A 57671-nucleotide genomic window follows, 5' to 3' on the forward strand; every position below is an offset into this window, starting at 1 on the left:
TTAGATTTAAAAGCGAATTTAGCTTCACCAACTTTCACAGGAACCGTTTCTGGAATTGATAAAACTATGGTTGGTCTTGGAAATGTTGACAACACCAGCGATGCCAATAAACCAACTTCAGCAGCAACACAATCAGCTTTAGATTTAAAAGCGAATTTAGCATCGCCAACATTTACAGGAACGGTTTCGGGAATTGATAAAACAATGGTTGGATTGTCAAATGTAGATAACACCAGCGATGCAAACAAACCAGTTTCAGCTGCTGCGCAAACTGCTTTAGATTTGAAGGCAAATTTAGCTTCACCAACTTTCACAGGAACGGTTTCGGGAATTGATAAAACGATGGTAGGATTGTCGAATGTGGAAAACACCAGCGATGTGAACAAACCAACTTCAGCAGCAACACAATCTGCTTTAGATTTGAAAGCAAATTTAGCTTCACCAACTTTTACAGGAACGGTTTCGGGAATTGATAAAACGATGGTTGGACTTGGAAATGTGGACAACACCAGCGATGCGAACAAACCAGTTTCTACGGCAGCGCAAAACGCATTAGATTTAAAAGCGAATTTGGCTTCACCAACTTTCACAGGAACGGTTTCAGGAATCGATAAAACGATGGTAGGATTGTCGAATGTCGATAATACCAGTGATGCCAACAAACCCGTTTCAGCTGCTGCACAATCAGCTTTAGATTTGAAAGCAAATTTAGCTTCACCAACTTTTACAGGAACGGTTTCTGGAATCGATAAAACGATGGTGGGATTATCAAATGTAGACAATACCAGCGATGCGAACAAACCCGTTTCTTCTGCTACTCAAACTGCTTTAAATTTAAAAGCACCATTGAACTCACCAACTTTTACAGGAACGGTTTCAGGAATTGATAAAACGATGGTAGGATTGTCGAATGTGGACAATACCAGCGATGCAAACAAACCAACTTCAGCAGCAACACAATCAGCTTTAGATATAAAAGCCAATTTAGTTTCGCCAACTTTTACAGGAACGGTTTCGGGAATTGATAAAACGATGGTTGGTTTGGCAAACGTTGATAATACTTCGGATGCGAACAAACCTGTTTCTGCTGCTGCGCTAACTGCCTTGGATTTAAAAGCAAATTTAGCTTCGCCAACATTTACAGGAACGGTTTCAGGAATTGATAAAACAATGATTGGCTTAGCAAACGTTGATAATACTTCGGATGCCAACAAACCTGTTTCTGCTGCTGCACAAACTGCCTTAGATTTAAAAGCAAATTTAGCTTCACCAACTTTTACAGGAACCGTTTCTGGAATTGACAAAACGATGGTTGGATTGTCGAATGTAGATAACACCAACGATGCGAACAAACCCGTTTCTACAGCAACACAATCAGCTTTAGATTTAAAAGCGAATTTAGCTTCACCAACTTTCACAGGAACCGTTTCAGGAATTGACAAAACGATGGTTGGATTATCGAATGTGGATAACACCAGCGATGCGAACAAACCCGTTTCAGCTGCTGCACAATCAGCTTTAGATTTAAAAGCGAATTTAGCTTCACCAACTTTCACAGGAACCGTTTCAGGAATTGACAAAACGATGGTTGGATTATCGAATGTGGATAACACCAGCGATGTAAATAAACCAGTTTCAGCTGCTGCTCAAACCGCATTAGATTTAAAAGCGAATTTAGCTTCACCAACTTTCACAGGAACCGTTTCGGGAATTGATAAAACGATGGTTGGCTTAGCGAACGTTGAAAACACAAGTGATGCGAATAAACCTGTTTCAGCTGCTGCGCAAACCGCATTAGATTCAAAAGCAAATTTAGCTTCACCAACTTTTACAGGAACCGTTTCGGGAATTGATAAAACAATGGTTGGCTTATCGAATGCTGACAACACCAGCGATGCAAACAAACCAGTTTCTTCTGCTACTCAAACCGCTTTAGATTTAAAAGCAAATTTAGCTTCGCCAACTTTTACAGGATCACCTCTAGCACCAACTCCAACCGCAGGAGTTTCTAATGGCTTAATAGCAACAACAGAATTTGTAACAGATGCTGTTGCAACTGCTACAGCAAATACGAATACTAATTTCGTTAATTTAACATCTGCTCAAACAATTTCAGGGGTAAAAAGTTTTAGCGTTGATGCAATCATTAATGGTGTTACAGTTGGTAGGGGTAATGGAAATGATGGCACCAATTCAACTTTTGGATCTCAAGCTCTGGTATCAAACACAACAGGTTTTTTAAATAGCGCTTTTGGTTTGGAAACTCTTCATAATAATATCGTGGGTTCAAGAAATACAGCGCTTGGAAGTAAAGCTTTATACTTTAACAACGCATATGACAATACTGCAGTTGGCTATTTGACATTACAGAATAATGCAACGGGTAGTTATAATGTTGGAATAGGTTCTGAAACTATGTTTGATAATACTTCTGGGGGTTATAATACAGCAGTAGGCTCTATGGCTTTAAGATCAAATATTGGTGGAAACAATAACACGGCTAGCGGATATAATTCTTTGGGTTCTAATACTTCTGGAGGTGGAAATACAGCTTCTGGATATAACTCTTTACCGAGCAATACTACTGGTACATATAATTCTGGATTTGGTGTCCAATCTTTAGAACAAAATACTACTGGAAATGCGAATACTGCTATAGGTGTGGCTGCAATAGACCAAAATACTACAGGGAGTAATAATGCTATCTTGGGTGCATTTGCTGGTAGATATGTAAGAGACGGAAGTCCAAATACACTAATAAATAGTTCGATATTGATTGGTGCAGAAAGCAGACCAAACGCTATAAATGAATCTAATCAAATAGTTATTGGCTATGGAGCAATAGGAAATGGATCAAATACCATTCAATTGGGAAATATTTCTATTACTGATGTGAAAACTAATGGAGCCATGACTTCTTCGGGTTATAAAATTCCAAGTGGTACTGCTTCTCAATATTTAATGGCTGATGGTTCGGTTTCTACTGGTATTGATCCAGTTAGAGAAGTCGCCGATGAATTTTCTGCAACTGCGGCTCAAATTACTTTTACTTTGACACAAACTAAATCTGCAAACAGTAAGGTTAAAATGTATATCAATGGAATACGAATTAGTAATACTGCATATTCAGTATTAGGAAATACATTAACTTACATTCCATCTAATAACGGATCATACTCATTGTCAGTAAACGACCGAATTCAATTTGATTATTTTTATTAATAGTGGCTTCTAAAACCAAAACAAGATGAAGTTTTTTATAAAAATTATTTTTATTCTTTCACTGTTTTTTACATTTCAAGGAAATGCTCAAAATAGTTTGGATATCTTAGGACTGAGCATTACTGATCCGGCAGCCGTTGCTTTTAGCTTAAGAAAATTAAGTAGTTCGTATACTGGAAGTGCCATTCAAGTACGTCGAAGTTTAGATAATGCTACACAAGATATTGGATTTGATAGTAATGGATCGTTAGATTCTGCAGCATTAATAGCATTTGTGGGCGTACAAGATGGTTATGTTAGTATCTGGTACGATCAAAGTGGGAATGATAGACATTTGATAAAAGCGGATCTAAATCAACAACCTAAAATTGTATCAAACGGAACCTTTAAATATATAGGTTCAAGGATAGCAATTGATTTTTCTGGGAATAAAGGTCTCGTTTATTCAGGGGCGTTAAATTTGGCGAGTATAACATCAGTAATAAGATCAGAGGCTACTAACTGGCCAGGTTATCACTGTATTCTAGATGGAACTCCTAGAATTGGGGGAATATTAGAAAACGGAGGAACTAATTTTCATTCTAATGTGTCTCCTGTAGCTATTTGGAGAAACGGAATTTCAAAATTGATTTCGAGTTCATTAGGGCCTACAAATGAAAGCATGGTATTGTCAATTACTACCAGTACGGATAATTTGAGCCAAATTTTTATAGGTAATTATGATGGTGGATCTAATGGTGGATCTATTTTGCAAAACGAAGCAATTGGTTTTTCTACTTTAAATACAGTAGGAGTTAGACAATTATTAGAGTGCAATCAAGGAAGTTATTACGGAATTCCATTAACGTTATGCACAACAGCAATCCTAACCAGTCCTTCACCACTAAATAGGTTTGAATGTAAAGGAACCGTTGCAACTCCATTAACCGTTGAGGCTACAGGTCAGAATCTAACTTTTCAATGGTATAGCAACACCATTCCAAGCACTGTAAGTGGTACATTAATTGCTGATGCTACTTCAGCTACTTTTATTCCACCAACTGTAAATAACGGCACTACATATTACTACGTTGTTGTTTCTGGAAGTTTGGGTTTACCAGCGGTAAGTCTCATTTCGGGGCCTGTAACCGTTGAGGAACTAGGGCCTGTTACCATAAATCCTGCTTCAGTTACCATTAATGCGGGAGATACGGCAACCCTTACAGCATCTGGAGCAATTATTTATTCCTGGAGTAGCGTTTTATATACCCCTTTGGATCAAGTAACAACTGCTAAGTTGGCTGTTGGATTGCGATTGCTGAAATCTAATTATACGGGATTTGCGGTTCGCTTAAGACGTGCAAGTGATAATGTTGAAGCTGATTTTGGCTTTTTAGATAAAAATCTAGATACAACAGCAATTGATTCTTGGCTCGGAGTTTCAGCTGGATATTGTGTAAAACTGTATGACCAGTCAGGAAATGGAAATGACATGGTTGCGCCTTCAACTAGTGCACAACCACTTTACGTTGCATCTGGATTAAATTCAAAACCTATTTTAAGGTTCAATACGGCACAAAGTATTAAAAATAATTTTAATTTTTCTACGCCTTACTCGGTTGTGTATACGGCAAAACAAACAGGTCCTAGTAGAGGTAGAGTTTTAAATGGTTCTAATAACAATTGGCTTTTAGGATGGTGGGGAGGAAGTAAAAGTCAGGCCTATTTTGAGGGTTGGGTTTCACAAGAAAACGGAATTCCTGCAGACAATAACGCTTATGTATACTCAGGAACAGGAAACGGGTCAACGTCATTTGTTTTTGAAAATAGTATTGCAAAAACGATTTCTCAAAATGGAGGTAATGGCAGTCCAAATGGATTACGAATTAATGAAAGTGAACCGTCTGATGCTGATGTTGCTGATATTTTTGCCTTTGACTCCGTACTTTCAGAAGTAGACAGAATAAAGGTAGAGCTAAGCACAGGAAACTATTACGGAATTTTTCCAAATATTCCGTTGGGACTTACAGCTTCTATTGATGTATCTCCAACTGAAACAACAACATACTATGTATCTGGTTTTTCTTTAAATGGTGCTTGTGTTGTAAACAATTCAGTAACAGTAACGGTTTTAAAAGATCCTAACCTTAGTAGTTTTGGAAACGTAACCAAGACTTTCTTTGACGGATCTTATATTATCACGCCACCAACAAGTCAAAGTATAGGTAGCATTTCATACGCTAGTAGTAATCCTAGCGTAGCCACAGTAAGCGGATCTAATGTGACAATAACAGGTCCTGGAACTACTACAATTACTGCTACGCAAGATCTTACTGGGACTCATTTTGCTGGAACTATAACTGCATCATTAACGGTGAATAGCGTTACTGTACTAACAAGAAATGGAAAAATTTCTACTTCCGATGTTAATTATGTTAATAGAAATGGCGCTTTAAGCACGAGTAATTCCTTAACACCTTTTGGTAACCCTGTAGCTACAAAATCAAACGATGGGTTAACACAAGCTTCAGCTGGAACTAGTGCTTTACAAATAAAAACAGATTATCCATCTGCAACGGATGGATTGTATTGGATTGTAAATCCTAATATTAATGGTGGTACGCCATTTCAAATTTATGCAGATATGACTACTGATGGTGGAGGTTGGACATTGATATTATGTAATAACAATAATTCCGGATGGAATGGAACTAATGCTATTCTAAGAAATGAAACAGTTCCAACGATTAATGGTCAATATTCTATTATAGCCTATGCAGATTATCTTAAAAAGAGTACTAGTGGTTTTCAGTATATGATCGAAGCTTCAGCAAGAGGTCGTTGGGGTGGTATTTGGACTGCTAACCTAGCGTATAGTTTTGTAAACACTAATAATACTCAAACGGATATTACTTTAAATACAAAATTTGATTCTTGGAATTATAATAATGACGGAATTGAACAAATTATGCCTTGGTATGCAAATGGTTCACAAGGAGCTATAACAACAAGTAGCGACCCAAATGGAGCATGGTGGGGTACTTTAGTTTCCACAAACGGATTTTCTCCAGCGCCATGGATGGGTTGTTGTGGTAATGATAATCCAGGAATTATTTGGTATTGGGTACGTTAAAAGTAGAATGTTATAAATTGAATAAAAAAAAGGTTCAACTGTTGTAAGTTGAACCTTTATCATTTGATTTTAAATTTTTTAAACTTTACCTAGAGTATACAACTGCTCCATTGTAGGGGATACGCTTCCACCAGCAGGCTCAAGTGTTATCCCAAAAGCTTGTGCTTCATTTGCATTATTTACAGCAAATAATTTTTGATCATTTTTATCAAAATTTTCTAATAAACCAATACTTGTAGGGGTTAACGGATCTAGTTTTAAAGCCCATACTTGATAAACCATTCCTTTTGGTGGTTCAGGTAATCCCGATGCATCAACATAAACTACTTTTGTGTCTTGGTTCCAATATACTTTGGCAAAAGACTCTGGGGCAACTGCTTGACCGCCCAAACCTACAACCGTATTTTTAGTATCTCTTACTACGGCTAAACTGGTTTCAACTGCTGTATTTTTAATTTTTAAACTTTTAAATTCTTTCTCTAAAGTTGCTTTTTCAAGTTTTGTAGCAGCTACTTGATTTGAAGTAAAATTGAGTTCATTGTATTGATATCCTACACCTAAAAGTAACAGTATTGCTGCTGCCCAACCCAAATATTGCATTTTATTACTGCTACTTTCAAGTGCTATCACAGGAGCATGTTTCAATTCTAGTTTTTCTTTAATTTTCTCAAAGTTGGCTACTGAGTGAAAAGGAGAAAAACTTGATGATAAAGCAACGATTGCTTTTTCTATAGCAATGATTTCTGAGTTTATTTCAGCAGAATTTTTTGCTTTACTGGCTACTTCTTCGCTTTCAGACTCACTTAGTAAGCCGTAAACATAAAGTTCCAGAATTCCTGATTCTATATATTCTTTTGTTTCCATTAGATTTTCAAATAATTTCTTAAATCGTTAATACAATTTCTATTTTGCGTTTTTACGGTTCCTAAAGGAATTGCCAACTCGTCACTAGCCTCTTGCTGGGTGTAGCCTTTAAAAAAAAGTAAATCTATTATCTGAATACATTTTGGTTTTAATTTTTTTACAAAATCTTGTAAACCAATAGTATCCATTTTGTCTGCCAGTTTCGAACTGTCTTCAAAATGATTTACGAAATTATCTGTGGATAGGTTTTTTTGGCTATTATTAAAGTTCTTAGATCTAAGTTTATCTATTGAAGTGTTTCTAGCAATATTTAAAATCCAAGTATAAAAACGTCCTTTACTTTCATTATAAGAATCGATGTTTTTCCAAATTTTAACAAATACTTCTTGAAGCACGTCTTCTGCTTCTTCTCTGTTTTTTACCAAAACATTAATGACAGAGAACAAACTCTTAGAATACATATCATATAGATGTGTAAAAGCTCTCTCGTCTTTTTTATAGATTAATACCAATAGTTCTTCTTGACTCATATATTTCTTTATTTTTAGTACTACAAACTTAAACTTTACTATGCATAAAAATAGCAAAATTATCTTTAATGAATTTATTCTAGATGTAAATTTATAGGATACAATTAGATATGAGATTAAAAACAGCTTTTTATAAAACTATTATTGAATTCTTTACGTAAATAAATTAAAAGCTTTTACAGATAGTTGAATAAAATAAAGCAAAACGGAAGCTTATAAATTAATGTCCATAAACAAGTTAAACCTGAGGTTTAGCAATAGAAATTTAAATACCACATTAGTTTCGTTGTTTTATTTGTTGGGAAGCTTGGTTCATCATACAGCCAAGCTTCTTTTTTTTAACTACTGTTTAACATATTTATTTATCAGTAAAACAAATATTTGATTATTTTTACCAAAAAAATACTATGAAAAAATTATTATTCTTTACAACTGTTATTTTTTCTCTTTACAGCTGTCAAAATCAAGCACAACCAAAAATAATAGAAACAAGCGATATCATAACTCCAATGACTAAAGAAACAATATACCAATATAAAGTAGAAGATTTATCAGGTAAAACATTTAATTTTAGTACGCTAAAAGGAAAAAAAGTTATCATTGTAAATACAGCATCTAAGTGTGGATTGACACCTCAATACAAAGATCTAGAAGCGGTTTACAAAGAATACAAAGACAAAGGTTTAGTAATTGTAGGTTTTCCGGCAAATAATTTTGCATCGCAAGAGCCAGGTACCAATGAAGAAATTGCAACGTTTTGTCAAATGAATTATGGGGTAACATTCCCTATGATGGACAAAGTATCTGTAAAAGGCGATGATATGGCTGCTATTTACCAGTTTTTAACTCAAAAATCTAAAAATGGTTTACAAGATTCAACTGTAGAATGGAATTTTCAAAAATATTTAATTAATGAAAATGGAGAACTAGAAAAAGTAATTTCACCTAGAGTGCTTGTAACTGATCCTGAAGTTATTAATTGGATTAAAGCATAAGCATTTAGCTAACTTTATAAAGTTAAATATTTTAAAAGAGATTTTCATTTGACTGAAAATCTCTTTTTTTTGTGGTTTAAGTAAGTGTCGAATATTATCTAAACTTTGAACTATTAAGAAATTAGTAGGATTAAAATTCAGCGCTTAATTTTTCTTAATTTCTTGATGGTTTATTTTTTTTTAGAATTTTTCATTTTTAAAAATATCTGCAACGGCAGCTTCATAATTACGAATGCTTTGTGCTTTTTTAATTTTTTTCAATACTTTGTGTGGATTGGCAAACGTAACCGAAAAATATTCCCATAAGTGGTACATTTTTAATAAAATATGTGCCTGTCCAGAAAGGGACTCGCTATAAATGGCATACAAAGTATCGTGAAAAGCACTAAAAAGTTCTATTTTATTTTGGGGATATTCATGCGAATTATTTTTTATCATACTTGGCAAGAAGGGATCTGAGATTAATCCTCTACCAATCATCCAGTGATCAATAGTTGGATAACGTTCTTGCATTTCATGAAACTTAGCTACTGAAGTTATGTCTCCGTTGTAATACAATTTGTGTTTGCTAGTATCAATACATTTTTGAAATCCATCAAGATCTACTCCGCCTTTGTACAATTGCTTTCCTAAACGGGCGTGGATAGCTATGTTTTTTAAGGGATATTTGTCAAGAATAGGTAGTACATCAATAATTTCTTGAGGAGATTCATATCCCAATCGCATTTTCATAGATACTAGGATATCTGTTTCATTGTGTGCTCTTTCTAGTATGTGATTGATTTTTTCGGTGTTGCTAATCAACCCAGATCCCATCCCAGATTTAGTTACCATCGGGTAAGGACAACCCAAGTTCCAGTTGAGTTCTTTGTAACCAAGTTCTCGTATATATTTAGCAACAAACAAAAATTCCTCCGCATCATTTGTAATGACTTGCGGAATTACTTCTAATTCAAGATTGTTTTCTAAAAGTAAATCGCGCTCATAAGAAGGCTTGATCACTAATTTGCCATTTAGGCGAATGTATGGCGAATAAAAAGTATCAATACCTCCAAAAAGTTTGTTTTGGGCATTTCTAAATCTAAAGTCGGTAAAACCCTGCAAAGGGGAGGAAAGCAATGTAAAACTCATAAGTACTATAAAAATGCAAAGGTACCTTTTTCAAGCCAGTAACGCTAATTAAGGAGTCTTATTCTAAAATCAACTGCATAAATACAGAGTGCAACCAACGCTCAAATTTAAATCCTGATTCTTTGATTATCCCTACCGTTTTAAAACCAAATTTCTCATGAAATTCTACGCTACTTTGATTTTCAGAATCAATAACTGCAATCATTGTGTGTAAATTTTGTCTTTTTGCAAGAACTATTAATTCTTCAAGAAGTAATTTACCTATTCCTTTACCATGATGATCTTGACTTACATATACAGAATGCTCAACCGTAAATTTATAAGCTTCTCGAAAACGGAACTCGCTATACATACCAAAACCTACAACAACTCCGTTAATTTCTGCAACGATCACAGGGAATTTTTTACTCTGTTTATCGGCTAAGATGCTCATTTGTTGCTCTAGTGTTCTAGTATTATAATCATACAAAGCTGTAGAGTGTAAAATATTGTAATTTATAATCTCCAAAATAGCTTGAGCATCTTCGGTTTTATAGGCGCGTATCATAGTTTTCATGGGGTATTTATTTGCTTCAAAAATAGCAAATAACAGTTCAAATTCAAGGAAAAAGACGAGCGAATTTGTAACTTTGTATCAAAGAAATTAGATACAATGATATACCCCAAAATACCTTTGGCGCAAAGCATAATTGAAATTTGTTTGGCCAAGGGAATCACCAACATAATTATTTCCCCAGGTTCCAGAAATGCACCGCTAACTATAGGTTTTGTTAACAATCCTGCTTTTAAATGTTACAGTATTGCTGATGAACGTTGTGCAGCCTTTTTTGGTTTAGGAATAGCACAACAAACAGCACATCCAGTGGCGCTTGTTTGTACCTCTGGATCCGCTTTATTGAATTATTATCCTGCTTTTGCAGAGGCTTTTTATAGTCAAATTCCTCTTGTGGTGATCTCTGCAGATAGGCCTCAAAGTAAGATCGATATTGGTGATGGACAAACCATCAGACAGGAAAATGTTTTCGAAAACCATTCGTTATACAATGCTAATTTACATGAGGATGTTTCGGCCGAGAATGATTTAAAAATCAACGAGGCAATTAATACGGCTATTTCTCAAAAAGGTCCCGTTCACATCAATGCTCCTTTTGAAGAACCTTTGTACGAAACCGTTGCAGAACTTTCAGTCACAGTAAATACTGTCGCTTTCGCAAATGCTACTCAGACTATTTCCATAGAAGACGTTTCAGAATTTGCAACGATTTGGAACAATGCAGCTAAGAAAATGATTCTAGTGGGCGTCAACGAACCGAATGCCGTTAACGAAAAAGTAATTGAGGCTTTCGCCAATGACGGGTCGGTTGTAGTGTTGACCGAAACGACTTCTAACCTACACCAAGATACTTTTATCAATAACATTGACACGATTATTACTCCTTTTACGAATGAAGATTTTGAAAATTTTCGTCCGGAGATTTTAGTAACATTCGGCGGAATGGTCGTTTCAAAAAGAATCAAAGCATTTTTACGCAAATACAAACCCAAACACCATTGGCATATTGATTCTTGGAGGTCGTATGATACATTTGGTGCTTTGACACACCATTTTGAATTAAATCCCAATGTGTTTTTTGAAACCTTTCTGCCACTTACAAATGCTATAGAAAGTGATTATTTCAATCAATTAGACGCAGTAAAAGCGTTACGAAAGTTAAAAAGCGAAATTTATTTAGATAAAATTCCTTTTTCGGATTTTAAAGTATTTGAGAGCGTTATTGGGGGTTTGCCAAAAAACAGCCATTTACAGATCAGCAATAGCTCAGCCATACGTTATGCGCAACTGATAGACATTCACCCTACAATTGAGGTGTATTGTAACCGTGGAACTAGTGGAATTGATGGCAGTACATCAACAGCGATTGGTGCGGCTGTAGCCAATACAAAACCAACCATTTTTATAACGGGTGACATTGGTTTTTTGTATGATAGCAATGCATTATGGAATAGCTATATTCCTAAAAACTTCAAGATTATACTCATTAATAATGGTGGAGGTGGAATTTTTAGAATTCTACCGGGACATGAAGAAACGCCAGTTTTTAATACTTTTTTTGAAACATCCCATTGCTTGACCGCCGAACATTTAGCAAAAATGTATGGTTTAGAATATACAATTGCTAGCGATGAGGCAAGTCTAAAAAGTGGTTTAGCAACTATGTATGCGCAAAATGAGAAGCCATTTATTCTAGAAGTATTTACACCTACATTTCAAAATGATAGTATTTTATTGCAATTTTTTAAAGAATTAGTGTAATTTTTTTCTTGTTTTTAATAAACTCTAAGATATAATGTTTAATTTTAGTCTATTAAAAACTAAAAAACCAACTAAAAACTTTTATTTATGAGCGCAAGAGCGGAATTAATTGTAAAATACGCAGCAGATTTGAAAGAAAAATGCGGCGTTAATCCAGATATGGATTTATTAACCAAGGTTACTATAGGTTGTGGACCATCAATCTATAATGCTGATGCTGCAACTGTAGCTGGAAGTCAGCAATCGGAACTAAACACTGTAAAAAATAATTTTTTAATCAAAAAATTAGGACTTAAAGATGGACCAGAATTAGATGCTGCTATTGATGCAGTTATTGAAAAATATGGAAAATCTAATAGAAATAAGTACAGAGCCGTTATTTACTATTTACTTACTGTTCATTTCAAGAAAGAGAGTATTTACAATTAATTGTTTATTGTAAATAATAGTAAAAAAAAAAGCGTTCGCATCTGTTAGGCGAACGCTTTTTTATTGTCTTTTTTCAAGGTACAATTCTTATTATGAGAAAAGTTTTAAAGATCAAAATTATAACCTTTTATTCCTTCATATTATTATCGAATAGGGGTAGGGAAAACAGGTAAACTAGAATGTCCTAATGCATCAACCGCTTGTACTGCAAAGAAAAAATTATCTTTAGAATACGGAATTTCGGCCTTTGTATCTTTTACAAAAATAGTTTTTTCCCAGTGTTGTGATCCTGTTTCTCTAATAAGGATGTTGTAGCCATAAACAGCTTTTCCTTCTGGCGCAGTCCAAAGTAAAGTAGAGAAATTGGTTAAATCTTTTACTTCAATTCCAACATTAGTTGGAGCTTTTGGCGACCAAGCTAAATTGCTGAAAGTAGCTAAATTAGAACAGGTTACTTTTTTCATGTATTCAAAGTCCATGAATTCAGCAAGGTCACCATACTGAATGTTATTTTCTTTTCGCACGTTTTGGTGTTGGTGATCGTAGTTCTCGTTCATTTCACAAAATCGAATCGCAGTAAAACCATTTTGACTAAAAGGAGTATGATCACCACCACGCAAGAAACGGTCGTTGCGGTATACCAAGTTAATATCCAATTGTTCTACGTATTGATTGGTTACAGTTTTAATGTAACGTGCTAACTGTCTGGATGGACTATCATTATCGCGATTAGTTGATTTTCGCATTTTTGCTTCGGCTTCTGTTTCTAGATAGGGAATAGTTTCGCTAAAAACACGAACTCTGGTATTGTCACGCAGTAAAGTGCCGCTTGATAAACTGTTGCCTATCATGTCATTGTTAAGCATAGCAATCAAATTCCATTTGCCTTCTTTGGCAAGATCAGCAAGGTGTTTAGCACCATATAAACCTTGTTCTTCACCCACTACAGCAACAAAAATGAGTGTAAAAGGAAATTCTCTTTGACTCATAATTCTGGCCAGTTCCATCATGGCAGCCACTCCTGAAGCATCATCATTTGCACCAGGCGCATCAGATTTTGCGTCCATTACATCCGAAGCTCTAGAATCTAAGTGACCACTAATTATCATTACGCGATCATCAGTAGGATCAGTACCTTTTAAAGTTGCCATTACGTTTCCTAATTGGCTATCCGTTGCAATTCGTTTTCCATCGGCTTTGATGGTAAAAAAATCAATAACAGAGGTAAGCCTGCCTCCAGAAGCCAAAGCATATTTGTCAAATTCTGATTTTACCCAGCGCTGTGCAGCTCCTATACCGCGGGTATTGCTTTTGGTGTCGCTCAACGTATGACGTGTACCAAAAGAAACGAGTTTCCGCACTGTGGCCTCCATATTTTCTGATTTTACTTCGGTCAACATTTTTTTAATTTCTGGATCATCAACTGTAGTTTGTGCAAAAGATGTAATCGAAAAGCAGACAAATAGAATTAAGGTAGTTATAGGATTTAGTTTCATTAATTGTTTTTTTAGTTTCCTCAAAGTTAGTGAAAAAGAAAAAGAGTTTTTCTTGTCCTTAAAATTTTAAGAATTGTTTTAGGTTAAAATATTAAAGTTTGATAATCTTTTAGGTTTTTTAATTGTCATAGTGTTGTAAAGAAGCTTACAATAACAAAAACTTCATAAAAAGTTGCTTCTGTTGTTTAAGTTATGAAAACGATATTTCCTAATCTAGCCCCGATGGAAGTGAGTATCCCACGCTTTTGGGCGTGGATACTGCGTACAGCGGGACTGCACGTGATGAAACAACGAAGTTGGGTGCTCCTAAAAAGGAAAAGAGGAGCTATTTCCGTATTAGTTTTTTTGTGGACGGTTTCTTAATATCCTACTTTCAAACTTCGTACCTTTGCACTTTACAAAATACAACATAATGATTGAAATAGGAAAATACAATACGCTAACGATATTACGTGATACCAAAGTGGGTTTGTTTTTGGGAAATCCAGAACAAGATCCAGAGGGAATTCATGACATTTTGCTTCCCAACAAATACGTTCCCAACGAATTTGAGATAGGTGAGGAGTTGATCGTGTTTGTGTATTTGGACCATGAAGAAAGACCAGTTGCTACCACTCTGGAACCTTATATTTTATTGAATGAGTTTGCACTTTTGCGTGTTAATTATACCAATCAAATAGGAGCGTTTATGGATTGGGGAATGGAAAAGGATATTTTGGTTCCTTTTAAAGAGCAGGCGCGCCCTATGGAAAAAGGAAAACGCTATCTGGTGTATCTTTATATGGATGAAAAAACCAATAGATTAGTCGCTTCTAGTAAATTGAATCAGTTTTTGAAAAATGAAAACCTAACTGTCGAAAAAGGAGAGGAAGTTGATTTGATTGTGTCGCATATTACGGAGTTGGGAATCAATGTGATTATCAATGAAAAATATAAAGGATTGATGTACAAGGATGAAGTGTATGATGATGCCATTCGAACGGGAGACCGCATGCGTGGTTACATTAAAACAATCAGGCCAGATAATAAAATTGATGTTTCTTTACAAATACAAGGATATCAAAGTATTGAACCTAATGCCGAAAAAATTCTGGATGAACTGCGTGCAAGCAGAGGTTTTTTGAGGTTGACTGATAATTCTCATCCCGAAGACATTAAAACGGTGTTGAAGATGAGTAAAAAAACCTTTAAAAAAGCAATTGGTTCTTTATACAGGGAGCAATTGATTGAAATTAAGGAAGACGGAATTTATTTAATTAAAGAGTAAAAAAAAGAAAGACTAATCTATAAAGGTTAGTCTTTCTCTTTTTAATACTACAATAAAAAAATAGTACAAGTATTAAAATGTAATGATGGTTGAAAGAAACTTTATATGCATGCTCATCAATAGTATTTAAGCCTATTTTTAAGATGTAACAGCGACATTAGTTGCTTCTGACCTCTTTTGTTGATATGTTCAACTCATTGCACTAACGTGAAAAATAGTTTCGCGGTACGACCTTGGTTTGTCTTTAATAGATTTAGATTATTTTCTATAAAATATTTTTAAAACTGTTTTGCACAGCAACAACAAGAAAAATAATACTTTGGTTAAACCTCAGGTGCTACTTTATTTTTACTACGACTAAGATTAATGATTTGTTCATAGATTCTTTGCTCTGGAATTCTGAAAAAATAAAGCGAATAATTTCCTTAGAAAAAAGAGCGGTAACATTTTTAATGGTAAACAATACATTCTTTTTTTAGGTTAATAACTCAGTGAAGTATAATTAAGAAAATCAACTTTGAAGCTTGTAATAAGATGATTAACTTATTATAAAGTTAAAAAATAGTATGCTAATAACCATTAAGAATATCGTTTTTTTTCTGATTTTTAACATTTTAAATCCTTTCATCAGAGAATTATTACCATAAGCTTATTCAAAATAGACTAGATATAATGTAAAAAATGATTTATTTTTACACTGAAATAATTTAAAACAATTACCATGGATTGGATTACTGCCAAAGAGTACGAAGATATCACCTATAAGAAATGTAACGGCGTTGCAAGAATTGCGTTTAACAGACCTGATGTACGCAATGCTTTTCGACCAAAAACTACTGCCGAATTGTACAATGCTTTTTATGACGCCCAAGAAGACACCTCAATAGGTGTAGTTTTGTTGTCAGCCGAAGGACCATCTTCCAAAGATGGCGTGTATTCTTTTTGCAGTGGTGGTGATCAAAACGCACGTGGCCATCAAGGTTATGTGGGTGATGACGGGCAACATCGTTTGAATATTTTAGAAGTACAACGATTAATTCGTTTTATGCCAAAAGTAGTTATTGCTGTAGTGCCAGGATGGGCAGTAGGTGGAGGGCACAGTTTACATGTAGTGTGCGATATCACACTTGCTAGCAAAGAGCACGCTATTTTTAAACAAACCGATGCGGATGTAACTAGTTTTGATGGAGGTTATGGATCAGCATATTTGGCTAAAATGGTAGGTCAAAAAAAAGCTAGAGAAATTTTCTTTCTAGGACGTAATTATTCGGCTCAAGAAGCTATGGATATGGGTATGGTGAATGCTGTAGTCCCTCATGCTGAATTAGAAGCTACGGCTTACGAATGGGCACAAGAAATTTTGCAAAAATCGCCTATGGCTATCAAAATGTTAAAATTTGCTATGAACTTGACAGATGATGGAATGGTGGGGCAACAAGTATTTGCTGGTGAAGCTACTCGATTGGCCTACATGACAGAAGAAGCTAAAGAAGGTAGAAATGCATTCTTAGAGAAAAGAAAACCAAATTTTGAAAAAAAATGGTTGCCATAAAAAGTTTTAAATTTTAGGTTTTCAAGACGAAAACCTAAAATGTTACACTTTAAAATTGAAAGAAAATAAAAAAATGCAAAACTTTTCGAACGAAATAATTGATACCGATTTACTCCCAAAATACGAGGAAGTAATTTTTACAAAATTGCATCCCAAATATCTTTTTGTGGTGGCAATCAAGGTTGCTATTTTGATTATTGCACTAATTGCAGCTCCTTTTATTTATTTGTATTTTGCACCAGATGGTTTTTCAGGTAGAATATCATTTTTATTAGGTTTAATGTCTCCATTTGTATTTCTATTTATCGTTTTATTTGCGCTGCTTAGTTTTAGAAAAAAAGGTTTTGCATTTAGAGAGCATGATGTTTTGTATCGATATGGAGTTTTGGCAACCAATACAATCATAATTCCTTATAATAGAGTGCAACATGTAGCCTTACATGAAGGATTTATATCTGGTTTTTTTGGCTTAGCCGAAATAGAAATATTTACAGCGGGCGGAAGTTCTAGTGATATTCAAATACCCGGAATTGAAAAGGAACAAGCCGAAAATATCAAACAATTATTGATGGTTAAAATTCAAAAACAACTGTAATGGATGTAAGTTTTAGTGCGCCGCAAAGACAATCTCCAGTGGGAGTGTTGGTGTTGTTTTTTTATGCTTTACAAAAAAATACTCGCGCTTTTTGGACGCTAATTGTAGTATATGTTTTTAAATTCAAGGAGCTAAATGTTTTGTACTTGGTTACAGGTATTGTGTTGTTTTTACTTTTGATAGGCGTTATATCTTATTTGAAATACCGCAGTTTTACCTTTTTTTTAGATGCTAAAAAAGAAGAATTTATTATCTCTGATGGGATTTTAAACAAAACCAAAACTGCCATACAACTGGATAAAATTCAACAAGTAAACATTAATCAGTCTTTTATTCAAAAATTAATTGGTGTTTATGAATTGCATGTAGATACGGCTGGAAGCTCCAAAAAAGAGGGTAATATTAAGGCTATTTCTCATGAAGTGGCGTTAGAATTAAAATCGCGTTTGCTTGAGCAATCGGCTTTAAAAACAAGTCAAGATTTAGATATAAATTCAAACCTTGCTGATAAAGAAGCAGAAGTAACTGAGGCACCTTTTGTAACCATAGGGTTGCTGAGTTTGTTAAAGTTAGGAATTACCTCAAACTACGGTAAAACAATAGGATTAATTATCATTTTTGGAAGCACTATTTATGAAAATTTTAGAAAATTCAGTGAGAGTGATTCCGTGTATCAAGAACAGGTTAATTCTTATGTTGATAAAGGTTTAGCTTCTCAATCTCTTGTAATTGGTTTTGTATTTGTACTAGCAGGTGTATTGGTACTGAATATTGCACGTGTAATTATTCAATATTTTGGGTACACAATTGCACGTCAAAAAAATTCTATGTTATTGTCTTATGGATTATTCAATTCTAAAAGCACCATTCTTAAGCCTGAGAAAGTCCAAATTACAACCATTAAAAGAAATTTTTTCCAAAAAAAGCTCGGTATATTAGAATTAAGAATAAAACAAGCTATTAGCGGTACTGCCGAAGATAGAAAATCTATCATTGAAATTCCAGGATGTAGTGATTTAGAGAGCAGGTCGGTTTTACAATTATTGTATGATCAAATACCTGAAAAAGGTTTAGCCTTGAAGCCTAATTTTAGAGTGTTAGCTGTAGCGTTATTGTTGTATATCCTTCTTCCTGTTTTATTGTTCTACGCCATAGGATCTTGGTTGGAACCCGCTGCATTTGACTTTGTATATTTAGTTCCTGTTTATGTAATTTTTATAGGTTTACTACAGTATTTTAAATTCAAAAATAATAGATTGTTCATTCATGATAATTTTATCATCAAACAAAGTGGTGGTTGGGATATCAGCACGACAATTATCGAGCCTCATAAAATACAAGCCATTTCAACATCGCAATATTTTTGGCATAAAAAATTAGATCTTGGTTCTGTCATTTTGCACACTGCTGGAGGAACTATTTCATTCCAGATGGGTAATTTTACAATATTAAAAAGTAAAGTAAATTTGTGGTTGTATCGAATGGAAAAGTCCGATAGCAACTGGATGTAAAAGAAAAACTCAATTCATAAGTGATTGAGATTTAAATAAAAAATAATTATGAAACATTGGATTGAGGCCGCGCGTTTACGCACATTGCCATTATCAGTATCAGGAATAATCGTAGGAAGTATGTATGCTCTTGCAAATCCTACCGAAAATATTTTAACACCTACTGAAGTTTTTAGTTGGGCCATTTTTGGCTTAGCGCTTTTAACTACTTTAGGATTGCAAGTACTCTCTAATTTTGCTAACGATTATGGTGATGGCGTTAAAGGAACCGATAATGAGGATAGAATAGGGCCTAAACGCGCTATACAAAGTGGTGTAATTACACCACAAGCCATGAAAAAGGCAATTATTATTACTTCAATAGCCACATTGATAGCTGCTATATTATTAATTTATGTGTCCTTTTCAGATACAAATATTTTCTACTCCCTATTTTTTTTAGTACTAGGGGTAGCCGCAATTATTTCGGCCATTCGTTACACGGTAGGAAAATCCGCTTATGGCTACCACGGTTTGGGAGATATATTTGTGTTTATTTTCTTTGGATTAGTGAGTACCTTAGGCGTTCATTTTTTATATACTAAACAATTGGATTTCAATTTGTTTTTACCTGCCATTGCAATAGGATTATTAAGTACCGGTGTTTTAAATTTGAACAACATGCGCGATGAAGCCTCAGACAGAAAATCAAATAAAAATACGATAGTGGTTAAAATAGGTGGAGAAAACGCCAAGAAATATCACTATTTTTTAATTATAACAGCCATGTTGCTTGTTGTAATTTTTGCTGTAATCAGTCAGTACAGACTGGATCAATATTTGTTTATCATAGCTTTTATTCCATTATTAAAACATTTGAAAACGGTTTATAACAATAAGAATCATAAAGATCTTGACCCTGAACTTAAAAAATTAGCCTTAAGCACCTTTGCATTAGCCATACTATTATCAATATGTATGGTTTCTTTTATTCAAGATTTATTTGTAAATTTATTTTTAGGTGGCAGATAATTTAAAAACTAAACTTTTAAAACAATAACAATGAAAATAACATTTTACGGTCACGCATCATTAGGAATAGAGGTTGGTGGCAAACACATACTTGTTGATCCATTTATATCGGCAAATCCTTTAGCAGCCCACATCAACATTGACAGTCTAGCAGCGGATTATATTTTATTAACTCATGCACACGGGGATCATATTCTTGATGTAGAAGCCATAGCTTCAAGAACAAATGCTGTAATTGTATCCAATGCTGAAATTGCAGGATATTATGGTGCAAAAGGTTTTCAATCGCACCCTATGAACCACGGTGGAAGTTGGAAATTTGATTTTGGAAAAGTAAAATACGTAAATGCAATTCACTCCAGCTCTTTTCCAGACGGTTCTTACGGCGGTAATCCAGGAGGTTTTGTCATAGAAGGCGAGCACAAAAATATTTATATCGCAGGTGATACGGCACTTACCATGGATATGAAACTCATTCCATTGCGCACAAAACTTGATTTAGCCATTTTACCAATAGGTGATAACTTCACAATGGATGTTGAGGACGCTATAATTGCATCTGATTTTGTGGAATGTGATAAAATTTTAGGGTACCATTTTAACACTTTCGGTTATATTGAAATCAATAAGGAGGAGTCTATTCGTAAATTCTTCAATAAAGGAAAAGATTTAATGTTGCTAGAAATAGGGAAATCTATTGATTTGTAATTTTTTTAGGAGCTATTTCCTGCTATTCGTTACAATCTTTTATAAAGCCGTAAGCCTAGATGGGCTTACGGCTTTATAAAAGGATTTTCACTGCTATCAGGGCTAGGAAAATACCATTCATAAGTACTAAACGTACTCCTAAACACGTTTTAGAATGTCATGTTATCCATTATTTTATTTTACCATGCGATATAAAAAGCTATTTGTTTTTGTTCTATTCTTGCTTTCTTTCCACATTATTTTTGCACAACAAGATGGTTATTGGGATAAAACCCGAGCTACATCAGAAGAAATTACGGTATCTGCACGAGACAGAATCATCATCAAAACCCAAGATTTTCCTGAGGGAACCACTGAGGTTGTTTTTAGAATTACCCTCTTAGACAAAAACCAGCAAATGGCTGGAAGTTTGGTTTCAGTTTTAAAATCAATTCCAGATCCTACAGGAATTAGTCAAGGATCAGCAGGAGCTGTTTTTATTTTGTCTAAAATTTCAGGAGACGATACCTGCAAGTATGCCATATTTACAAGTGCCGATGCAGCGGCACAGTATCAAGAAAACGGAAAAACAAATAACGCTTGTTTAGTACAAGATAAATCCGTTAGTAAAGATGCCAAGCGTCTTTCAACAGACAAATCGTCTTGCATGCAAGGCAATAAAAGCAACTTATGGTTTGGTTTTGAAAGTAAAAACTGGATTATGAACCAGAAAATAATTTTAGAAGTTGTGCCTTGGGTTAATAAAAAGTTAAGTAGGGGCTGGACAATTGAAAACAGAAAGTCGATTATTGATCAATGTAAAACATCAAACTTGGCTCAAAAAATGAGTAATTCTGATGATTTTTGTGTTTGTATATTAGATAAAATTCAAACTAAATACACCTTTTCCGAGTTTCAAAAATTGTTAGCTGTAGAGCGTGCAAAAGCGTATAAAGATTTTGGTACTAGTTGTTTTGGCGAAAGCAACCTTTCGACTGCTGTTTATGAAGACTTAAGAAAACAAGCTGCTGGATTAGCAAAACAAGGCAAACATGGTGAAGCCATACAAAAAATGACTACTATTATCAATGATGGAAAAGCTTCAGCGCTGGATTATAATAATCTAGGATACAGTTATCTGGTGACAAAACAATATGCAAAGGCATTGAAATTTTTAAAAGAAGGGCAAAAAAAGGATGAAACAGAATTGTTAATTCAGCTTAATTTGGCGCATGCGTATTTGTTAAACGAAAATTTTTCATTGGCCAAAGCCATTTATAAACAATACCAAACTCAAAATGTAACGGATAGTTTGAGTTGGACACAAAAAATTAAGCAAGATTTTGATGCCTTTAAAAAATCTGGAATCGTTTCTACTGATTTTGATAAAGTTTTAAAAATAGTAGATTAAATCAATCAAGATCTTCACTTACACCAAAAAAAAAATATTTTGAAAGCAACCTATCACAAATACATTCTTAATTTTAAACGCCCATCAGGCACTTCTCGGGGTGTAATGAACGATAAAGAAACTTGGTTTATAGTTTTAGAACAAGATGGCAAAAAAGGAATTGGTGAGTGTGGTATTTTACGTAGTTTAAGTATTGATGACCGGCCTGATTATGAAGAAAAATTAAAGTGGACCTGCGAAAATATTCACTTAGGAAAGGAAAAACTATGGGAAGCTTTATTAGAATTTCCTTCTATTCAGTTTGGTGTAGAAATGGCTTTTCAATCTCTAGAGAGTGACCATTCTTTTGTGTTATTTCCATCTAAATTTACTGCTGGCAAAGAAGCAATTGTAATAAATGGATTGGTATGGATGGGTGAGGAGCAGTTCATGAAAAAGCAAATAGAAGAAAAGCTGTCTGATGGTTTTAAGTGTATTAAACTTAAAATAGGCGCTATAGATTTTGGTGCAGAACTACAATTACTTAAGTTTATAAGAGATCATTTTACACCTGAGCAAATAGAAATTCGGGTTGATGCTAATGGTGCATTTGCTGTAGAAAACGCTTTAGATAAGTTACTACAACTTAATGAATTTAAGATACATAGTATTGAACAGCCAATTCAAAAAAATCAAATTGAAAATATGACAGAGCTGTGTGAGAAAACTCCATTTCCTATAGCGCTAGATGAAGAGTTGATAGGAGTTTTTTTGAAAGAGGATAAAGAGCAATTATTACTTCAAATAAAGCCACAATATATTATTTTAAAGCCAAGTTTTATAGGCGGTTTCAAAGGCACTCAAGAATGGATAGACTTGGCTGAAAAGCATAAAATAGGGTGGTGGATTACCTCTGCACTAGAGAGTAATATTGGATTAAATGCCATAGCACAATGGACATTTGAGAAAAATAGTGCTTTGCCACAAGGATTAGGAACTGGAGCTTTGTACACTAATAATTTTGATTGTCCGCTTGATGTTGCAAATGGTCATTTGTGGTACAAACCCAAAACCGATTGGGATTTTGACTTTTCAAAATTGGTATAGAAAATGGAAAGTAAATGGCACTATTTTGTATTTTTAGCAATATACTTTCGAAGCGATTCTTGAGCTTGTTGTTGAATTTTACCTTGAAAAAACCCTGTCCATCCTAACAAAAATCCAGTTATTCCAAAGGCTTGCTTAGACCATTTATAGAGGTCAAAATCATCTGTATGCTTTATAATTAAACCGTCTTTAAATTGAAATTGAGCAATAATTTTGTTGATTACAGTTCTATTTGTTTTGCTAAATAAATAGGTAGCTTGCCAGTGTGCTGATCCAGTAAACTCATTTGCTTTGCAATCAGAAAAAATCACTTTTAAATTTCCGTTACTTCGTTCTAAAAGCATTTTCCACATTTGGCAAACATCATTTTCTTTTAACAAACCAAAAACTGGATCACGAAATTCAATTTTAGAATGATAGCATTCACACATCGTTGAGGCATCAGCATTAACAAAAGCAGTGTAGAATTTTATAATTGTATTTTCGTTAGCAGTCATGGTGTTTAATTTTAGTAAATCTATTAAATTTATCGTTAAACTACTATATATTTTCTTCAAAAAATATTTAGAAATCAAATCAAACTGTTTTTATAAAAAAAAAGAGGATAGACTTTTAAGTTTCTATCCTCAATTTGAAATTAGTAAATGGTATTCTATGGTATCGAACTTTATTTGACTACCGGAATGATATCAATTATTACAGTTCTATTATAAAAACGTTCTTCAGGAGTCTTGTTATCAAATGGAGACTTGTTTTCATTTTCACCATACCCAGATACATCAAATTTAACATCGTTTCTGCCCATTTTTTCTAAGCTTTTTTGAAGTATGTTTTTGACATCATTTGCACGAGCTATTGATAAATCTAGATTATAAGCCTCTTCACCAATAACATCTGTATGACCTTTAATAATAACGGTTGCACCAATAGGAATTTTAGGTGTAACTATTTCAGTAAGATATTTATCATAGATTGATATTGCTTTAGATGTATTAAATTCATAGATGATGCTGTATCTTGTACCTTCTTCCATTTTTGCAGGAGTCCAAAGAACGATATGAACCGGAGTTTCTTTCTCTACAATTTTACCGCTTTTAGTTTGACCAATCATTTTTACTTTAAAATGACCTTCAGGACGGCTACCTAGTATCATTTTTCCCGGTATGCTTACCTCATCTTTAGTATATGGTCCAAAAGACTGAATTTTTCCTTGCTCATTAGTGGTTTGTAAAGACCAAGATGATAGCGCCTCTGTAGCTCCTTTGTTATTAAAAGTAACATAACTTTCAATTGGTGCTTCTTGAGATGCAATAATCTGTACCGGTTTTAGTGGAGCGTCAGGACCGCTTTGAAATTCCATCAATAAATCAGCGGAATTACTTTCAATAGAAACTCTTCGATCTCCTTCACGAAGTAACACTAGTTCTAATGTTCCTCCAGGTTGTTCTGATGGGATATTTGGTTTATTTTGACCTTTAGTAGTAATTCTAGAGGCATTTATTGTAAATACATTTATCAAATACGTTTTAACAGATTCAGCCATTGCTAGACCATCTGAATTGTCATTATTTGACGAACCTACCAAAGTGATTGAAGCTGAAGGATTTTTTTGCATACGATCTCCTAGGATGTTCAGTACGTTATAATAAACCGTCATTTGACGTTTTGAACGATCTGATAAATTTTTTGGAGCAAATGTTTCTAATTGGTCTTCTTTGAAGTCTTTTACTTGATTTTTCGTTAATACAACATAACGATTTGTAATTTCTGTAGACCCTTCATTAAAGAAAACATAGTTTCTAAGTGGAAAAATTTCGGTCATTCTTCTTTCTCCAGGAATATTTCTAGGAGAATTTACTGAGAACTGTACTTCAGGATCTTTAACTAAATCCGTAGCTTCTAAAGTTTCTTTTCCTTGACCAAATTTAAGCGCAACACCAGCTCTAACGGTAGTTATATTCCAGGTTTCTGTAGCACGTGGATTTTGACCAAAATAAGGTTGGAACGAAACAAAAGGGGATAATACAAACTGTGTTTTGTTACGCACCGATGAAAGTGGAATATCATAACCAGCGCCTATTTGCATGGACAAAATGGTTTCTTCAATTTCACTAAATTCACCTGTTACAGCAGCAGAAGGTGCTTGATTGGGGAATGCTGGATTTATACCTAACTGATATGTAAATGATTTGTCAATGTTGAATGCCAATCTTGGTCCTCCATAAAGATAAAAATTAGATTTAAATGGTGCAAAACGTACACTTGGCTCTATTGTAAAATAACTTAAGTCGGTTGATAAATCTGCTGGACAATCACACGCTGTTTTTACTTGGTCAAACGAGCTTTCTCGATTATCAAATCCTGCCTGAAGCATCACGCCCCATCTTGAACTTGCAGGACGATATTCAATTAATGGTGCAATAAAAAGAGCTGCTCCATTCCCATCATGAAAAGTAGCAGGAGGTGTAAAACTGGCATTCAGCTGATTAGTTGAACCTCTGTAAAAGTTAAAATTGGTACCACCTGCAACACCAAAGAACCAAGAAGGTTTACTGTACTTAACTGCTGGAAATTCCTGTGCTTGTGCAGTTGTTTGAGTACCCAACCATGTCAAAGAGACTAATAAAAGTCCTTTAAAAGAAAGGTTAGTAGGAGACCAAGAATTACTTGGTCCCTTTTTTGAAAAATGTATATTGTTCATATTTTATTTTTTTTATTTTTTAATGAATCTATTCCTTAGAGTGATATACGAGTTTGATTCTAAAATTTGTGTCGTTAAATGCTTAATTAGTGGGTACGTTAATAGTTGTATTTACCATTGTTACCGAAGCTACTAGTGAAATTGCTCTACCATTTAATACTGTTAAAAACGGATTTGTACTATTAGCAGGAGACGACAAAGTCACCCCAGAGTTGGCTATAATATTTCCTACCATAACTCCACCACCAGCGTAATTAATAACTGCTGCAGTTCCTACATACCAATACACATTATTAGGATTACCAACACCATTTAAAAAGGTAACACTACTTGGCGTTGAATCACCTACTGTTAAAGAAGATGGTGCTTGAAAGTACCATTTAGCATTGGGATCCCCATTTGCATTTAAGGTAAGGTTTCCGTTAGTAATGCTAAAAGAGCTTGAAGCGGTGTAAATACCAGGAGCTAATATTAATCCTCCTAATTCACCAGCGCCAGGATTAGCAACACCCCCAGGCATAGAAGCTGGAGAAATACTGTTGTAGAGATCTCTTGCTGCATTTAATCCTGCTAATGCTGCAGCTGCTTTTGTTGCATTTCCTGGCGCTGGAGCATCTGTAAATATTCCATCAGTTACAATTCCGTTATTTAATGGGGTTACAGTATATACATCACCACTTGTACCATCAGTAAAACCTGTTATTAAGGTTGCAGCAGCAGTTGTACCGATAGCACCGTTGATTACAGTTAATAATCCTTGATTTGTTATTCCTGCATTCCCACCAAAAACTCCAAAGAACAAACCACTTGTGATAACAGGAGGTGTTACTACAACATTTGAGGTTGTGAAATTCCAAACATAGTTACTAGCTAATGGAATACCGGCTGAACTTTTAGCACCTGTTGTTATTGTTGCTGTATAAACAAGTCCAGGATTAAGAGCATTTACTGGATTAAATGAAGCTGTAGTACCTCCAGTATACAGTACAGCGCCCGTAATTACTGTAGTTCCTTGTCTTAAAGTAAAAGTCGTTGTGTTTATAGTTAGCGGATCCATAGCAATGCTAAAGTTTGCAGTAAGTGTTTTGTTTAAATCAACTCCTATAGCGTTATTAAATGGATCAGTAGCTGTAACTGTTGGAACAGGAACGGTTGTAAAATTCCATACGTAATCAGCAGATAGAGGTGTTCCTTGCAAACTTTTAGCACCTGATGTTATAGTAATTGTATAAACAGTATTAACAGTTAAAGGATTTGTAGGTACAAAAGAAACGGTTGATCCAGAATAAGCAATTGCACCTGCGATTGTGTTCGTACCTTGTTTAACTGTAAATGTTGAATTATTTATTGTCAAAGGATCCATTGGAACACTAAAAGTTGCCGTTATTGTTTTATTAAGAGCAACGTTATTTTGATTGTTTGTAGGATCAGTAGTTATTACAACAGGAACAATAATCATTCCAGTAGAAAATGTCCACACATAATCTGTTTGTAGTGCATTACCCATTGCATCTTTCACTCCAGTTGTAACCCTACCAGTAAAGGTAGTATTCGGACTTAGAGGATTGGTAGGAGTAAACCTTGCTGTTCTTCCGCTGTACGTTATTGAACCAGAAACTACCGTGCCATCTGCTTTTGAAATAATTAAAGTAGAGGAGTTGATGGTTGAAGTATTTATCTCTTCATTGAAAGTGACTGAGATAATTTGATTAAAAGGTACGCTTAGAGCTAAATTATTAGGAACGGTAGATTCTACAACTGGGCAAACACCTACTGTTTCTACAAAATCGTCTTCTGCACAACTAGAAATTAATGCAATAAACAGTATTGCAAAGAGTAATAGTAAATTTTTAGTTTTCATTTTTTTAATTTTTAAGGATTAAGTATTCTACATAGCAAAGGTTGTTATGTTATTGGCTTAAAGAGTTATACAATTAAATAATGAAGTAGTAAGATTAACTTATATTCGCAAATTTTTAAGGTATTAAAATCAGCAAAGGCAGTATAGAATGTTGTGATTGTATTTACGGTATCCGTGTTGGTCTTGAATTAGAAAAGCTATTGTATTTGTTATAAAAGATGGTCGTGTGTTTTTAATTACAAATTAAAAACCTATTGGACAATTTGATGTAATAAAAAAGAGGATAGCTTTTTGGGCTATCCTCTAGTGAATATTTAAATCTTTATATAAAAGTTTCTGTCAAGATTACTTGTCTTGAGTAAAATTCTCAGCTTTTTTACTTACAAAGTTGGTTATTGCAAATTGTAAAATAGTACCGAGAACCTTTGTAATTGGATTATGGGTAGAACCTAATAATACTTTTTTTGATAAGTATCCTGATGAAATACCAATAATACTGTTAAGTAAATTACCTTTAAACTCAGAAGTTTTTGTTAACTGTCCAAAAGCATTTTTTATAAGGTTTACAGGTTGTAAACTTTCATAAGTAACATGATATTGATCTTTAAGCTGTATAAGTTCAAAAGCTTGTTTTTCCTTTAATAATTGAATAGCTTCTTTTAGCATCTCTGATTCAGTATTCGTTTTCATATTAACTGGTTTTAAGCATTTTGACAATTATTAAATTACTGATAGGCATTTTTATCCATTTATCTTTAAAGTAATATAGTAAAACTGTTATTACTAGATAAAAGGCGCCAACAATAAAAAAACCATAATAAACTTTACCTACAAGCTCGCCCACCCATAACGAAAGCCCAATGTTTGAAAGAAAAACAAACATTGCAAAAACAACACAAATTGCCATTCTAGAGATCAATGATGAAACCACATCAGCTGTTTTATCAATTACTTGAAGTTTAGCTAACTCTATTGAAGTTTTAGTGTAATTCTCTGCTCTTTCAAAAAGCATTTCTATTGATGATGCATTGTTTTCCATTTTCCTGAAATTTATATCAAAATTATTTTTTTAAAGAAGTAATACAAATTATATTGAATTAATATCCTTTTTTACTTCATTAAAAGATGCTTTACCATGAGCCAAGAGATCTTCACCATCGTGTTTTACTTCATTCATTTTAGATTTGCCCTCAGCAACAAGTTTCTCACCTTCTGCCCAAATTTTTTCATATTTTTGAGTAATAGTACCCAAAATGTTGTCCAATTTGTATTTCAATTCGTCAGCATAATCATTGCTTTTGTCAGCAATTTTTTTTCTTGTGTTATCACCTTTATCTGGTGCAAACAAAACTCCTAATAATGCTCCTACAGCTACTCCGCCTAAAACTCCTAATATTATTTTATCTGATTTCATAATGTAAATTTTTAAAGTTATAATTGTTAATTTATACGTTTCTACCTGAAATTAGCCTAAACAATATTGCTATTACAGCAATTACCAATAAGACATGAATTATTGAACCTACGCTAAAAGCAAAGAATCCGATTGCCCAAAAAATTACCAAAATGACTGCTATTGTATAAAGAAGATTACTCATATTTTATAGTTTTAATGATTAGAATTAATAAGGAATATTATATTTTTCTACCAGAAATTAATCTGAATAGTATAGCTATAAGCGCTAGAACAAGAAGAATGTGAATGATGGATCCAACACTGTAAGCAAAAAAACCGATTGCCCAAAAAATCACTAAAATAACGGCTATTGTATAAAGAAGATTACTCATGATAGGTATTATTAATAGTTAAAAATTAGTTTAATCTTAGACCTACGTACGCACTAAATACACTGTTTTTTGCATCAGAAGATGTAAAACTATCATCTTTACCAATCTTAGTCAACCCGTAATTATAACGAACACCAAAGTTTACCACGTCTAAATCAAAACCTAAACCTCCTGAAATCCCCGCATCAAATTTATTGAAATCATCAGTATCTAATGTACGAACTGATGAACCAAGATTAGAATCGTTTGTTGTTTTACCGCTAACCATGTATGCTAAATACGGACCTACTTGTACATTGAAATTATCAGTTAAATTAGCAACAAGTAAAATAGGCACCTCTATATAATTAATATTGAATTTTGCTGTTCCATTTACTCCAAAACTGTTATACACTAATTCAGATCCTTTTGTAGTGTAGCTAATCTCAGGTTGAATTGCGATACTGTTTGTAATAGGAAACTTAGCGTACAAACCTGCATTGAAACCTGTTAAAACATTGTTATCATCAACGGTATCTGTATATAAGTTTGAAAAGTTTAGACCTCCTTTAAAACCAAAAGCTGGAGTTTTTTCTTGCGCCTGTATTCCTGTGAATGATAATAGCCCCAAAGCTATTGATGTAAAAATTAAATTTTTAGACTTTTTCATTGTATTTGTTTTTTATTGATTTGTATGTTACAAAGGTCAATAATTAACATTGTGTAGTTGTTACATTACTTTTAAAGAATGTTTCAAGATTCACACCTTAGAATCATTACGAATTGGTTTTTTCTAAAATTTTGAAAAACAGTGTTTAAATAAAAAAAATGCAAGTTTTAAAACTTGCATTTTTTTAAGATATTTTATTTTTAAGATCAACTCAACAAAAAATATTCATTTTAATTTTACATTTTCGATGTACTTTATATTTTAACCTAAAGGATTTCATAAAAAGACTATGAATTTATACCTGCTATATTACTTATTTTTAAGTGTTTTAAAAAGAATTATAAGGATTGAAATATGACAATTAGTTCCTCTCTTGTTTTGCCTAATTTTTCTTGGTATTTCTTAAGTATTTCTTCATTCTTAGTTTCTGAAAATATTGATTTATTGTTGGTTAAAGCAACGAATTTTTTTTTCAACTTTTCCTTTTGTTGTTCCCAATTTCCCTCTAAATCATTTGAATTCATACTTTTGATTATTAATAGTGAAATTTTCTTCACTTTACAAAGTTGTCAAAATTTAAACCAACTTAGTTATATAACTATTGCAAATTGTTGTGATTTTCACTGATTTGTAAACTAACTTAGAGTTTTTACATTATTTTATTCAAAATAGTTTTAAATTTCTAAAATTGGCTTGGGAATCAATAACAGATGGGTTATTTGTTTAGTGAATCATTTTTTGGATCTATTTTCAATGCTTTTTTCATTTCTGTTTCTTCAATTTCTTGTGCTTCTTCCATTTTTTTATCTTCTTCTTTTTTCTTTTTGTTAAAAAAACCTCTCAGTAAAAAATTATGTTTTGCAGCCTCAATAACTTCATTTAATCCTTTTGTTGCTGTTTTTACATTGGTTAAAGATGAATCTATTGTATTACCCATTCGCTCATTATTAATAAGTTTTGACAAAGCACCTTTTCCATTATTCATATTTTTCGTGAAATTTTTAAACTCTGTTGTGCTTTCTTCTAAGTTGGCAACTAAATTATTCACGCTATTCCCAAATTTTTTATCCGAAACTAATATTGATAAAGCTCCATCACCATTATTCATACTGGAACTAAATTGTGCTAATTCAGCAGTTATCAGTCCAGCATTATCTACACTTTTCTTAACACTTACCATCAAATCCTCCATTTCAATAGCTTTTTTTGATTTAATGTAATCCTGATCATTAATCAATATATTCGATTTCTTTCCTGAGGCTATTGTTAAGACTTTATCGCCCATTAAACCATCCGAATTGATGCTTGCCAAAGCATCTTTCTTAATGTATTTGCGGACTTCCTCTTTGATTACCATCTTAATTACTACTGAAGTATCATTGAGGAATTCAATATCTTCAACAGTTCCAATATTTATTCCTGATAATCTAACATTGTTACCCACTGCAAGTCCATTTACGGAATTGAATTTTGAATACAATTCTATAGTTGATCCAAATAAGTTTTTTTGTTTGCCTACAAAATATATTGTCCCTATAAATAAAAATAGTCCAACTAGTACAAACATGCCTAACTTCCATTGGTATACTGATTCTTTCATCATGGTTTTTAATTTTTAATTTAAATAAAAAAGGAACGAACCCATTCATCTTCACTTTTTTCTAGTTCATCATATGTTCCTTTTACATGTACTACACCATCTTTTAAAATTAAAATTCTATCAGCCGTAAGTCTTGCACAAGGCATATCATGAGTTATTATTATTGCTGAGGTCTTATTTTTATGTCTGAGTTCTAAGATTAGTTCACTTATTTCTCTAGACGTAATTGTATCAAGTCCTGTTGTAGGTTCATCATATAAAATTATTTCTGGTTTAAGAATTAAGGTTCTTGCAAGTCCTATTCGCTTTCTCATTCCACCAGATAATTCCGAGGGCATTTTATCTATTGCTTCATTCAATCCTACACTTTCAAGCACTTCTAAAACATGTTCATTAATTGCGTCTTTTTTTAATGTAGTATCATGTCTTCTTAAAGTAAAAGAAAGGTTTTCTCGCACACTCATAGAATCATATAAAGCAGCATTTTGAAATAGAAATCCAATACGAGTTCTAATTTTATTTAATTCGTTGATTTCTAAAGAATTGATTTCTTGGTTAAATACAGTAATAGCACCACCGTCTATTTTAATAAGTCCAACAATACATTTAATAGTAATTGATTTTCCTGATCCGGATTTCCCTAGAACTACAAGATTTTCTCCTTTGTTTAAATTAAATGTAACTCCTTTTAAAACTTCATTTGTACCAAAAGTTTTGTGCAAATTTTTAATTTCAATTACAGTTTCTCTATTTTGAAGGGGGTCATTTTTTTTCATATCAAAAAAATAAATCAGTTACCTGAACTGCCAGCATATCAATTATAAAAATGGTTAGCGAGGCGGTAACTACTGCAGAATTTGCAGCTTTACCAACACTTTCTGTACCATTTTCAGCATTATATCCTTTATAGCAGCCTATCATGCCAATAAAATATCCAAAGAAAAAAGTTTTGATAGTAGCGGGAAATATATCCACAAACGTAATAGACTCTAGAACTTGTGATATATAGCGTTGTATATTTACCTCCCCATGTATGTTTATCCCCATATACCCTCCAATTATTCCTATTCCATCAGCATAAATTACAAGCAAAGGAATCATTAATGTGGTCGCCATAATTCTTGTAACGACTAAATATTTGAAAGGATTGATTGCTGAAACTTCCATGGCATCAATTTGTTCTGTTACTTTCATTGATCCAAGTTCAGCTCCTATTCCTGATGCTACTTTACCAGCACAAATTAAAGCAGTAATTACAGGTGCAATTTCCCTGATTAATGATAGTGTAACCATACTAGGCAACCAAGATTCAGCTCCAAATTTTGCCAAAGTTGGTCTTGATTGTAAAGTAAGAACTAAGCCCATAATGAATCCAGTAATAGTAACCAATGGCAAAGATTTATATCCTATTATGTAACATTGTTTAAGTAACTCTTTGAATTCATAAGGAGACCTAACGGCTTCTTTAAAAAAACGAATTGCAAATTCTGTAGCTTTACCCACCTCAATAAAACTTTCATTGAGATAACTACTTAGTCGTTCTTTTTGTATCGTTAATGATTGGTTCATTGCTTTCTTTTTGTGTTTTACTGAATTAAAAATTTAAAACAATTCAACTTTATTTTAAAAACTCATATTTGTTTTAACTAATAGACTATCTCCCAATCCTTTGATTTTGTCATGTTGATTTGTTAGTAGTATTTGTTGCTGTTGTAAAATTTTACTCAGTTTTTTTGGAATAAATTCAGTACTGTTAGTCAATGATTTTTTATATACTTTGAGTATTTCAAACTCAGTGTATTCCAATCTGTTTAAGACTTCTTCTTTATCTTTTATGAAATTATTTATTTTGATGTTTTCCCAAATAATATCCATAAAATTAGTTTTACGAGAATTATATTTTGGAGAAGTATTAATTTTTTTTAGTTCAAAAATCAAATCATCATTGAACTGATTACTAGTTCTTTCAAACTCATTGAACAATTGAATTAAATCATGTTCAAACAATGCTTTTTTTGCATTTTGATATGCAATAACCCTATCTTTATGGGATGCTATTAAATGATTTATTACATCAATAGATATTTTAATATCCATATTTTATCATTTTGATTATGTTATTTATTTTCCAGGCTTTATATTATAGAATATTCAAAAAAATCTCAAAACAATATAATTCTCTTTGCAAAATTCCAATAAATACATACAAATCTTGTTATACAACTTTATTGAAAAGTTGCAATATTTACTGTTAATCTTTTTTGGTATAGATGTGAAATAATTACTAATCTTAAACACAATAGATCCTTTTTTAGAATAATTTATTCCGTTTATTTATAAAAAAAGGCTGTTGTTTCCAACAGCCCAAACTAACCAAAACCCAACCTATTTTTAACTACATAACTTTTTTATAAAAGGAATGTGTAATTCTTATTTAAACAAATTTTAAAGTGTTTGTATTTACTGAAACTGTATTTTTTACAGTGTTAATATGCCTTTGAGAAGGAGCTGTTTTTCCTACTCTACAGTTACTATTTGATGGTTTTAAAACCTCATTTTTGGAATTAATCATAATTTTTTTATTTATTCTAAATATCTTCTTAGTTTCCAAGACATTGTTTCATGATCTTTCATTAATCCTGTAAGAAAATCAGCTGTTCCAGCATCGTTATTTTTACTGTCACAGGTATCAATATCTTCTCTTATTTGTATTATTAATGTTTCATGATCTTTAACAAGTTCTTGTAACATTTCTTTTTGAACTGGATACACATTAGGGGATTCTTTTATAACAGATAGTTTACTAAACTCGCTCATAGTACCAATAGTTTTTCCACCTAATTTGCTAATGCGTTCTGCAGTTTCATCAATAGATGCTTCAAGTTGAGTATATTGAGATTCAAATAATTGATGTAATTCCATAAAACTTTGCCCTGATACATTCCAATGAAATTTTCTAAGTTTTATGTACAGAGTCATTTCATTTGCTAAAAGCGAAGCCAAAATGGATATACTACTCTTTAAGTGTTCTTCGGTGATTCCAATATTTAGTTTCATAATGAGTTTTTTTTAGTAATTATTGATCGATATTTAGTGGTCCTTTATTGTTTGTAATCAAAAATTAAATTCTTTACAAAGATGAATATTGTATATCAATATGGTATTACATTATTATTTCAAAAAGTTATATGATTTACATTTTTTATTATAAAACAGTATTATCGTAATTTAATGTTGTTGAGTTCTTTACTCTTTTAAATTTATTAGCTTTAGATAAATATTTACTTATAATATGTTTAAAAAATCTTTAGTGCGGCAAGTCAATAATCAATTTGATATTAATTATGGAGTATTATTTTGGTTTTCATATAAAGAGGCGTATTTCAGAATGATACTTTTTTCTCCAATAGAAATAAAAAAATCTTCAAGGCGCTGAATGTGATTTTTTGTAAATTGTAAATGAGTTGCAAGTGCCTCCGAAATTTCTTTACTATCAGCTTTATGAATCAATATAGGTATCGATATTAAAAGAGATTTTTCATTAAAATATATGTCTTGTAATTCCTCAAGATACATATTGCGACAGGTTTGAATTTTAGGTCCTATAAACGTAGAATCACTTTTTTTTGAGTAGGTATTATTTAATTGTTTAAGCATTTTAATTTTAGAATTTCTCATATTATGAATTGTTAGAAATTTTATAAAAAACTTTTTTTGCTATATTTAAAATAACATATTAAAAATAAAAGACCTTATGATTCAATTGGGAGCTTTGAAAATAGTACACTAAAACCATTTTTTAGGAGTTAGTGTAAGTTTACCAAGTTAGAACAACTTAAGATTCGTCTTTTGTAGTACGAACTAAGTTTATTCCTGAAATAAAAAATACAGCGCCTAGAATACCGTATATTAGTATGGGTTTTATTGCTTCAAAATCAGAGTTTGCTGATGAAAATAATACTGCCGCATAAATTAAGCCGCCTATTCCTAGGACGGTTAATATTGTTCCAAAAAATCTTTTTATGTTCATTGTTTAATAATTTATTAAAAACAAAAGTAGTAGGAATGTATACTAGAATTATTGTACAATTATTTTAATAATTTATATCATTCACACAAGAAAGTTTGTAAAATTTCATTAGTAAAGATTAGAAAACAGGAATTTTACATTCTATCCATGTACCATTTAAGTTCTTTTTCTAATTTTTGATACTTAAAAATAGTAGAAATTATTTTTTCCAATCGTAAAAAAGCAGTTTCACTTTTTACTACATAATCAAAAGCTTTGTGATGCATACATTGAACGGCCACCTCAATCTTATCCTGAGATGATAACATAATGACAGGTATGTTCGAGTTGATTTCTTTTATTTTATCTAGTGTTTGTAAGCCATTCATAGCACCTTTAATAATTCCATCTAACTGAAAATCAAGTACAACTAAATCTGGTGAATGGTTTAAGTTTTCAATGCATTTTTCACCAGTAGGGTAGGTCTCAATTAAAAAATTAGTATTCTGATTAAATTCAATTTCTAATGATTTTAAAAACAAAGCATCATCATCTACCAGAAAAATTTTAATTTTATTTTCGTTTATCACTTTTTTGTATTTTTTATTATATTTAATTCTTCTTCTAATTCTCCACAAGCTTGTAAACAAATTTGTTCCAATTGTAACACTAAAGCATCAATTTCATTTAATTGTTCCTGTGAATTTGCAAACTCCTGAATTCTTTTAGCGATATCTTCAAAGTCGGTACTAATTCCCATGATGGAAAATGAGGGAATCATTTTATGAGCTGCCGCGGCCAATAATTGCCAATTTTGTTCTGCAAAACTTTGTTTAATCGTATTTATTAATGTGGGTGTTTGAGCAAGATATAAATCAATCATTTCCATCATAAGTTCTGGATTTGACTTTGTTCTTTGATTTAAATACACCAGGTCAATACACCGTATCTTTTTTACAGTAGTTTCCATATTTTCGTTCAATTTTGCTGATAATTTTGCTAGTTTCGGCTTTTTAAGAATGCCAACAATTTTACTATACAAAAGCCTTTCGTCAACAGGTTTTGCAAGATAGTCATTCATTCCTACAGCTTTACATTTATCTAAATCTACCGTTGTAACATCAGCTGTTAATGCAATTATAGGTATTTGTGACTGCATTTTTTTTCGTATGTATTCTGTGGCTTCAAATCCGTTCATTTCTGGCATTTGTAAATCCATTAAAACAATATCATAGGCTTTATTTTTTAGCATTTCAATAGCAATTTTTCCATTTTCGGCAACATCACGATCAAATCCAAAATCATCTAAAACAGTTTTCATCAACAATTGGTTCAATGCAATGTCTTCAACTACCAGTACTTTAATATTCTTAATTTCCGAATCCAGTTCTAGTAAATCATTTTCTAGTGCAGCATTAGCATTTGTTTTTTGAAAACTTAAAGAAAAACTAAAATTTGATCCCTTTTTAATTGTACTTTTTACTCGAATTTTACCTCCTTGTAATTCAACAAGTTGTTTAACAATCGCCAATCCTAAACCTGTACCGCCATAAATTCTTGAGGTACCGCTTGAAGCTTGATTAAAATTTTCAAAGATATGCTGTAGTTTATCCTCAGGTATTCCAATTCCCGTATCCGAGATAGAGAATTCAATAACCACACGATCATCGTCCTCAAAAATCAGTTGAACACTTACAGTTATTTTTCCTTTTTGAGTAAATTTTACAGCATTATTTACTAGATTTAAAATAATTTGATGCAAACGCACAGGGTCACCCACTAAAACATTTGGAATATTTGAATCGTATTCTTTAACCAGTTTTAAATTTTTTTCTTGAATTTTATTTTCAAATAAATGAAGCATTGATTCTAGCGAGACATTCATTTTGAAGGGTTTTTTTTCAAAAGTCATTTTTCCCGAATCTACTTTGGCAAGATCTAAAATATCATTGATCAAAACAATTAATGCATCACCACTCATTTTTATTGCATTGATATATTCTAATTGTTTTACAGTCAAATCAGTTTTTAAAACAACTTTTGTGAATCCAATAATGGCATTCATTGGAGTCCGTATTTCATGACTCATATTAGATAAGAACTGTTGTTTTGCTTTTACAGCATTTTTAGCAATGATGGCAGCACTTTCGGCATTTTTTTTAGCTTCTTCTGCAATTTCGGTTGCTAGTTCAGCAAATACTCGTGCTTCTATCAAGGCTGACGCTATTCTTTTTTGTTCTGTTACATCTCTTGCTACTATAACTACACCAGCCACTTCTCCTTGAGCATCTTTGTAAACAGAACCGTTAAAAAGAACATCGATTAATTTTCCATTTTTGTGCTTTATGGTAAGTGGCAAATTAGAGACGCTTCCTTTATCAAATACCTCTTTATGAACTTCACGAGCATTCTTTTTTTCGGTAAAATAATCAAAAAAATCAGATCCAGTAAGCTCTTCTCTTGACATTCCAGTACTGTTTACCAAGGCTTGATTCATATCCGTAATTTTACCTTTGGTATTCAATGTAACCAGAGGATCTTGACTAGCCTCAATTAAACTCAAAGTATACTGCGATGCTAAAATTGCAGAGTTATTAAGTTTTTCAAGTTCTTTGTTAAGGCCTTGCTGTTTCTCTTTTTCTTTGTGCGCTTCTTCTAACTCAATAGACCATTTTTGTTTTGAAGTTTCCCGCACAACAATTATTACACCAATTAATTTTCCTACATTATTTTTAAAGGGTGTTCCATTACACAAAATGGGTATTAAATTACCAGCTTCATCTTTAATTTCTAATGCTTGATCGTATAATGATCCTTCTTTGCAAACTATTGATATAAAATTTCGAATTTGCTGAATAGGATTAAAATAATCTTCAAAATTTGAATACAGTATATTTTCTCTGTCTTTACCAATAATTGTTGAAGATGCTTTGTTGAAATCAATAATTTCACCTTTTATGTTTACAATAAAAATAGGCTCTAGTATAGATTCTATTAAGTTTCGGTTATACTGAACCTCGTTATTTTCCTGGACTTCTCCATTTTTGTAATACATATCTATTGGTTTTTATTATGGTTTCCAATTTCTTCAATTGGACTTCTCCTTTTATCTTTTAATTTTTTAAAATGTGAAGGAGATAAGCCGGTCACTTTTTTAAACTGGCTCGAAAGATGGGCAACGCTACTGTAATTCATTTTCCATGCAATTTCAGTGATGTTTAATTCGCCATAAATTATGAGTTCTTTAATACGTTCTGTTTTATGAGAAATTATAAACTGTTCTATTGTAGTACCTTGAACCTCAGAAAATAAGTTGGATAAATAAGTATAATCATGGTTTAACTGCTGACTTAAATAGTCCGAAAAATTAATTTTAATGACCTCAGTAGAGTGATGTACCATCTGTATAATAACATTTTTAATTTTTTCAATCAACATAGATTTTTTATCATCCATCAATTCAAGTCCTGAATCAAGAAGTGCTTCTTTTAAAATTTGTCTTTGCTCCATAGAAATGTTTTCCATGATTTCGACTTCTCCTAAATCAACAACCACAAAATGAAGTTTCAGCTTTTTCAACTCTTCTTTGACAGCAATTTTACAACGATTGCTCACCATGTATTTAATGTATAGTTTCAAATATTTTTATTTAAGGATGAGTTTGTAACATATTTGTTATGTGTAAGTTAGGTTAAATAATTTTAAACAGCCTTTAAATAAATTTAAATATCATAAATACTAATTATTTATAATATTCTTTTTTTGAGATGCTTAAAAATGATATTTAACAACTATCGAAATAATACAATCAAATATTAATTTTCGATATTTTATAATAGTAAAATTATACAAAGCCAGCATTATATTTGTTATATAATTAAAGTGAAAATTTGTAAAATAATTTGAGTGTTTTTTTTTAATAAAATAAATGATAAATCTTGATTTAGAGTAAAATACAAGAATTTAAGAGTGAAAAAGATCTTAAAATGCAAATTGGAAAGTTAATTTACATCAAACGCATCTTTCCAGTCTAATGATTTTATAGAGGAAGTTTTATTGCTGGATGTCATTATGACCCTCAATTCTTTATTGGCAACATTTTTAGAATAAAGTGCTCTGTATCTGAAAAGAACTGAATTTTCATTTTTAATTGCATAAACTTCAATGAGTTTTAAATCCTCAAATGTGCCGTAATATTGCCTAAACCGTTGACAAGTTTTTGTAAGCTTTTCTTGAGTAGTATTTTGAATCACTGATGGTGTTGCTTCATCAGGTGTAAAAGGTTTAAATTTAGAGGTGTTACATGTCATTAAAACACGTCTCCCTAATTCATAGGCTTTGTTTTTTTGAGTTTCATTAATATCACTTATAGCTATTTTTATTGTATTAGAAGCTATTTTAGACTTCGTAGTAGTGCTTTTATTGGTTTTACAGCCAATCACAACTAATAAGATAATTGCAAGAAAAATTAATTTTTTCACTTTTTTATATTTTAAGTAATATATTCGGATCAGGACAGTTGTCTAGATAAAAATCTAAATCTTTTTTACTGCAAACTCCTGGGTAATCTCCATGCATTCCTTGTATATTTTTTATAATTTGAAAGTGCAGGTGAGGGGCATAATCTCCGTTTACAGCAGCTTCTCCTAGTGTTGCAAGCAACTGACCTTTTGCAAAGAAATCACCAACTGTAATATTTTTCAAGCTATTTAGACTTAAATGACCATATAACGTATAAAATAGATGTTCTTCAAGAGCGTGTTCTAGAATTATTGTAGGTCCATAATCTCCTAGACCAGTGTTGTAATTAAAACTATGAACAGTGCCATCAAGAGCTGCTAATACTGACGTTCCTGCTTTTATCCATAAGTCTAGTCCTAAGTGAATGTTCCTTTCTTCAATATTAGGATCATTAAAAATACCACTACGCTTATACAAATCTCTTGTTTCATTGTAACCTCCATAAGCTACTTTAGCATTTTTTTCTAATAAATAATGGTCTATGTAATGCTCAAATTCGGGGGCATTTTTCAATTGTAGGTTTTGAAAATGAGTATTGTCTACTGATAAATCCAGTGGAGTATAATCACTGTATGAAATTGTATTATCAATTACTTTACAATCATTAATATTTTTTAGGATGTTTTCTAGCGGTTGCATATTTTTTTTTTTCATTAAAAATATAAAAAAATGCCAATATAGCCCCGCTATATTGGCATTATAACAATTAATTAAGACGTTTTCTTAAATAAAATATGTTTTTGAGATACTTATTTTACAGCAAGTAAATCTACAAATTCAATTACAGGATCTTTAGATAAAAGCGTTCCCGCATTTGCCATTAAAGCTTCGGCTATTTTACCTGCCAAATGTGCTTTTCGTCCTTCTTCCGTTTCAAAAGTATCAAAAATTCCAAATGTTGAAGTTCCTATTTGCCACCCGTACCAATTCACCGTTTCAGGTTCATCTAATACTAATGGTAGGGCACTTTTTAAAAATGCTGCCACTTCATCTTCTTTTCCTTCTTTAGCTTCTAGTCGAGCTAATAATGCGTATTTTTCCATAATTATTTTAGTTTTAGTAAAGATAATTAAACTGGAAGTTGTTTAGTATAGTTTAACTTTTGTTGAGGATTGTTTTTTAGAAAATTAAGTAATAAAAAAAAACCAATCTAGATTTAGATTGGTTTTTAACTTATTTTAAAAATTAATACAATGAAGGAAATTTTAATGGATTTACTTCGTGCATCATTTCATAAACTTTTTCATAAATATCCTCAGCCGATGGTTTAGAGAAATAATCTCCATCAGTACCATAAGCAGGTCTGTGGGCTTTTGCAGTTAAAGTTTGTGGTTTACTGTCAAGGTGTTCATAAGCATTTTGCTCCTCAAGAATTTGTTGCATGATATAAGCCGAAGCTCCTCCTGGTACATCCTCATCAATTACTAGTAAACGATTGGTTTTTGCAATACTTTTTATAATGTCTTTATTGATGTCAAATGGTAAAAGTGATTGTAAATCAATTACTTCGCAATCAATACCAACTTCTTGTAATTCTATTGCAGCTTGTTGTACGAGTCTCAACGTAGAACCATAAGAAACTAATGTAATATCGTTTCCATGTTTTAAAGTTTCTATAATACCTATTGGAGTTTTGAATTCGCCATAGTTCAAAGGCATTTTTTCTTTCAATCGGTATCCATTCAAGCATTCAATCACTAGAGCTGGTTCGTCACATTCTAATAAGCTGTTATAAAATCCGGCAGCTTGAGTCATGTTTCTAGGTACCAAAACATGAATACCACGAACTGCATTGATGATCATTCCCATTGGTGAACCAGAATGCCAAATTCCTTCTAAACGGTGTCCTCTAGTACGAATTATTAGGGGGGCTTTTTGTTTTCCTACTGTTCTATATTGTAAAGTTGCTAAATCATCACTCATGATTTGAATAGCGTACAATAAATAATCTAAATACTGAATTTCAGCAATAGGACGTAAGCCTCTCAATGCAAGACCTATTCCTTGACCTAAAATGGTAGCTTCTCTAATTCCTACGTCAGCTACTCGAAGTTCTCCATATTTCTCTTGCATTCCTTCAAGACCTTGATTTACATCGCCAATTGCTCCAGCATCTTCACCAAAAATCAATGTTTCAGGATATTTAGTAAAAATAGCATCAAAGTTATCACGCAAAATCATTCTTCCATCAGTATCTTCTTTTGCATCATCTGCATAAGTAGGTAATGCCATTTTTGATGAAAATATATTTTCCTTTGTTTCAGAAAATAAATTGCTGCTGAAGTTTATCTGCTCTTTCTTAGTGTAGTTTGTGATCCACTGTGAAAGCTCATTTTTTCCAGATTCGTTCAAAATTAATCGCAGTACTTTTCGAGCTACAACCAAGATTTCTTTTTTAAGAGGCGATTTTATACCACTTAGTTCACCTACATACTGCATAATGCGCTCTTGGTGAGCACTAGTACTTGCAATTTTTTGCAATAGTGCTATTAAGTCTTTTTGAACTTCAATTATAGGCTCAAGAAAAGCTGTCCAAGCTGCTTTTTTACCTTCTAAAACTTCTTTTTTTGCTTGTGCATCAATCGTATCAATTTCTTCGGGAGAGGCAATGTTTATTGCAATCATCCATAACTTCATTTGTCTGATACAGTCAAATTCTCTTTCCATGCTAATCGATCTGCATTTTTATAACGCTCATGTGATCCAGAACTTGAGTGCCCTTGAGGTTGTGTTAACTCATTTACATGAATTAAAACGGGTACATGATTTTCACGAGCAACTGTGGCTGCTTTTTCATAAGTAGTAATCAAATCAGCGTAATCCCAACCTTTTACTCTAAAGATTTCATACCCATTAGAATCTGCTTCTTTTTGATAACCTTTTAAGATTTCAGAAATATTCTCTTTTGTAGTTTGATGTCTTGCATGAACCGAAATTCCGTACTCATCATCCCAAACACTCATCACCATTGGTACTTGTAAAACACCTGCTGCGTTGATTGTTTCAAAAAATAATCCTTCAGATGTACTTGCATTACCTATGGTTCCCCAAGCAATTTCATTTCCTTGATTAGAAAAATTTGCAGCATTTGGAATACCTGATACTTGTCTGTAAATCTTAGAGGCTTGAGCAAGTCCTAACAAACGTGGCATTTGGCCCGCAGTAGGAGATATATCTGAACTTGAATTTTTTTGTTTTGTTAAGTCTTTCCATGATCCATCTTCGTTAAGACTGTGTGTTGCAAAGTGCCCGCCCATTTGTCTTCCGGCAGACATTGGATCATGTTTGATGTCAGTGTGACCGTACAGTCCAGCAAAAAACTGTTGAATTGTAAGTTCACCTATTGCCATCATAAAGGTTTGATCACGGTAATATCCGGATCTAAAATCACCATTTTTGAAAGCTTTGGCCATAGCCAATTGAGGAACTTCTTTGCCATCACCAAAAATTCCAAACTTGGCCTTTCCTGTTAATACTTCTTTTCGTCCTAATAAACTGCACTCACGGCTTATTATTGCTGTGGTATAGTCTTTCAAAACTTCGATTTTGAAATCTTCAAATGTCAATGCAGAATTGGTTTTTTCTTTTATCATAATAGAAAAGTATAACTTTATGCTGCAAATTTACTTAAAAACAACCTATTATCATAGCGCTTTGAAAAAAATAGAATTTAATTTTCGCAATTTATTCTAAGTAAATGAAGTTTATTTTTTTGTTATATGTAATTTTATATTCGATTACTTAAGAATAATTCAATAATTTTACAAGATAGCTTTCGTTTAGAACCACTTTCGATTAAAAAGATTGAGTAATGTTTTAGGTGAAAAAGTTACAATAAAACGTATTTTTTCGTTGTATTTGTTCTGAGAAATTTCCCAACCATTGTTAGAGTAGACTGGAAAGTAAAGCTCAAAGTAGTCGGTAACCAGGTTCAAGCGTATGCCGCTGTCATAGACAAAACGCTCTTTTGAGGCACTATTTTTAATTAATCCTACATCTCCATATAGCTCTATCCAATTCCAAATGCTGTAACTAGCGTTCAAACTTGTAAGCCATCTGTTTGCAAATGGAGTGTCTATTTTTGATTTAAAACCACCCTCAGCAATAATGTATTGCTGACTAAAAAGTCCACTATTCTCTGATCTTCCTATGTAATTATAGTCAAATAAATAATCGGTAGGACGATCTAGCGCAAAACTAAAAAAGTTAGATTGTGTTTGATTATGCAAAAAACTTCCGACATAAAATCGTAAATTGAGTTGACGGTTATTTTCAAAAAGTTTTCTATATTCAATTTCTGCTGTAAGTTTACTAAATTTTCCTGAAGCCTGTAAATCAATGGCAAAGTTTACATGATTGGTAACTTCAGTTTTTGTATTTATATAACGAGCATTAAAAACAGAGTAATTAGTTGCAGTATTCTCAGTAAGAATTGCACTTTCATCTTTATTAACAATGACTTGTCGAAATAGAATTAATTGTTTTCTATTATCTCTAAAGTTTGGCTCACGAATGCGCAATTGAATTGATGGATTTAATCTAAAATACGCTGCGTCTTGTGCGTAATTAAAATAATTGGCACTTATCCCATAGCGAATGTTATACAGAGTACTTGTCCTAATATTTTGGTTCACCACAAATGCTGCTGATCCAGATATATTTTGTGATCTCGTAGAGTAAGATGGATTGACATCAAAACTAAAAGGTTTGTCTAGAATTGTTTTATTATGCAACCGAATGCCCGGGGTAAGGCCATCATATAAATTATAGTAAATAGAAGGGACGTACAAAATTTGATTGTAATACGGATCTTCAAGATCTTTCATAAAAACAAATTTAATAGGTCTGTTATTAGGCAAAAAACCATTTAATTTTTTCCAGTTATTACGCAAGTTAAATTCTGGAACTTCATTTTTTAAGTTTAATATTAATCTGTCAATGTTTTTTCTTGGAATGGTCAAGGTGCTATCGCAGGCTTCAATATCAAGCCATTGTTTGAAAACAGTAGCACCTTTCTTAGTTCCATAAACAGGTATAGGAATTGCCGTTCCTGTTTTATTCTTTACAGAAAAAGTAATACTATCCTTTGTCTTACTTAGAGTTGTAAATTTGTAATCAATAAGATCTCTAGAGTTGATCATGGTTGTAAAAAACCAACTTATATCTTTTTTTGTTTTGGATTTTAAAAGGGTTTCAAAATCATTTCTTGTGGCTAATTTATTTTGGTTCTTTGCATACAAATCTTGAATACTTTGAGTCACAATATCTTGTTTAATATAATCATCAAGAAACCTAATACTTAATCCAGCTTTGTATTTATTAGCAATTTGTTCATTAAATTTAATTAAATTATTTTTAGATTCTCCTAAGGGTTGATCTAGATTTTTACGAGCCATTAACATATAAAAATAGCTGTACTGGTCATTAAAACCAATATTTGCAATATTAAAATTACGCAATAGTTTAAATCGGGCTAGGTTGCCAATCATTTTTGTGTTAGGATAATTTTGGTCAATATATTGCATCATAGCAAAAACCTGAATCCCATCATAAATCCAATTTTCTTTTCTAGGGTCAAGGTGTAAACTTGTTTTGAGAAATGAATTTAAATATGTTTTTAAAAACTTAATTTCATACAAAAATTCTTCTGGGAAGGGACTCAAAAAAGAGGGTAGTTGGTTCAAGCCATAAAACGGATTTTTATCATAATCATTTTGAGTGATAATGATTTTTTCATGTGGATATTTTCCAATAAATGCATTGGTAAAGGTGACTACTTTATCAATTACTAACGCTTTTTGAACATCGTTTAACTTAGTGTTTTTTAAATCGGTGACAACATCAACGATATTATTTTTAAAACTTGTAAATTCTGGTTTTGAGGTAATTATCAAATTAATGTTTGTACGATTATCTCCTTTTAAAAGATGTGTGGTTTCCTCACCTTTTTCTTCAAATTGCAGTATATTTAAGTCTGTAGATAGTTTTTTTTTGGAAGGTAGTGTTATTAAAACTTCAAATGAGGTAATGCCATTTGCACTATCATCAAGATTGTTGTTGCTATATTGTAAAAAGTTGTTGCTTTCATATCGTGCTGGGACTAAAAAACAGTTTTTTAAACTAAAATTCCCTTCATTATCAATGCCATAATTTGTAAATTTCGCATTCGGAATTTTTAGCGTGTAAGTAAGTGTGAGTTTTATTTTTTGAAAAGGCAAAATGGCATTGGTTAATGTCACAACAACACAATCCGGGTTTTTTTCAGGCCGGTTCCACTGTAATTCGGTGGTTGTATCTAGTATTTTTAAATTTTGAGTACTTCCACGATCATCCTCTTTGGCTAGGTGAAAACCTCTGTAAAACTCATCCGAAAACCGTTTGGCTAGTGGTGTAAATTTAGTAGCATAAGCGTTATTCCAATCGTTAAAAACTAAAGCAGTAAGTGTGTCGTTAGACTCATTGTTATATACAAATTCTTGTTCTACGGTGATAGTTTTGTTTTCAGGATGAACAACCGCTCTCATTTTAGTAAAATGCTGACTGTAATTTTTTTGTATTCCAATAAACAAAAAAAATGTTAACGTAACTCTTATATAGGTTTTCAAATTTGTACTACTTTGTTTAAAATTAATGCTAATAAAAAATCAAGTGCTTATTGTAAAAATTAGTTTAAATATTTAAGATTCTGTATCAAAATCATTTCTTTTGAATATAAACCAGCTGCACTCAAAGGGCTAAATATAAGTATTATTCAACACGAAATTTTTATTTTTTTTAAATTTTGACAAAAAAAAGAAGCTGTAATGAGCAGCTTCTTTTTTGTATTAAAAATTAGGAGATAAATCGTATTTCTTATAAAAGGCATCAATTACTGCCACAACTTCATCTTCGGTATCTACAATTTTAATTAAGTTTAAGTCCTGAGGACTCACTGTTTTTTCTTTTTCTACAAGCACCGTTTTAACCCAGTCTAACAACCCAGACCAGAAACTGCTTCCTACCAGAATAATAGGGAATTTTCCAATTTTCTTAGTTTGAATCAGCGTTATAGCTTCAAAAAGTTCGTCTAGTGTACCAAAACCTCCTGGCATAACCACAAATCCTTGCGAATATTTCACAAACATTACCTTGCGTACAAAGAAATAATCAAAGTTTAAGTTTTTATCCGTGTCAATATACGGGTTAAAATGCTGCTCAAATGGCAGCTCAATATTCAATCCTACAGAGGTTCCACCGCCTAAATGCGCTCCTTTATTTCCAGCTTCCATAATTCCAGGACCACCGCCAGTAATTACCCCGTAACCCGCTTTACTAATCTTGTAAGCAATTTTTTCTGCTAATAAGTAATTCGGATCCTCCGGCTTGGTTCTCGCCGATCCAAAAATAGACACACAAGGACCTATTCGCCCCATGCTTTCGTACCCATTTACAAACTCTGACATGATTTTAAAAATCGCCCAGCTGTCATTAGTACGTATTTCATTCCAATCTTTCTGCTTCAATCGGTCTTGGATAACCTTATCCTCGTCATTATCAAAATCTTCTAATCTCATATTCTGTCTTTTAATTATCTTTTCTATTATTTTTTAGGAGCTTTATCCTGCTGTCCGTTCTATCTTTTTATTTTTTAAAGAAAAAAATAAAAAGGATGCCACTTCCATCAGGGCTAAAAACCGAGCCTGCTAAAGTAATTCTTTTTTTAAAACTGAAGCTTATTGATTTGCCACTTTTTTATTTCCCTCCTTTGGAGGGGTTCACGCCGCGGTGGGCGGGGTGGCTTTTTATTGGTAAATTTTCAAATCTTATTTTACTTAAGTACCAAACTCCAAAATAATATATTCCTCCAGCTCTTTCATCACATTATTCAAATCATGTTTACCCTTAAATCAGAAATCCGATATAACTTTAATCCTAAAGATAGTAGATACACTTCTCTCTTTTTATCGTATTCTTCTTTATTGTTATGGCTTGAACCATCAATTTCGATTACCAACCCCAAGGTTTTGACGTAAAAATCTACGATGTAATTACCTATGATTCTTTGTCTGTCAAAATCTATTTTCCAAAATATTCCTTTATGAACTTGCAACCAAAAAATCACTTCTGAAAGCACGCCTGCTTTGCGTAAGGCTCTAGCCCTAGATTTTAAGTTTATGTTGTAGGGTAAGTTTTCGATGAAATTTCTATAAATTGGCGAACCGTTTATAAAAGCGGTTATTTCGCGATTACTTTCCATACGATTTACTTTTTTTAAATTCCCTTCATAGTAGAGGTTACAATCAAGTGTATGTCATTACTAGATATCAATTTACATAAAAAAAGCCAATTTTTGCAAAAATTAAAACAAATAAAACCACCCCGCCCGACGCGGCGGGCACCCCTCCAGAGGAGGGGAATTAAACCAACTCTTTCTTTAAAAACTGTGCCGTATAGCTTTTTTTACTTTTCGCTACTTCTTCAGGCGTTCCCTTGGCGATTAGTTGCCCGCCACCCTTTCCGCCTTCAGGTCCAATATCAATAATGTAATCGGCCAGTTTAATGACGTCCATATTGTGTTCAATAATTAAGATCGTATTTCCTTTATCAACCAGCTTATTGATTACTTCCATAAGTACTCTAATATCCTCAAAGTGAAGTCCTGTTGTAGGTTCGTCTAGGATGTAAAAGGTATTTCCAGTGTCTTTTTTAGACAATTCTCCCGCTAACTTGATACGCTGCGCTTCACCACCAGAAAGTGTAGTGCTTTGTTGTCCTAGAGTGATGTAACCCAAACCTACATCTTGTAAGGTTTTAACTTTTCTATATATCTTCGGAATCATTTCAAAGAATGGAACAGCCTCGTCAATAGTCATATTCAACACATCCGAAATGGATTTTCCTTTGTATCTAATTTCTAGTGTTTCTCTATTAAAACGTTTTCCTTGACAGGTCTCGCATTCTACATACACATCAGGCAAAAAGTTCATTTCTATTGTTCGAACACCAGATCCTTCACAGGTTTCACAACGTCCGCCTTTTACATTAAAGCTAAAACGACCCGCCTTGTATCCCCTAATCATACTTTCAGAAGTCATTGTAAATAGATTTCTGATTTCAGTAAAAACTTCGGTGTAGGTTGCTGGATTGCTACGTGGTGTTCTACCAATCGGGCTTTGGTCAATATCAATCACTTTATCGATATGTTCTAAACCTTCAATTTTTTTGTACGGTTGCGGTTTTTTAACACCATTAAAATAATAAGCATTCAAAATAGGGTAGAGCGTCTCGTTAATCAAAGTCGATTTTCCACTTCCCGAAACTCCCGTCACGCAGATCATTTTACCCAAAGGCAACTCAATTGAAACGTTTTTTAGATTATTCCCCGTTGCTCCAGTTAGTTTTAAGAATTTTCCGTTTCCTTCTCTTCGTTTTTTTGGAACTTCAATTTGCATCTCTCCGTTCATATACATCGCAGTAATAGTATGATGTTTGAGGATTTCAGCAGGAGTTCCTTTACTGATGATTTCACCACCATATTTTCCGGCTTTTGGACCAATATCAATCACATAATCGGCACGTTCAATCATGTCTTTATCGTGTTCCACCACAATTACAGAATTTCCAATATCGCGCAATTGTTCCAACGAATGAATCAGTTTCTCATTGTCTCTTTGGTGCAAACCAATACTTGGTTCATCCAGAATATACAACACACCAACTAACTGTGATCCAATTTGCGTAGCCAACCGAATGCGTTGTGCTTCACCTCCTGAAAGTGATTTAGAGCTTCGGCTTAAAGCCAAATAATTCAGGCCTACATTCATCAAAAAGTTCAATCGATCCTTAATTTCTTTGATTACTTCCGTAGCAATACGCTTCTGTTTATCAGATAAATGACTGTCTAAATCATTAAACCAAGCGGTCAAATCCGAAATGTCCATATCGCACAGTTCGGTAATATTTTTTTCATTGATTTTAAAGAATAGTGCCTCTTTTTTTAATCGCGAACCTTCACAAACCGGACATTTTATCTCGTCCATGAATTCCTTTGCCCAGCGCTTGATGGTGGTTGATCCACTCTCGTCATGTTGGTTTTTTATAAAATGCGAGATTCCTTCAAAATCAATTTTATATTCTTTAGTAACTCCAGCTGTTTTCGATTCGATGCTAAATTTTTCTTTACCACCATTCAAAATCATTTCCATCGCTTCTGCAGGAATGGTTTCAATAGCATCAGTCAGTTCAAAACCGAATTTTTCACCAATGGTTTCCAATTGCTTAAAAATCCAAGAGCTTTTGTATTCGCCCAAAGGAGCAAAACCACCCGCCTTTATAGATAATTTTGGGTTTGGAACAATTTTTTTGCTGTTGACTTCATTTACAGTTCCAAGTCCGTTGCAATGATCGCAAGCTCCTTTTGGAGAATTGAAAGAAAATAAATTGGGCTCTGGATTTTGATAGGAAATTCCAGTGCTTGGACACATCAAGTTCCGACTAAAATAGCGCACCTCATTCGAATCTTGGTCTAAAACCATCAATACATTTTCACCTTGATTCATGGCGGTATTGATACTTTCCATCAAACGTTTGGCGTTATCTGGCGTGTCTTCAATTACCATTCGATCGACTACAATCTCGATGTCATGCGTTTTATATCGGTCGAGTTTCATCCCTAGAGTAATATCAAGTACGTCGCCATTAACACGAACTTTCAAGAAACCTTGTTTGGCAATTTGTTGAAAAAGCTCTGCGTAATGTCCTTTTCGAGCTCTAATTACAGGAGCAAGAATATTGATTCGTTTTCCTGAAAAATCCTGAATAATCAAATCCTTAATTTGCTCGTCAGAGTAAGAAACCATTTTTTCGCCACTGTTGTAACTGTAGGCATCGGCACCACGAGCATAGAGCAAACGTAAGAAATCATAAATTTCAGTTATAGTTCCTACGGTGGAACGCGGACTTTTACTGGTCGTTTTTTGTTCAATAGCAATCACAGGAGAAAGCCCGTCAATTTTATCAACATCAGGACGTTCTAAACCACCTAAAAACTGACGCGCATAAGCAGAAAACGTTTCTACATAACGGCGTTGCCCTTCGGCATAAATGGTATCAAAAGCTAAGGAGGATTTTCCAGATCCCGAAAGACCGGTAATGACAACCAGTTTTTCCCTTGGAATGGAAACATCTATATTTTTTAAGTTGTGCACGCGAGCGCCTTGAACTTCAATGGTATTGTCTTTGTCTAACATAATTTTTGGCAAAAAAGCAAAGTTACCATTTTGATTTGTTCTTTTGATGCAACAGTTTAGAAGTTTGTGTTAAAGATTATAGTATTTTTGGTAATGACAAAGAACATACCTTTAGGTAAAAGTTTATTTATATGAAAACAAGAATTGGAATTTTAGGAATTGGTGGAGTAGGAGGCTATTTTGGGGGATTATTAGCAAAGGCTTACTTAGATACAGATACTATTGAAATTGTATTTATTGCCCGTGGTGATACCCTAAAAGTCATAGCGCAGAATGGATTGAAAATAACGACGGATACTACTGAAAGCATTGTGTTTCCTAAATTGATATCCAATAACCCATCAGAGATTGGAACTATAGATGTCCTTATTTGTGCTACAAAAACCTATGATATTGAAAACAGTTTGATGTCGATAAAAGATTGTATTACCTCTGACACTATGATTCTGCCATTATACAATGGTGTAGATGCAACCGAACGGATTCAAACACTATTTCCTGAAAATACAATTTTACAGGCTTGTGTTTATATTGTTTCCATGATTACTTCTCCTGGAAATATTAAGAAAATTGGTTCGTATGAGAAATTATTTTTTGGTTCTAAAACAGTACCAATTTCAAAATTAGAAAAATTACAATCTATTTTTACAAATGCAAAAATCGAAAGCTATCTTGTCGAAAATATCGAAGAAACGGTATGGGAAAAATTTGTTTTTATTTCGGCTTTAGCCTCCGCAACTTCCTATTTAAATGAAAATATTGGCGGGATTTTAAATAATCCTAGCAATAAGGAACTATATATTTCATTGTTAGAGGAAATCGCTACTGTTGCTTTGGAAAAAGGGATTAACTTACCCAAGGATATTGTTACTCAAACCATAACAAAACTAGAAAAATCGCCTCAAGACAATACATCATCCATGCACAGAGATGTTTTAGCTGGAAATAATACAGAGGTGAAATCATTAACAGAGTATGTAGTTGTTGAAGGATTAAAATACGGGGTTCCAACACCGATGTATCAATTAATTTTAAAGAATTTACACGTTTTTAAACAATTATAGTATAAAATTCTGATTTTTTGTAATTTAAATTAGTAAGTTTGATCTATATGAAATCAAATTCTTTTTAAAAATAAAAATAATTACTTATGCACCTATCGGTATTTAAAAACAGTAAAATAGTCATTTTAGCAGTATTTTCAACCATCACTTTTTCACATTCGGCTGCACAGGAAAAACCAACTGTAGCTAAAAGTCAATTTAAGATAAATGTGTTGCTTCCAGGTTTTGTGTACGAGCATGGACTGAGTTCAAAAAACACGTTGTATTCAGAAGTCAGTTCAGGATACGGATATACCTCAAATACGTTTGGAAATACTTCAAGATTTTATCCTTTTATAAATACTCAGATTAGGCATTATTATAATTTAGATAAAAGGGTAGCCAAAAATAAAACAATCAAAAAAAATACAGGTAGTTTTGTTGCTTTTGAAGCTAGTTATAATTTCGAATCAATAAATACGAATAAAAATTTTCTTCCATCAGATGCTTCATTAATTGCAGGTCCAGTATGGGGATTTCAGAGAACATACAATAAAAATTTTAACCTCGATTTGAACGCAGGTATTGTGTATAAGTTTAAAAACACTGATTCGAATGTGATACCGATTATAAATTTTACGCTTGGATGGGTAATTGGTAAATAATATAAATCACAAAAAAAGCTCTATTTAAGAGCTTTTTTTATTGAAATAGATTAATTTAATCTTCTTGATTCAGAGAAATTACTTTTGTATCATCGGTTTCGTTTTCAATTTCAAAAAAACTAAAAATAGAACCTCCATAACTTTTCTGAAACGAAAAATGCATCATATGGTCGAGCTTCGTATACTTCGAGTGTTCAATAACCATCATTCCATCTTCGTTGAGTAATTCTTTTTCAAAAACTAACATCACTATTCTCTCGAATGTTTTTTGGTCTAATCCATAAGGTGGATCTGCAAAAATGATATCGTATGATGTTTTGCATTTTTCTAAATAAGCAAACACATCACTTTTTGTAGCGGCAATATTGAAATCGTATTCGGCTGCAACTTGTTTGATAAATTTTACGCAACCAAAGTCACCATCAACAGAAGTTATTGGAGTACTACCGCGAGAGGCAAACTCATAACTTATGTTTCCAGTCCCTGCGAATAAATCTAATATTTTGAGGTCTTCAAAACTAAAATGATTGTTTAAAACATTGAATAAAGCTTCTTTTGACATGTCTGTTGTAGGGCGAACAGGTAGGCCTTTTGGAGGTGAAATTCTCCTTCCTTTATATTTTCCGGATATGATTCTCATGAGTTAAAAAGTATGTAATGGGCTCTGTTTTCAGCAACAGAAAAATAATTATTCCAACGTAAATCTTCCACGTCAATGAGAGATACATTTCGAATGTATTTGTAAACAATTGTGTAAAAATCACTTTCAATCTCTATTTTTCCAATAAATTCTAATGCAAAATATTCAGGATTCATTCCTAACTGTTCTGCAGTAAAAAGAATATAATAAATCAAATCCTCAGGGGTTTTGTAATCAAATGAATTGAAAAATATAAGTTTTTGATTTTCTATAACTACTATTTCAAAATGACCCGTATTAAGGTGGATAAACATTTTTTTATCCAGCTTGTATTTTGATAATTCTAATAATTTTGCAACTAAAATGCTGTGAGCATGCTTGTAAGTAAAGGAACCAAAATGATCTATAAAAAAATTATTGATATTCACGTAAGGAATATAAACCGTATTCATTTGATAGTTTTCTAATGAATCAAACGTAAAAAAATCGGTTTCAAAAACTTTAGTATTGTATTGTAAATAACTACCTAATGCTTCTTCATCAAAAAATAGAGTAGGAACAAAAGTTGCTAAATTATTATTATGTATTACAAGTATTTCATCGTATTTTTCAGATAATTCTACATGTTTTTTAAAAGCATTTGCAAATAAATCTTCAATTTTTGTTGTTTTTGGAAAAGCATCGAAATATACCTCGTTAAATGAAGAAACCGTATCATTTAAGGTATCAAAACAACAAAAAGAAAGTCCAGTCAAGGAAACTTGAATAGATAATTTTTTATAATTTTTTTCGATTAGATCCATGAAAACACATATTTTTTGACCTCGCAAACTTACAAATTTAATCACTAATATTTATCCCATTGTTAAGGAAATGATTTTGATTTCGAATTATAAGTTTTAATACTATAAACCAAAGGATAGCTTGATTTCATTAACAAAAAAAACGCCTCTGATTGAGGCGTTTAAAATACAATTTTAATAAAAAACTATTGTTTTTGTTTTTTCATTTCTTTTTCAATCATTTCATAAAATTGATCAATTTTTGGTAAAACTACAATTCTTGTTCTACGGTTTCTCGACTTATTTTCAGGTGTATCATTAGCAACAAGTGGTATGTATGAACTTCTACCAGCAGCTATCAATTGCTCCGGTTTTACGCCAAGTTGATTTGTAAGAACGCGAATAATGGCAGTAGAACGTTTCACACTTAAATCCCAGTTATCAAGCAAAACTCCAGTTCCATTATAAGGTACATTATCCGTATGTCCTTCAACCATACACTCAAAATCTGGTTTATCATTTACAACCTTAGCTACTTTTGCAAGTACTCCTTTGGCTTGATCTGTTACATCATAACTTCCGCTTTTAAATAATAATTTATCAGCAATAGAAATAAATACTACTCCTTTTTCAACATTTATTTCAATATCTGGATCAGATATTCCTACAGAACTTTTCAAGCTAGTAACAAGCGCAAGAGTTACACTATCTTTTTTGGTCAAAGCATCCTGCATTCTGCTTATTTTTAAATCTTTCTCTTTGATTGATTCTAATGCTTTTTCAATATTTTCAGCACCTTTTGTAGATAAAACAGTCATGTCTTTAGAAACGCTAATCAAGCCTTGATTTTGTTCTTTTAATGTAGCGGCAGTTGCTGCAAGTCCTGCTTTTTCTTCTAAACAAGAATTAAGCTTTACAGTGGCAGTATTTAGTAGGTCTTGTGTTTCTTTATTTTTCGCCTCTAAATCAGCATATTTCTTTTTAGAAACACATGAAGTCATAAGGGCTAAAACAGTTAAGGTCAATGCTATTTTTTTCATAGATATTATATTTTTTGTTACTGAAACAAATTTAGTTTTTTTGGAACACTATACTCTAAATAAATCGTTAAAAACAGTGTATCCTTTAATGAAGTAATTAAAAACGATACTTTTTGTCTTGTAGTATTTAAGTGATTGTGTTTTATCTCTTTTGGCATAGTTTTTTTTAAATAACTTATAAAAAGCCCCATGAGCTTTAAGTATAGCCCAAAAATGTTTCCCTTTTCCTTGCAATAAGAATTTTATTCCTGCAACACCATCTAAAATCATTCTAGGAAACAAAATAACAAAGAGTTGTTTTTTAGGTAAGTTTTTGGTTAGCATCAACAAGGAATTTCTAAAGTTCAAATACGTTTTTAGAGGGTTTCCTTGTTGTAAAGTAGCACCACCTACATGATACACAACAGATTCAGAATTATATTTAATAGTATATCCTTTATTTATTGCCCGCCAACATAAATCTATTTCTTCTTGATGGGCAAAAAAATCTCCATCAAACCCTTCGAGTTCATGGTAAACAGCATTTCTGATAAAAAAACAAGCTCCAGAAGCCCAAAATAAATTTGTTTGATCATCGTATTGTCCTAAATCTTTTTCTAGAGTTTCAAATATTCTTCCCCTGCAAAATGGATAGCCATACTTGTCTATAAAGCCTCCAGCTGCTCCAGCATATTCAAAATATTCTTTATTTTTAAAATCTAATATTTTGGGTTGAATAATAGCGGTATTTGGTTCTTTTTCAAAGATTTTTGAAATAGGTTGCAACCAATTTTCGGTGACTTCAATATCAGAATTGATTAGCGCATACACATCGGCATTCACATGTTGAAGTGCTTCGTTATAGCCTTTTGCAAACCCAAAATTACCAGAATTTTGAATAATCTCAACCTCAGGAAAATTTTGTTTTACAAAAGCAACTGAGGCATCTGTAGAAGCATTATCTGCCACATATATACTCGCTTCTTTTGAAAATTGTACTACTGAGGGTAAAAATTGTTCTAATAATTTGGTTCCATTCCAATTAAGGATAACAACGGCTATTTTCATGGTGTAATAATGTGCTAAAGTGGCCCGTAATTGGGCAAATCTTTCAGAAATTGATATTTTTCATTTTCAAAATCCATTTGGCAAAAGTAGTGATTCAATCCATTGGTTACCATCAAAAAGTTGGCTTGTAATGTCATATTGTATTGGGCTATTTGGTCAAATGTGACTTGTGCTATTTGAATTTGAGGGGCTTTGCATTCTACAAGGATATTGATTGTACCGTCAGTATTGTAAACAACAACATCGTACCTTTTGCGTAAGCCGTTGACTTTTAAGACTTTTTCAACATTTATTAAAGAAAGGGGGTATTCTTTTTGTTCCAATAAAAACCGAACTACATGCTGCCTTACCCATTCCTCAGGTGTAAGAATTATAAATTTTTTACGAATGACATCAAAAATAGCTGTTTTATTTTCGCTATTTTTGAACCGAAAAGTATAGTGTGGAAAATTGAGAATTTGCATGGTGCAAAAGTATTAAATAAGTTTAAAAAGTAAAGTTTAAAGATCCATTCTTAATAAACATTCTTTGCCCTTGAGAACTTGAATTAAATTGAAATGGACGAAGTCATAAAAATTGTAAATGATATAAAAAGCGGTTCCATAAAACCCATTTACCTTTTAATGGGTGAGGAGTCTTATTATATTGACAAACTCTCAGATTTTATTGAAGAAAAAGTATTATCTGAAGAAGAAAAAGGATTCAATCAAACCGTTTTATACGGACGAGATGTAACTGTTGAAGATGTGATTGCTACTGCAAAGCGATATCCTATGATGGCGGACCGCCAAGTTGTAATTGTAAAAGAAGCTCAAGATTTAAATCGAACATTTGATAAATTTGAAGCTTATGCAGATAACCCAATGCCTTCAACCGTTTTAGTA

Annotated in this window: 53 protein-coding genes and 1 pseudogene (1 of these 54 running past the window's edge); 16 read left to right on the forward strand and 38 right to left on the reverse strand. The window is 32.6% G+C overall.

Annotated features, from left to right (window positions below; genetic code table 11):
- Together AC061E_RS11700 and AC061E_RS11705 are read left to right on the forward strand one after the other, a co-directional pair.
- On the forward strand, positions 1 to 3222 hold a 3222-nt coding region (locus tag AC061E_RS11700; RefSeq protein WP_478286400.1), incomplete at its 5' end, for a beta strand repeat-containing protein.
- Between the two features lie 25 nt (positions 3223 to 3247).
- Complete coding sequence (locus tag AC061E_RS11705; protein ID WP_478286401.1) at positions 3248 to 6334, forward strand: fibrinogen-like YCDxxxxGGGW domain-containing protein; 3087 nt, start codon at positions 3248 to 3250, stop codon at positions 6332 to 6334.
- Positions 6335 to 6412: 78 nt separating this feature from the next.
- Here the strand turns inward: AC061E_RS11705 and AC061E_RS11710 are convergent, their stop codons facing one another.
- Positions 6413 to 7198, reverse strand: coding sequence for an anti-sigma factor (locus AC061E_RS11710; protein ID WP_478286402.1), 786 nt, complete (start codon positions 7196 to 7198; stop codon positions 6413 to 6415).
- Entirely contained in the window at positions 7198 to 7728 is a 531-nt protein-coding gene (locus tag AC061E_RS11715) for an RNA polymerase sigma factor (protein WP_230155168.1), read from the reverse strand. Before AC061E_RS11715 ends, AC061E_RS11710 begins: the two co-directional genes overlap by 1 nt.
- Before the next feature lie 407 nt (positions 7729 to 8135).
- Between AC061E_RS11715 and AC061E_RS11720 the strand changes: the two genes are divergently transcribed.
- Positions 8136 to 8723: a glutathione peroxidase gene (locus tag AC061E_RS11720; RefSeq protein WP_478286403.1), complete on the forward strand. Its 588-nt coding sequence runs from the start codon at positions 8136 to 8138 to the stop codon at positions 8721 to 8723.
- 180 nt (positions 8724 to 8903) lie between these two features.
- On the opposite strand, the gene AC061E_RS11725 is transcribed toward AC061E_RS11720, so the two are convergent.
- Together AC061E_RS11725 and AC061E_RS11730 are read right to left on the reverse strand one after the other, a co-directional pair.
- Positions 8904 to 9854 (reverse strand): tRNA-dihydrouridine synthase family protein, encoded by a 951-nt coding sequence (locus AC061E_RS11725; RefSeq protein ID WP_478286404.1) that lies wholly within the window; start codon positions 9852 to 9854, stop codon positions 8904 to 8906.
- 58 nt (positions 9855 to 9912) lie between these two features.
- Entirely contained in the window at positions 9913 to 10410 is a 498-nt protein-coding gene (locus AC061E_RS11730) for a GNAT family N-acetyltransferase (protein ID WP_478286405.1), read from the reverse strand.
- A gap of 96 nt (positions 10411 to 10506) precedes the next feature.
- Between AC061E_RS11730 and menD the strand changes: the two genes are divergently transcribed.
- Together menD and AC061E_RS11740 are read left to right on the forward strand one after the other, a co-directional pair.
- On the forward strand, positions 10507 to 12168 hold the full coding sequence (menD, locus tag AC061E_RS11735) for a 2-succinyl-5-enolpyruvyl-6-hydroxy-3-cyclohexene-1-carboxylic-acid synthase (RefSeq protein WP_478286406.1): 1662 nt from the start codon (positions 10507 to 10509) through the stop codon (positions 12166 to 12168).
- An 87-nt stretch (positions 12169 to 12255) separates the two neighbouring features.
- On the forward strand, positions 12256 to 12597 hold the full coding sequence (locus tag AC061E_RS11740) for a DUF2853 family protein (RefSeq protein WP_478286407.1): 342 nt from the start codon (positions 12256 to 12258) through the stop codon (positions 12595 to 12597).
- A 143-nt stretch (positions 12598 to 12740) separates the two neighbouring features.
- On the opposite strand, the gene AC061E_RS11745 is transcribed toward AC061E_RS11740, so the two are convergent.
- Positions 12741 to 14093 carry a M28 family metallopeptidase gene (locus AC061E_RS11745; protein ID WP_478286408.1) on the reverse strand — a complete coding sequence of 451 codons (1353 nt, stop codon included), beginning with the start codon at positions 14091 to 14093 and terminating at the stop codon, positions 12741 to 12743.
- A gap of 412 nt (positions 14094 to 14505) precedes the next feature.
- On the opposite strand from AC061E_RS11745, the gene AC061E_RS11750 reads away from it, so the two are divergent.
- The 8 genes from AC061E_RS11750 to AC061E_RS11785 all read left to right on the forward strand — a co-directional run bounded on the left by AC061E_RS11750 (position 14506) and on the right by AC061E_RS11785 (position 23213).
- On the forward strand, positions 14506 to 15360 hold the full coding sequence (locus tag AC061E_RS11750) for a CvfB family protein (protein ID WP_478286409.1): 855 nt from the start codon (positions 14506 to 14508) through the stop codon (positions 15358 to 15360).
- 721 nt (positions 15361 to 16081) lie between these two features.
- Positions 16082 to 16912: a 1,4-dihydroxy-2-naphthoyl-CoA synthase gene (locus tag AC061E_RS11755; RefSeq protein ID WP_478286410.1), complete on the forward strand. Its 831-nt coding sequence runs from the start codon at positions 16082 to 16084 to the stop codon at positions 16910 to 16912.
- A 73-nt stretch (positions 16913 to 16985) separates the two neighbouring features.
- Positions 16986 to 17507 carry a PH domain-containing protein gene (locus AC061E_RS11760; protein ID WP_478286411.1) on the forward strand — a complete coding sequence of 174 codons (522 nt, stop codon included), beginning with the start codon at positions 16986 to 16988 and terminating at the stop codon, positions 17505 to 17507.
- Positions 17507 to 19018: a PH domain-containing protein gene (locus AC061E_RS11765; protein ID WP_478286412.1), complete on the forward strand. Its 1512-nt coding sequence runs from the start codon at positions 17507 to 17509 to the stop codon at positions 19016 to 19018. Before AC061E_RS11760 ends, AC061E_RS11765 begins: the two co-directional genes overlap by 1 nt.
- 48 nt (positions 19019 to 19066) lie before the next feature.
- Entirely contained in the window at positions 19067 to 20029 is a 963-nt protein-coding gene (gene menA / locus AC061E_RS11770) for a 1,4-dihydroxy-2-naphthoate octaprenyltransferase (RefSeq protein ID WP_221916944.1), read from the forward strand.
- A 30-nt stretch (positions 20030 to 20059) separates the two neighbouring features.
- Entirely contained in the window at positions 20060 to 20737 is a 678-nt protein-coding gene (locus AC061E_RS11775) for a metal-dependent hydrolase (RefSeq protein WP_478286413.1), read from the forward strand.
- A gap of 154 nt (positions 20738 to 20891) precedes the next feature.
- Positions 20892 to 22127 (forward strand): tetratricopeptide repeat protein, encoded by a 1236-nt coding sequence (locus AC061E_RS11780; protein ID WP_478286414.1) that lies wholly within the window; start codon positions 20892 to 20894, stop codon positions 22125 to 22127.
- Positions 22128 to 22166: 39 nt separating this feature from the next.
- Positions 22167 to 23213 carry an o-succinylbenzoate synthase gene (locus AC061E_RS11785; protein ID WP_478286415.1) on the forward strand — a complete coding sequence of 349 codons (1047 nt, stop codon included), beginning with the start codon at positions 22167 to 22169 and terminating at the stop codon, positions 23211 to 23213.
- 20 nt (positions 23214 to 23233) lie between these two features.
- Here AC061E_RS11785 and AC061E_RS11790 read toward each other — a convergent pair whose 3' ends face one another.
- The 28 genes and pseudogenes from AC061E_RS11790 to uvrA all read right to left on the reverse strand — a co-directional run bounded on the left by AC061E_RS11790 (position 23234) and on the right by uvrA (position 51570).
- A complete protein-coding gene (locus AC061E_RS11790) occupies positions 23234 to 23710 on the reverse strand; it encodes a nuclear transport factor 2 family protein (RefSeq protein ID WP_478286416.1) in 477 nt (158 codons plus the stop codon).
- 170 nt (positions 23711 to 23880) lie between these two features.
- Positions 23881 to 25914 carry an OmpA family protein gene (locus AC061E_RS11795; protein WP_478286417.1) on the reverse strand — a complete coding sequence of 678 codons (2034 nt, stop codon included), beginning with the start codon at positions 25912 to 25914 and terminating at the stop codon, positions 23881 to 23883.
- An 82-nt stretch (positions 25915 to 25996) separates the two neighbouring features.
- The gene (locus tag AC061E_RS11800) at positions 25997 to 27775 is read right to left on the reverse strand and encodes an Ig-like domain-containing protein (RefSeq protein WP_478286418.1); all 1779 of its coding nucleotides are present in this window, start codon (positions 27773 to 27775) and stop codon (positions 25997 to 25999) included.
- Between the two features lie 345 nt (positions 27776 to 28120).
- Entirely contained in the window at positions 28121 to 28465 is a 345-nt protein-coding gene (locus tag AC061E_RS11805; RefSeq protein WP_478286419.1) for a hypothetical protein, read from the reverse strand.
- A 1-nt stretch (position 28466) separates the two neighbouring features.
- Positions 28467 to 28814 (reverse strand): hypothetical protein, encoded by a 348-nt coding sequence (locus AC061E_RS11810; protein ID WP_478286420.1) that lies wholly within the window; start codon positions 28812 to 28814, stop codon positions 28467 to 28469.
- 48 nt (positions 28815 to 28862) lie between these two features.
- Positions 28863 to 29189 (reverse strand): YtxH domain-containing protein, encoded by a 327-nt coding sequence (locus tag AC061E_RS11815; protein WP_478286421.1) that lies wholly within the window; start codon positions 29187 to 29189, stop codon positions 28863 to 28865.
- A gap of 31 nt (positions 29190 to 29220) precedes the next feature.
- Positions 29221 to 29373: a lmo0937 family membrane protein gene (locus tag AC061E_RS11820; RefSeq protein WP_144890608.1), complete on the reverse strand. Its 153-nt coding sequence runs from the start codon at positions 29371 to 29373 to the stop codon at positions 29221 to 29223.
- Positions 29374 to 29410: 37 nt separating this feature from the next.
- Positions 29411 to 29563 (reverse strand): lmo0937 family membrane protein, encoded by a 153-nt coding sequence (locus tag AC061E_RS11825; protein WP_478286422.1) that lies wholly within the window; start codon positions 29561 to 29563, stop codon positions 29411 to 29413.
- A 25-nt stretch (positions 29564 to 29588) separates the two neighbouring features.
- Positions 29589 to 30212, reverse strand: a complete 624-nt coding sequence (locus AC061E_RS11830) for a porin family protein (RefSeq protein ID WP_478286423.1) — start codon at positions 30210 to 30212, stop codon at positions 29589 to 29591.
- A 338-nt stretch (positions 30213 to 30550) separates the two neighbouring features.
- Positions 30551 to 30736, reverse strand: coding sequence for a CsbD family protein (locus AC061E_RS11835; protein WP_478286424.1), 186 nt, complete (start codon positions 30734 to 30736; stop codon positions 30551 to 30553).
- 191 nt (positions 30737 to 30927) lie between these two features.
- Positions 30928 to 31815 carry an MlaD family protein gene (locus AC061E_RS11840; RefSeq protein WP_478286425.1) on the reverse strand — a complete coding sequence of 296 codons (888 nt, stop codon included), beginning with the start codon at positions 31813 to 31815 and terminating at the stop codon, positions 30928 to 30930.
- A 17-nt stretch (positions 31816 to 31832) separates the two neighbouring features.
- Entirely contained in the window at positions 31833 to 32588 is a 756-nt protein-coding gene (locus tag AC061E_RS11845) for an ABC transporter ATP-binding protein (RefSeq protein WP_478286426.1), read from the reverse strand.
- 1 nt (position 32589) lies between these two features.
- The gene (locus AC061E_RS11850) at positions 32590 to 33381 is read right to left on the reverse strand and encodes an MlaE family ABC transporter permease (RefSeq protein WP_478286427.1); all 792 of its coding nucleotides are present in this window, start codon (positions 33379 to 33381) and stop codon (positions 32590 to 32592) included.
- A 54-nt stretch (positions 33382 to 33435) separates the two neighbouring features.
- The gene (locus AC061E_RS11855; protein ID WP_478286428.1) at positions 33436 to 33909 is read right to left on the reverse strand and encodes a hypothetical protein; all 474 of its coding nucleotides are present in this window, start codon (positions 33907 to 33909) and stop codon (positions 33436 to 33438) included.
- 486 nt (positions 33910 to 34395) lie between these two features.
- A complete protein-coding gene (locus AC061E_RS11860; RefSeq protein WP_478286429.1) occupies positions 34396 to 34869 on the reverse strand; it encodes a Dps family protein in 474 nt (157 codons plus the stop codon).
- Positions 34870 to 35154: 285 nt separating this feature from the next.
- The gene (locus AC061E_RS11865; RefSeq protein ID WP_478286430.1) at positions 35155 to 35490 is read right to left on the reverse strand and encodes a DUF892 family protein; all 336 of its coding nucleotides are present in this window, start codon (positions 35488 to 35490) and stop codon (positions 35155 to 35157) included.
- A 157-nt stretch (positions 35491 to 35647) separates the two neighbouring features.
- Positions 35648 to 35842, reverse strand: a complete 195-nt coding sequence (locus AC061E_RS11870) for a hypothetical protein (protein ID WP_478286431.1) — start codon at positions 35840 to 35842, stop codon at positions 35648 to 35650.
- Positions 35843 to 35976: 134 nt separating this feature from the next.
- Positions 35977 to 36411 carry a response regulator gene (locus AC061E_RS11875; RefSeq protein WP_478286432.1) on the reverse strand — a complete coding sequence of 145 codons (435 nt, stop codon included), beginning with the start codon at positions 36409 to 36411 and terminating at the stop codon, positions 35977 to 35979.
- Positions 36408 to 38876, reverse strand: coding sequence for an ATP-binding protein (locus AC061E_RS11880; protein WP_478286433.1), 2469 nt, complete (start codon positions 38874 to 38876; stop codon positions 36408 to 36410). The genes AC061E_RS11875 and AC061E_RS11880 overlap by 4 nt, the downstream gene beginning before the upstream one ends.
- 2 nt (positions 38877 to 38878) lie before the next feature.
- Positions 38879 to 39439, reverse strand: a complete 561-nt coding sequence (locus AC061E_RS11885) for a helix-turn-helix domain-containing protein (protein ID WP_478286487.1) — start codon at positions 39437 to 39439, stop codon at positions 38879 to 38881.
- 383 nt (positions 39440 to 39822) lie between these two features.
- Positions 39823 to 40302, reverse strand: coding sequence for a hypothetical protein (locus tag AC061E_RS11890; RefSeq protein ID WP_478286434.1), 480 nt, complete (start codon positions 40300 to 40302; stop codon positions 39823 to 39825).
- 4 nt (positions 40303 to 40306) lie between these two features.
- A complete protein-coding gene (locus tag AC061E_RS11895; protein WP_478286435.1) occupies positions 40307 to 40981 on the reverse strand; it encodes a peptidoglycan DD-metalloendopeptidase family protein in 675 nt (224 codons plus the stop codon).
- 110 nt (positions 40982 to 41091) lie between these two features.
- Complete coding sequence (locus AC061E_RS11900) at positions 41092 to 41385, reverse strand: putative quinol monooxygenase (RefSeq protein WP_158730561.1); 294 nt, start codon at positions 41383 to 41385, stop codon at positions 41092 to 41094.
- Positions 41386 to 41527: 142 nt separating this feature from the next.
- A pseudogene (locus tag AC061E_RS11905) lies at positions 41528 to 43935 on the reverse strand (alpha-ketoacid dehydrogenase subunit alpha/beta).
- 186 nt (positions 43936 to 44121) lie between these two features.
- Positions 44122 to 46947 carry a gluzincin family metallopeptidase gene (locus tag AC061E_RS11910; protein WP_478286436.1) on the reverse strand — a complete coding sequence of 942 codons (2826 nt, stop codon included), beginning with the start codon at positions 46945 to 46947 and terminating at the stop codon, positions 44122 to 44124.
- A 219-nt stretch (positions 46948 to 47166) separates the two neighbouring features.
- The gene (locus AC061E_RS11915) at positions 47167 to 47895 is read right to left on the reverse strand and encodes an LOG family protein (protein WP_144890655.1); all 729 of its coding nucleotides are present in this window, start codon (positions 47893 to 47895) and stop codon (positions 47167 to 47169) included.
- 311 nt (positions 47896 to 48206) lie between these two features.
- The gene (locus AC061E_RS11920; protein ID WP_478286437.1) at positions 48207 to 48578 is read right to left on the reverse strand and encodes an endonuclease domain-containing protein; all 372 of its coding nucleotides are present in this window, start codon (positions 48576 to 48578) and stop codon (positions 48207 to 48209) included.
- Positions 48579 to 48738: 160 nt separating this feature from the next.
- The gene (gene uvrA, locus AC061E_RS11925; protein ID WP_478286438.1) at positions 48739 to 51570 is read right to left on the reverse strand and encodes an excinuclease ABC subunit UvrA; all 2832 of its coding nucleotides are present in this window, start codon (positions 51568 to 51570) and stop codon (positions 48739 to 48741) included.
- A 131-nt stretch (positions 51571 to 51701) separates the two neighbouring features.
- Here uvrA and AC061E_RS11930 point away from each other — a divergent pair, with 131 nt between their 5' ends.
- A complete protein-coding gene (locus tag AC061E_RS11930; RefSeq protein WP_478286439.1) occupies positions 51702 to 52634 on the forward strand; it encodes a ketopantoate reductase family protein in 933 nt (310 codons plus the stop codon).
- Positions 52635 to 52720: 86 nt separating this feature from the next.
- The gene (locus AC061E_RS11935) at positions 52721 to 53278 is read left to right on the forward strand and encodes a hypothetical protein (RefSeq protein ID WP_478286440.1); all 558 of its coding nucleotides are present in this window, start codon (positions 52721 to 52723) and stop codon (positions 53276 to 53278) included.
- A gap of 55 nt (positions 53279 to 53333) precedes the next feature.
- On the opposite strand, the gene AC061E_RS11940 is transcribed toward AC061E_RS11935, so the two are convergent.
- The 5 genes from AC061E_RS11940 to AC061E_RS11960 form a co-directional block, all read right to left on the reverse strand.
- Positions 53334 to 53918: an RsmD family RNA methyltransferase gene (locus AC061E_RS11940; RefSeq protein WP_478286441.1), complete on the reverse strand. Its 585-nt coding sequence runs from the start codon at positions 53916 to 53918 to the stop codon at positions 53334 to 53336.
- Entirely contained in the window at positions 53915 to 54721 is an 807-nt protein-coding gene (locus AC061E_RS11945) for a DUF3822 family protein (protein ID WP_478286442.1), read from the reverse strand. Before AC061E_RS11945 ends, AC061E_RS11940 begins: the two co-directional genes overlap by 4 nt.
- Positions 54722 to 54906: 185 nt before the next feature.
- Positions 54907 to 55740, reverse strand: coding sequence for an OmpA/MotB family protein (locus AC061E_RS11950; protein ID WP_478286443.1), 834 nt, complete (start codon positions 55738 to 55740; stop codon positions 54907 to 54909).
- Positions 55741 to 55788: 48 nt separating this feature from the next.
- Complete coding sequence (locus tag AC061E_RS11955; RefSeq protein ID WP_478286444.1) at positions 55789 to 56787, reverse strand: glycosyltransferase family 2 protein; 999 nt, start codon at positions 56785 to 56787, stop codon at positions 55789 to 55791.
- A 14-nt stretch (positions 56788 to 56801) separates the two neighbouring features.
- Positions 56802 to 57251 (reverse strand): type I restriction enzyme HsdR N-terminal domain-containing protein, encoded by a 450-nt coding sequence (locus AC061E_RS11960; RefSeq protein WP_144890687.1) that lies wholly within the window; start codon positions 57249 to 57251, stop codon positions 56802 to 56804.
- A gap of 93 nt (positions 57252 to 57344) precedes the next feature.
- Here AC061E_RS11960 and holA point away from each other — a divergent pair, with 93 nt between their 5' ends.
- Positions 57345 to 57671: the 5' portion of a DNA polymerase III subunit delta gene (gene holA / locus AC061E_RS11965; protein ID WP_478286445.1), read on the forward strand. The gene runs 678 nt beyond the window's last position; 327 of the gene's 1005 nt are visible here — the first part of the coding sequence; its start codon is at positions 57345 to 57347; the stop codon falls past the right edge of the window.

The sequence above is a fragment of the Flavobacterium sp. GNP011 genome (assembly GCF_056428925.1).

Excerpts from the sequence above, each read along its gene's own strand:
- AC061E_RS11705 (WP_478286401.1), top strand. The coding sequence starts at position 3,248 with ATGAAGTTTTTTATAAAAATTATTTTTATTCTTTCACTGTTTTTTACA.
- AC061E_RS11710 (WP_478286402.1), bottom strand. The coding sequence starts at position 7,198 with ATGGAAACAAAAGAATATATAGAATCAGGAATTCTGGAACTTTATGTT.
- AC061E_RS11715 (WP_230155168.1), bottom strand. The coding sequence starts at position 7,728 with ATGAGTCAAGAAGAACTATTGGTATTAATCTATAAAAAAGACGAGAGA.
- AC061E_RS11720 (WP_478286403.1), top strand. The coding sequence starts at position 8,136 with ATGAAAAAATTATTATTCTTTACAACTGTTATTTTTTCTCTTTACAGC.
- AC061E_RS11725 (WP_478286404.1), bottom strand. The coding sequence starts at position 9,854 with ATGAGTTTTACATTGCTTTCCTCCCCTTTGCAGGGTTTTACCGACTTT.
- AC061E_RS11730 (WP_478286405.1), bottom strand. The coding sequence starts at position 10,410 with ATGAAAACTATGATACGCGCCTATAAAACCGAAGATGCTCAAGCTATT.
- menD (WP_478286406.1), top strand. The coding sequence starts at position 10,507 with ATGATATACCCCAAAATACCTTTGGCGCAAAGCATAATTGAAATTTGT.
- AC061E_RS11740 (WP_478286407.1), top strand. The coding sequence starts at position 12,256 with ATGAGCGCAAGAGCGGAATTAATTGTAAAATACGCAGCAGATTTGAAA.
- AC061E_RS11745 (WP_478286408.1), bottom strand. The coding sequence starts at position 14,093 with ATGAAACTAAATCCTATAACTACCTTAATTCTATTTGTCTGCTTTTCG.
- AC061E_RS11750 (WP_478286409.1), top strand. The coding sequence starts at position 14,506 with ATGATTGAAATAGGAAAATACAATACGCTAACGATATTACGTGATACC.
- AC061E_RS11755 (WP_478286410.1), top strand. The coding sequence starts at position 16,082 with ATGGATTGGATTACTGCCAAAGAGTACGAAGATATCACCTATAAGAAA.
- AC061E_RS11760 (WP_478286411.1), top strand. The coding sequence starts at position 16,986 with ATGCAAAACTTTTCGAACGAAATAATTGATACCGATTTACTCCCAAAA.
- AC061E_RS11765 (WP_478286412.1), top strand. The coding sequence starts at position 17,507 with ATGGATGTAAGTTTTAGTGCGCCGCAAAGACAATCTCCAGTGGGAGTG.
- menA (WP_221916944.1), top strand. The coding sequence starts at position 19,067 with ATGAAACATTGGATTGAGGCCGCGCGTTTACGCACATTGCCATTATCA.
- AC061E_RS11775 (WP_478286413.1), top strand. The coding sequence starts at position 20,060 with ATGAAAATAACATTTTACGGTCACGCATCATTAGGAATAGAGGTTGGT.
- AC061E_RS11780 (WP_478286414.1), top strand. The coding sequence starts at position 20,892 with ATGTCATGTTATCCATTATTTTATTTTACCATGCGATATAAAAAGCTA.
- AC061E_RS11790 (WP_478286416.1), bottom strand. The coding sequence starts at position 23,710 with ATGACTGCTAACGAAAATACAATTATAAAATTCTACACTGCTTTTGTT.
- AC061E_RS11795 (WP_478286417.1), bottom strand. The coding sequence starts at position 25,914 with ATGAACAATATACATTTTTCAAAAAAGGGACCAAGTAATTCTTGGTCT.
- AC061E_RS11800 (WP_478286418.1), bottom strand. The coding sequence starts at position 27,775 with ATGAAAACTAAAAATTTACTATTACTCTTTGCAATACTGTTTATTGCA.
- AC061E_RS11805 (WP_478286419.1), bottom strand. The coding sequence starts at position 28,465 with ATGAAAACGAATACTGAATCAGAGATGCTAAAAGAAGCTATTCAATTA.
- AC061E_RS11810 (WP_478286420.1), bottom strand. The coding sequence starts at position 28,814 with ATGGAAAACAATGCATCATCAATAGAAATGCTTTTTGAAAGAGCAGAG.
- AC061E_RS11815 (WP_478286421.1), bottom strand. The coding sequence starts at position 29,189 with ATGAAATCAGATAAAATAATATTAGGAGTTTTAGGCGGAGTAGCTGTA.
- AC061E_RS11820 (WP_144890608.1), bottom strand. The coding sequence starts at position 29,373 with ATGAGTAATCTTCTTTATACAATAGCAGTCATTTTGGTAATTTTTTGG.
- AC061E_RS11825 (WP_478286422.1), bottom strand. The coding sequence starts at position 29,563 with ATGAGTAATCTTCTTTATACAATAGCCGTTATTTTAGTGATTTTTTGG.
- AC061E_RS11830 (WP_478286423.1), bottom strand. The coding sequence starts at position 30,212 with ATGAAAAAGTCTAAAAATTTAATTTTTACATCAATAGCTTTGGGGCTA.
- AC061E_RS11835 (WP_478286424.1), bottom strand. The coding sequence starts at position 30,736 with ATGAATTCAAATGATTTAGAGGGAAATTGGGAACAACAAAAGGAAAAG.
- AC061E_RS11840 (WP_478286425.1), bottom strand. The coding sequence starts at position 31,815 with ATGATGAAAGAATCAGTATACCAATGGAAGTTAGGCATGTTTGTACTA.
- AC061E_RS11845 (WP_478286426.1), bottom strand. The coding sequence starts at position 32,588 with ATGAAAAAAAATGACCCCCTTCAAAATAGAGAAACTGTAATTGAAATT.
- AC061E_RS11850 (WP_478286427.1), bottom strand. The coding sequence starts at position 33,381 with ATGAACCAATCATTAACGATACAAAAAGAACGACTAAGTAGTTATCTC.
- AC061E_RS11855 (WP_478286428.1), bottom strand. The coding sequence starts at position 33,909 with ATGGATATTAAAATATCTATTGATGTAATAAATCATTTAATAGCATCC.
- AC061E_RS11860 (WP_478286429.1), bottom strand. The coding sequence starts at position 34,869 with ATGAAACTAAATATTGGAATCACCGAAGAACACTTAAAGAGTAGTATA.
- AC061E_RS11865 (WP_478286430.1), bottom strand. The coding sequence starts at position 35,490 with ATGAGAAATTCTAAAATTAAAATGCTTAAACAATTAAATAATACCTAC.
- AC061E_RS11870 (WP_478286431.1), bottom strand. The coding sequence starts at position 35,842 with ATGAACATAAAAAGATTTTTTGGAACAATATTAACCGTCCTAGGAATA.
- AC061E_RS11880 (WP_478286433.1), bottom strand. The coding sequence starts at position 38,876 with ATGTATTACAAAAATGGAGAAGTCCAGGAAAATAACGAGGTTCAGTAT.
- AC061E_RS11885 (WP_478286487.1), bottom strand. The coding sequence starts at position 39,439 with ATGGTGAGCAATCGTTGTAAAATTGCTGTCAAAGAAGAGTTGAAAAAG.
- AC061E_RS11895 (WP_478286435.1), bottom strand. The coding sequence starts at position 40,981 with ATGCAACCGCTAGAAAACATCCTAAAAAATATTAATGATTGTAAAGTA.
- AC061E_RS11900 (WP_158730561.1), bottom strand. The coding sequence starts at position 41,385 with ATGGAAAAATACGCATTATTAGCTCGACTAGAAGCTAAAGAAGGAAAA.
- AC061E_RS11915 (WP_144890655.1), bottom strand. The coding sequence starts at position 47,895 with ATGAGATTAGAAGATTTTGATAATGACGAGGATAAGGTTATCCAAGAC.
- AC061E_RS11920 (WP_478286437.1), bottom strand. The coding sequence starts at position 48,578 with ATGGAAAGTAATCGCGAAATAACCGCTTTTATAAACGGTTCGCCAATT.
- uvrA (WP_478286438.1), bottom strand. The coding sequence starts at position 51,570 with ATGTTAGACAAAGACAATACCATTGAAGTTCAAGGCGCTCGCGTGCAC.
- AC061E_RS11930 (WP_478286439.1), top strand. The coding sequence starts at position 51,702 with ATGAAAACAAGAATTGGAATTTTAGGAATTGGTGGAGTAGGAGGCTAT.
- AC061E_RS11935 (WP_478286440.1), top strand. The coding sequence starts at position 52,721 with ATGCACCTATCGGTATTTAAAAACAGTAAAATAGTCATTTTAGCAGTA.
- AC061E_RS11940 (WP_478286441.1), bottom strand. The coding sequence starts at position 53,918 with ATGAGAATCATATCCGGAAAATATAAAGGAAGGAGAATTTCACCTCCA.
- AC061E_RS11945 (WP_478286442.1), bottom strand. The coding sequence starts at position 54,721 with ATGGATCTAATCGAAAAAAATTATAAAAAATTATCTATTCAAGTTTCC.
- AC061E_RS11950 (WP_478286443.1), bottom strand. The coding sequence starts at position 55,740 with ATGAAAAAAATAGCATTGACCTTAACTGTTTTAGCCCTTATGACTTCA.
- AC061E_RS11955 (WP_478286444.1), bottom strand. The coding sequence starts at position 56,787 with ATGAAAATAGCCGTTGTTATCCTTAATTGGAATGGAACCAAATTATTA.
- AC061E_RS11960 (WP_144890687.1), bottom strand. The coding sequence starts at position 57,251 with ATGCAAATTCTCAATTTTCCACACTATACTTTTCGGTTCAAAAATAGC.